Origin of the sequence: Providencia hangzhouensis (assembly GCF_029193595.2) — a bacterium.
In the GTDB taxonomy this organism is placed as follows: Bacteria; Pseudomonadota; Gammaproteobacteria; order Enterobacterales; family Enterobacteriaceae; genus Providencia; species Providencia hangzhouensis.
Genome location: NZ_CP135052.1, coordinates 173014 through 230684 on the forward strand (window position 1 = coordinate 173014; position 57671 = coordinate 230684).

Here is a 57671-nt window from a genome sequence, read left to right on the forward strand (position 1 = left end):
AGCTTGGGGGGTGGAGTTATTTGGTGTACGTAATCGTTATACTAAAATGGCTTTCGCTAAAGAGCTTGGTTCTATTTTATCTGGTGGTACTGCGCCGCTGGTGGCATCTGCATTATTGTCATGGACAGGGCATTGGTGGCCGATAGCCGTTTATTTTATTGCGATGGCATGTATTGGTTTAGTAACCACATTCTTTGCACCAGAAACGCGAGGCCGTGACCTAAATCTACCAGAAGATGCGATATAAGTAAGCATGGCTGTATATAAAAGTCAGAGTGGCTGCTATTCTTTGGCAAAGTCATGTTAGAAAAAGGAATTGCTGGGTGTCAGATACAAATGACCGTAAAGTGACGCGGGTAGATGTTGCCCGCGAAGCCGGAACCTCGGTTGCGGTAGTCAGTTATGTGATTAACAATGGCCCTCGTCCTGTTGCAGAGGCAACGCGGCAAAAGGTGTTAGCAGCAATCAAAAAAACGGGGTATCGGCCAAATGGTATTGCAAAAGCCCTAGCTTCAGGGAGCACGCAAACCTATGGGCTAGTGATCCCCGATATCTCTAACCCGTTTTTAGCCTCTATTGCGCATGCTTTGCAGCGTGAAGCGTTTAAATATGGGCATGTTTTGTTACTGGGGGATGCGGGGGATTCTCGGGTTCGTGAAAAAGAGCTGATTAATAACCTTTTGCTCAGGCAAGTTGAAGGGCTTATTTATACCAGTGTTGACCGGCATCCCTATGTTGATTTAATTCAGTCATCGGGCACGCCCTGTGTGATGCTTGACAGGATTGAGGCTGCGGAAGGGATCAGTACCATTCAAGTGAATGAGAAACTGGCCGCCTATAAAATTACCCGTCATCTCATTAAGCATGGTTATCAAAATATTGGCATTATTTGTGGCCCGAATGAGATGCTCAACACACAAGACCGCTTAAATGGCTGGAAAGCTGCGCTGACAGAAGCTGAGTTATCCATACAACAAAAATGGATTTTATCGGGGGAATACACCCGTGATTGGGGTTACCAAGCTATCTATCAGATGCGGGAAGAGGGATTCCCCGAAGCTATTTTTGCCACGAATGAATTGCAAGCTTTTGGCTGTTTAAAAGCCTTAGCAGAATTAAAATTACGCGTACCAGAAGACATTGCACTGGTATGTTTTAACGGTACCGTGCAATCAGAATATACCGTTCCAACCCTCACAACTGTTCGCCAGCCTGTTGATAAAATAGCGCAAAAAGCGATACACATCTTACAAAATTGGCCGCAAAAAGAAGCCATTTGTGAAGTGGAATTTGAATTACAAATCGGGCACTCATGTGGGTGCTGATTATTTATTGTTTCAGGGAAATTTATGCGTGTGATTATAGATTGCGACCCCGGTAATGGGGTCGTTGGTGCGAATGTTGATGATGGCCTAGCACTTGCGCTGGCTATCGCTGCACCTGAAATCAAATTGGAAATGATCACCACCGTTTCGGGTAATACACCTAGCGAAATTGGCTTTGACGTCGCCAGTCATTTAGTTCATTCATTGGGTGAAAATATTCCTGTTTATCGTGGTGCATCGTCAGCGTTGGTTGAAACTAGCGCACCATGGCGTGAACTACTCGATAACGGCGCTGAACGAGCGCAACTTACGCACCTATGGGATGGCCTTCCATCCATACCTAGTTTACCGAAGTCTATCCCAGAAGCCGCGTTACGTATTGGCGAGTTAGTTTGCCAGAACCCAAAACAAGTCACGATTATTGCCATTGGCCCATTAACCAATATCGCAATAGCAATGCAGTTGTTTCCTGACATGGCTAAAAACGTGGCAGAGATAGTAATCATGGGGGCGGTTTTTAACGTGCCGGGGTACTTGAAAGACACTAATTTTGGCATCGACCCTGAAGCGGCCTACGCGGTGCTTAATAGTGGAGCAAATCTGACTTTAGTGCCAATGGATGTCACCGTACAAACGCAAATGGTGCATGAGGATCTTGATAAGCTTGCTCAAATTGGTACACCACTGAGCCGTTTTCTTGTGGCAACAATGCGACCGTGGATGGACTATTCACGTGCGACACGCCATTTAGCAGGGTGTTGGATACATGATGTGTTAACCGTAGCATGGTTATTGGATAAGAGCCTGGTGACTTATGATAAAAAGCACGTAGGTATTGAGCTTCAGGGAGTGCTGCGCGGTAAAAGCTTTTGCTATGACGCACTGCGCTTACGGGTCGGGGTTCCTGAACCAAAAACAAAGCCAATTACTGTGCTGCAATCCGTAGATAACTCAGGTTTATTAGATTTAATCTTTAATACGCTCAAACTGAAAAAATAACGTGGCAAGAATAGCGCCTATAGGCGCTATTCTTTTATCACTATGAAGCGGACTTTGGCATCATTCCGTGGGCTAAATGGCCTTTATGGAAAGTCGCGAACCTTGGGGAAATCCGTGCAACGGCCTCGGCAGAACAAGATGCATCAAGCAGCACAAAGCTGGCATCATCCCCTTTAGCTGGCCACACTTGTTGGCCTTTTTCATCTAACGGTAGAATATTGCCTGTTGCGATGGCCAGTGAACGGGACAGCGATAGCTCATCAGGGCGAGTATAAAGCTGCGCGTATAAATTGGCTTTTTCTAGCATATCGCCTAGGCCAAAGGGCGACCAATGGTCAATCACACTATCCGTTCCGGTCATCACAAATACCCCATTTTTATTTAGGGTTTTCAGTGGCATATGCAGTGTGCCAATCGGGACGGTAGAGGCAATGGTAATTTGCTGCTCAGCCAACTGTTTTGCCGTTTTTTCCGCTTGTTCAGGGGTGAGTGTTGCCAGTGCAAAGGCATGGCTGATGGTCACTTTACCGCGTAAGCTGCGGTTTTCATCCACCGTTTTAATCATATAATTGATAGCGGCAACGCCTGCAGGGCTCGTTTCATGCAGATGAATATCCACGCCTTTGTTGTAGTCCAATGCAATTTTGAACATCGAATCGAGAGACTTTTCCATCGCGCTATCTACATTGGTTGGGTCTAAACCGCCAACGTAATGAGCGCCTGCTTGCATGGCTTCACGCATTAAACCTTCTGACTTGGAATGTAATAAACCATGTTGCGGAAAGGCGACGATTTCGCAAGTTAGGTCTTGTTGGTGTTCACCAAGCACTTTTTGTAAGGCTTCTAAATTTTTTAAACCGGAAACGGGCTCGATATTACAATGGCTACGAGCAATGGTCGATCCTTGGGATTGGATCAGTGCGATCAGCGCATTCGCTCTTTCTTCCGTGAAAGGTTGTAACTCAGGTAGCAATTTTTGCTCTAATGCGATCATATCCATAATGGTTTTGCCTTCACGTGACTGTGGCGCTTGCCATGGCCCGCCATAGAAGGTTTTATCAAGGTGGATATGCATGTCACGAAAGGCCGGTAGCATCAGTTTGCCTTGCGCACTATAGGCATTTAATGTGCCATCAGCATGCTGTTTATTCGGTAGAACGGCTACAATTTTACCGTCCCGGATTTCTACAGTGTGTAATGCGGTTTGGGTGCCGATGACCGTCGAATCTTGGTAATTAAAGCCTGTTTCGAGTAGCACGTCATCGAGGTAATAATGTTTATCCGTAATACTGGACTGGCCTGCTTTTTGGCTAGTTTGGTCTTGAGCGGAGGCAAAGCCCGATACCGCGCCGAATAAAGTGCAAGCGGCTGCGACTTTAGCGCTGGTGGAAAGGAACTCTCTTCTGCCTGATGATTTTTCTGCTTTCATAGAAACTCCTAGTGATATCCATTTACTGTCGAATTTCCTGTTTTTAAGCGACACTTACCCACTCAGATCGTTATCAAACGATCTGAGGAATATTGCGGTTTGCGACTAACAAAAAATTCGCATGATCCAGATTATAGAAACTTACCCTTGAACAATATGGGTTCCCGTTTCACCGCGTAAGGCTTCTGGTAGCTTTTCAGGGGTGGTGATGATCACACGTTTACCGCCATTGGCAATAAACGATAGGCTAGCTTCAATCTTCGGTAACATGCTACCCGCTGGGAAATGGCCTTCTTCCATGTAGCGTTGCATGTCGCTAGTGCTGGTTTCGCCAAGCGCTTTTTGTTCAGGTTTGCCGAAGTGAATACACACTTTTTCGACACCTGTGGTGATAATTAAAATATCGGCATTGAGCTCTTTCGCCAGTAAAGTTGTTGAGAGGTCTTTATCAATCACCGCGTCAACACTTTTGTAGCCACCATTGCCGTTATCAATGACTGGAATACCGCCACCACCTGCAGCAACCACCACATAATTGTGTTCTGTTAAAGTGCGGATCGCTTGTGATTCAATCACACGTTTTGGTTCGGGGGAGGCCACCACACGGCGGTAACCGCGACCAGAGTCTTCAACAAAATGCCAGTTTGGGTTTTCTTGCTGTAATTGCTGAGCTTGTTGCTCAGTAAAAAATGCCCCAATCGGCTTGGTTGGCGCGCTAAAGTTTGGGTCGTTTTTATCGACTTCAACTTGTGTCACTACTGTAATTGCTTGGCGGTTATGGCGTTTTGCTAAGACGTTAGTCAAAGCTTGTTGAACTAAATAGCCAATTCCGCCTTGAGTATCTGCCACACAGTTAGCCAGCGGTGTTAAAGGTAAACCTTCGGTTTCGTGTGCAATTTCTGCACGGCGCAAATCTAATCCAACGTGAGGTCCATTTCCATGGGTCAAAACAATGTTGTAATTACCTTCAAGCATGTCACTAATATGATGTGCGACTTCTTGAACGGCTTTTTCTTGAGCTTCGATAGACTGGCTGTTGTTATCTTTGATAATACTGTTGCCCCCGATGGCAACAACCACGAGTTCTTTCATTGTTAATGTTTCCTGAGACAGAGATTTAGCTGATAGTAGGTGTACAGCGCACACCTACTATAAAAGGTTGGCTTAGTTACACTGACTTACTGAGTTTCTCAGATTTTTCAGCTTGTTGTTCTTCCACCGATTTCCGGCTATCTAAAAAGTGTTTGAGTACAAATAAAGCTGCCATCATGAGGTATGCGTAAACAAACATCAAGGTTGAACCAGTAGCAATTCCGACCGCTGGGGAGTGAATAATTCCGAAGAATACTAATATTGCTCCCGCTGCAGCAGCAATGGCTCCACGCAGTGGTTGGTTGAGGATAGCAAAGATAGCAATACAGCCCCATAACATACTGGCTAACGGCGCACCGTTACCTAAATGAACTAGACCTTGGTAATAAACACCTTTGTGTAGCAAGGTTTCAACACCAATTGCACTCGCAGAGGTGCCCGCCGCGCCCATGACACTATTAACCATCGTCAATGCCCAGTTAGCAATCCATGGGAATAGACAGATAAAGATAACGGGAACTTCAATTTTTGGCGTTTCTCGCACAACTTGGTTGGCGGTGACGACACCGATAAACACCAGTATTGGCACGATAGCGGTCATTGGAATGATAGCTAACATAAAAGCGCCGATACCGAATAATGGGACGATAAACATAGTGATACCGGATGCTAGGGTATAACCCACACTAGCGCCCATGGCTTTCCAACCCGCATGGCCGACGTAAACAGTGACAGGGAATGGGTTACCCATAAAACAGCCAACTGTAGACGATAAACCGTTAGCTAACATGACCTTACGAGTATTATATTCATCACCTGCAGCATGCGCACTTTCAATATTTTCAAGGTCGAAGATATAGTTTGCTAAGCCAAGTGGTACCGCAGACGCTAAGTAAGGCAGAGCGTGTGGCAGGCCTTGGAAGAAGCTATCAATATGGATGCCCGGCGGGTTGAAACCAAATGACGCCATTGAGTCTTTGATTGCTTCCGCACTTTGCAAGCCAGAAACCCATGCCAATACCGTACCGGCAATTAGCAGCAATAAGCCAGTTGGGATGCGAGCAAAAATCGGTTTTTTACCAAACCAGTTAATGAAAATTAATAACAGCACAATGAATGAAACCGTTGGTGCTTCAAACGCTTGCAGCATCGGGTTCATCGCTAGTAACAGTAATCCTAAACCGGACAAACAGGATAACAGTACGGTGCGTGGGATCATCTTACGGATGGTTTCACCTAAGAAAGAACCACCGACGAGGATCATGGACTCGACAAAACACCAAACCAGCGCGATTTGGATCGCAAATTCAGCATTCTGTGTTGTTTGGTAGACAGGCATGATGACTAAGAACGTCACCGTAAAGATAGAAGGCGCACTGGGCCCTGATGGTAAAGCGGTGACATCATTGCGTCCAGTTTGCTTTATCATTTGCTGGCCAAAGTAAGCATAGCTCACGCTGGCAAGTAAAACAGCGAAACCAAAGGCAGGAGCGATACGGCCGTAAACAATTTCTGATGGGATGCCGACAACGAAAATCAAGAGACCCATCATGGTGAGTAGGTTGGTTAGGTTATTGGTCATTAAGCCGAAGTAGGCGGCCAAATCCCCACGTTTCCATTTGATATTTAGTATATTCATAAAATACTCCCATACCCGTCATACTTTGAACCGCAGCGTTGTTGGCTGCGTTCATTCACCCTAGTCACATACTTGTGTATGCTCCTAGGGACTCATTTACTTGCCGCCTAGCTGCAATTCAAATTATTTAGGGTATACCCCTACATTTTGAGTTACAGCACTGTTTTTCAAATAAAATTAATCAGGGTTCACGTTTTATTTTTATTGTCCAACCGGAGTTGGGCGTCTTTTTTATGATTGAAAACTAAGCATATTTCTGTGCGTAGGCCAACATGGCTTTTTCAAAGCAATCAAACGGCGGGTGAACAATACCTGCCCCAATCATACCGATGCCCGCATCTTTATGGGCAATGGCTGTGTTGATAACAGGTAAAATACCACTGGCTGAAACCTTCGTAATATCAATAGCTGTAGGGATACCCATAAAGCCCAGTAATGGAATAGTCACGTTCGGGTTCTCACCTAAGGTGATTTCACGCATTTGGCGAGAGAAATCGACCGCTTCTTCTACCGTACCGCCAACGAGTGCCACAATAGCTGGCGCTGTTGCCATAGCAAAACCGCCAATACCGTAGGTTTCTGTGATTGCGGAGTCACCGATATCTAAACCAGAGTCTTCAGGTTTGTAGCCTGCAAACATTGGGCCGATAACTTGCTGAGAAGGCCCTGTGAACCATTGACCTGGTAGTCCACTAATGCGTAAACCAAATTCATAGCCATTACGCGCCATGGTCGTGACAACCGTGCTGTATTCGATACCGTGAGCCGCATCCATTGATGCTTTACACATCGCCATCCACGTTGGGCCGGAGAAGTAATCGCTGCTTGCAACAAAATCAAATACTTCTTTTTGCTGGGCGACAGAGAAATCAGTTTGAATGATCCCCGTTGTAAGCGCTTGAATCAGTAAGGTTGTCCCTGCATTGTTACGGTTATGGCACTCATCGCCCATATGCAGTGCTTGAGCAAGCATCAAACGCAGGTCGATTTCACCAACGATTTTCATTGCGTCGCGCAGCATTGGGCCTAATACATCACGCATCCAATTTAAACGGTCTATTACACTTTGGTCATTGGCACCCATGCGCAGGATTTTCGCCATTTGCTCACTGAGGTTAGTGAATGCACGGTTGCCATAGGTTTTATTTTCAACGATATGCATAAACATCGATGCTGAAGTGACACCAGCCATCGAACCTACACAATCGTGTTCATGGCAAGGGGAGAAAATGATATCTCCCGAGGCCGCAACACGTTCTGCATCAGCTAAGTCTTTCGCTAATCCTTCGAAAACCAGCGCTCCCGTCACCGCACCTTTCATCGCGCCACACATATCTTTCCAAGCAACCGGTGGACCTGCGTGTAGGATAGTATTTTTGGTCATGCCTGGAACCACATTAATCGCTTGGTCGTAACCGATTAACACTGGTTGAGATTGAATAATGCGCTCAAGCGCTTGAGCATTGGCGGCCGCAATTTTTTCTTGTAGTGCGGTATTACCTTCAATTTGGTCGAGGGCGCGAATAACCGCAACGTTGCCTTGTCCGGGAGGAGTCCAATTTAAATGTGTGACCGGAACATGTTGTTTTTTTAGGTCATCACTGAACATTTCGATGCCAACATTGATGACATTTAATGGCTGCTTAAATAATGAAGTCATTATGCTTTCTCCCCTTTCCATACAAACTCACGCCCTAATAAACCGGTATTGGTGCTGCTACTTGCCCAGATAACGCCGGCATCTGTTAGCATTTTGACCTGAGCATCCATCGACGGTGTGTCTTGGTCAGTACCCAGCACATAGCCTAAAATTTCTAATTCACGCCCATCTTGTTTGGCAATATTCTTCGCTTCTTTAATCGCGTCGATCATCACGCCTACTGGGTCTTCGTGAGAACCAAAGCCCAAAACGAAGTCCATCATAATCACGCCAACTTCAGGGTCTCGAGCCTCTTGTAATAAGCGTTCAATGCGGTTAGTTGGGTCGATCATTGGGTGCGGTTTACCGTTGGTAAAGTCGTCATCACCAAAGTCGAGGAAAGTGTGCGCAATACTTTTGTTGAGGTCTTTTAAGCGATAGTCAGGGTTTGGCTGAATATTGCTGTAAACATCATCGTATTTTTCCAAGGCGGCAAACATGGCTTCATCACATAGCGTTCCACCACAGAATAAGCCACGAATATATTTCTGCTCAGGTTTCAGCTTTGCTCTGACTTCGTCAATAAGTGGTAAATTAAGAGGGTGTAAATCTAAATCTTCTTTGCGAATACCGGTTAATAGAACGGCTTTCAGTGCGGCTTCTTTGGTGCCCTGAGCAAAGGTTAGACCCGGTTTGTCTTCTGGTAGTGGTTGGCTACCTAAGAAACACACAACAACCGGTTTGTGGCATTTTTCCGCTTGTTCTAACACTTTTTTCGCAACGTTAGGAGCTGGTGGCTTAGAGATCAATGCGATAACTTGAGTTTCATCATCGGCATCGAGCATTTTCAGGGCGTCAATCATCATGATACCGCCAATTTTCTCGCTTAAATCGCGACCACCAGTACCAATTAATTGGGAAACCCCTGCGCCAAATTCGTGTATGCGGACGCTAAGTTCTTGACTACCCGTACCGGATGCACCGATGATGCCAATGCTGCCACGGCGAACGCTATTACCAAAGCACAGCGCGGTTCCGTTGATAATGGCAGTTCCGCAGTCAGGGCCCATCATCAGTAAGCCTTTTTTGCTAGCCAGCTGTTTAAGTGCGAGTTCATCTTCAATGGAGACGTTATCGGAAAATAGCATGACATTGAGGTCATTTTCTAACGCAATGCGTGCTTCACGGGCAGCAAACTGACCATTTACTGAAATGACGGCAAGGTTGGCATCTGGGATATGTGTTTTCGCTGAATTAATGGTGGCGTATTTGGCTTCATGCTGCCCGCCGCCTTGATTTTTCTTATTAAATAAATCTTCGATAGCAATTAATGTGGCTTCGTTAGCTTCATCACTTGGGCCTTTAATGACAATCATTAAATCGCCATTTTTAGCCTCTTCTAATTCAGGTGTTAGTAAACCTAAATTACGTAAAACACCTTTGTTCATCTCTGTTGCCATTGCGACGAACGCTTGCTCAACATTGTCGAGTTGATTGGCTTTTGTCGAAATAGACATCAGTGATACGGAATCAAAATAGGTATTCTTTTTTATGACAACTTTAGTCGACATAGTTTTCTCCGAAATAATGGGTGATATACAGGGCATCTCGCAAGCCAAATAGCATGTCGCTGCCAGAACTCGACCCGATATTTAAAATCTCTAAAAATTGTGGATAAATATTTGTTTCTTTCGCATCAACTAATGATTGAATTAATTGCTGCATATTTTCGCGATATTCTCGGTTTAATGCTTTTTCTAATGTGATGGCACTGATAGGTGTCGTCTGGCTTAAGCTTTGGGTTATTCCTTGATAAAACTCAGGGTAAAAAGTGGCAGCCGGGTGACCGGTTAATAATAAAAATGCCATTAACCCAACTAAGTAATCATCTCCTGAAGGTGTTAGCCCGATACCTAATCCAACAAACTGGCGGATCACATAAATAATATTTTCTTTATTTTTCTTAATTATTGACTCAATCAATTCAGAGCGTAATTGAACCAATTGCTCTGTCATAGAGAGATAAAAAAAGTTATCTCCCTGATATTTAAATAGAGAATTTTTATTTTCAGTTAAGATTAAATCCAAATTACTTATTTGTTCTTCGATATATAATAAATAATTTGATTTCTTCAGTTCGTTATCACTAAAGTTGATAACTGGTTGCCGCCATTCTTTACATAAAGAAAATGATATTAAATAATGACTACCAATCAATATTTCTTTATTCGATAAATTAATAGTCTCTCCTTCTTTAATATCGAAAAGAGAAAAGTCTTTATTGATTAATCGGCAACTATTTGGTGCATTATCTAATTGAGAACAAAGCAAAGTATAAAGTACATTATCAATAGAAAAGTTAATGGCTTTATTAAATACTTGTTCTACCGTTCCTTGGGGTTGTGGCTGATTTAACAGATTGAGAAAATGTGTATCAGCCGTTAGCCCGTATAACCTTTGCCGATGAGATATGGATGCGTTCACATGCCTCCTTATCCTATTTAGAGTCTATGATTTCGCTAGGCTCCAGCTGCAATCAGTAACTCAGCAATCTCGTTATAGCCTTTTTCACGTGCTAGCTCTAATGGTTTTTTACCATATTTATCAGTCATGTGAGGGTTTGCGCCATGGTCTAATAGCAATTTAACGATTTGCTGCTGTTTTTCGCCACCGTCGTTGAGTACGATAGCTTCTAATAGTGGTGTCCAACCTACAAAGTTGGTGTGGTTGACATTAATATCGGTTTTTTCAAGTAATTCACGAACAATTTCTACATGGCCTTTTTCACTAGCAGGTGTAATTCCCACACCACCAAAACGGGTCAATAAATCTAAATTTGGTTTTGCAGGCAAGACAATACGCAATAAAGTGAGGTCATTATTAAGACAACTTAATAAGAAAGGGTTAAAACACGTTTGGTCTTGTTTATTAATATCCGCCCCTGCATTAATCAGAAAAGAAACACATTCATAATGTTTATTTAGGCTGGCATTGACGATAGCTGTACGGCCCTGACGGTTGGTGGTATTAATATCTACACCTTTTTCAAGACAACTTTTTAATATTTCTAATTGTCCTTGTTCAGCGGCGGTTAAAAAATCGTGAGCGAGAGTACTAGCGGTCATCATTTTCCCCTTAGGTTGGTTTTTATTACCAACATAGATAAAGACAATTTAAAGGTGACTTCGAATATATAATGATTAGAGCATAGCAATTGTCATTAATAAAAAGAATCCGTTTAAATTTAATTCATCAATGAGGCGTTTGATTGTTGAATTAAATTCAATAATCCGGCTTTTTTGTGCGTGTGAGCATTCTTTTTAATCGTTATTTGATAGTTTATGGCTGTTTTTTGACCCGAATTGTGTGATTTTCTTTGTTAATTAAAATCGAAAATCATGATTTACTCAGTTCTGTGATAGACATCAAATTGAAAGTTTTTAATTTGTTAAATTTGTAATTTTATTGATCGCAATCGTATCGAATGTTAATACTTGGTTTGCCTATTTAATTCAATAATATTAGGTATTTCGAATATTAATAGTTACTTTAAAGGTGTGGTTTTTACTTGGCGAAAATGCATATCAAATTTAATCTATTCCAGTTGTTAATAATTCTGTTAAGCTATAAAAAAGTGCTCGAAAAATAATCTGATTTTTACGTTATTGAATTTTATTCACATAAAAATATGATTTGTCTAAATTTTAAACATTTTTGGCGGTGGGTATGAACTCAATTTTTACGGAAGAAAACTTACTGACTTACACAACAGCGGCGAAGTTTGCGAGTTTTAGTAAAGCAGCGGAAGAATTAGGCGTGACCACCTCCGCGGTGAGTTATACCATCAAACGTATCGAAACCTATTTAGATGTGGCGTTATTTATTCGTAATACCCGTAATATTGAACTCACCGAAGCCGGTTATTATTTTTACCGCAAAGCAACCGACTTGCTTAATAATTTCCATTCCATTCAAAAAAGTATTTATTCTATTGAGCAAGGTATTGAAGCGCGGGTACGTATTTGTATTAATCAGTTATTATATACGCCGTATCATACCGCTAGGTTATTGCAAATATTAAAAAAACAGTTTGCTACCTGCCACATTACAGTGACAACAGAAGTGTACAATGGGGTTTGGGATGCCATTATTAATAACCATGCGGATATTGCGATTGGCGCTCCGGGTACTTTGATGGATGGCGGTGGAATTGACTACACTGAAATTGGTGCGATTCACTGGCAATTTGCTATAGCGGCAACTCACCCTTTGGCGCTGATGCCAGAGCCCATCGCTGAGAGCCAGTTGCGTCTTTATCCAAATATTATGGTAGAGGATACCGCGCATACCATTAATAAGCGGGTGGGCTGGCTACTACATGGGCAAGAGGCAATTCAAGTTCCTGATTTTAATACTAAATGCCAGTGTCAGATACTCGGTGAAGGGATTGGCTTTTTACCCGATTATATGATCAAAGACCATGTTAAACATGGTTTGTTGGTAACAAAACAAATTCAGAACCCACGACAAGATTCCCATATGCTATTAGCCACACAACATTCAGCTACTGGGCTTGTGACGCAGTGGATCCGCAAAGAATTTGGCGAAAAGGGGGTTCTAGCAGACCTCTACAGCGATCTCCTAAAACCCATCAATTAGTATTATTGGCTAGCGACATCAAGGGCTTTATCGATGGCGTCAGGGATCACTGAACCGTGGTTTTTGCCGTCGAACAACATAAATTCACAGTGCCTTTGGTGGTTTGCAATTTCAGTGCAAACTTGGCGTGTGCTAATCCAACTTTTGCGCATTTGGTAATTTTTCACCTGTTCGGTGCTGAGTTTGGATAAATCAGGGCTCTCTTCTAAACCACCTAAAGTCACAAACAGGGGGGAACTGGCCTGTTTAGCTGTCAATTTTGCTAAATCCACCATACTTCCTTTGCCCCACCATAATGACGGGCTGGCAGAAACATAAAACTGGAAATCATCCGGCTGTTGTTGGTATGCCATCAAGGTAAATAATCCGCCAAATGAATGGCCAAATAGGGTTTGCTTGCTTTTATCAATAGGAAACCGTTGTTCTGCCCATGGGCGGACTGTGTCAGTTAAATATTGGTATAGCGCAGGGGAGCCGCCCCCTTGTTTAAAATCTTCACCGGCAACGGGTGGGGTATAGTCGTAAGTTCGCCATGCTTTTGGAAAGGCTTCGTCAATGGGGTAACCAATCCCAATAATAATCGGTAGTTTATCCGCTGGCAGCTTTTCAACTGCGCGATTAACCGCTTTGGGGTATAAACCATTGCCATCAAGCATATACAGGACAGGGCGTTGTGCGGTGATATTATAGGGCACTGCACTGTAAATGCGCAGCGCACGGTCACCGTAGGCCATATCCGTTTGTTGGATATCATAAAATTGGCTGACTTGCTCGTCCATACTCGGGATAGTTTGGCTTGGGCGGGAAAATGCGGAACTGGTCATACACAGCAATATGCCACTTAATATGATTTTATTCATTTATTGAGTCTATTTAAGGGTTTTGAGGGTATACCTGAAACAGGCATACCCTCAGAGTTAATTAGAAACTAACGTTAACGTTCGCCCAATAACGGCGTCCGTCTTCAACATCCCAGTTGCCATCAACTTTATCAATTTTAGGTCCTTTTTCATTACCAATATTTAGCACCGCAAAGTTCAGTTTAGTGTTTTTAAATAATTGATAGGTTGCGCCGACATCCATAGTGGTATAGCCACTACGATAGCGAGGCACTTTAGAACCATTACGTTGTGCTGCCCACACCTGTTTTCCTTCATAATGCGCACGTGTGTATAAAGTGAGGTCTTCATTGAAGTTCCAATCCAATTTCGCATTAGCAATATGTTTTGGTGTTTTATCCAATGGATAACCTTTTAAGGAAATACCGTTACCTAATTTCTCATCATCACTTTTACGTTCGGAATCGGTGTATGTGTAATTTAGGTTAAGATTCCAATCCTGTGCGATAGGAATACCTGTTGCAACTTCAACACCTTTGATGTTCGCTTTACCCACATTATCGTAGGTATATAACGTGAGGTTAGGGTGGTTAGGGTCGGGTTGGTTAAGTGAGTAGCTAGTTAGCTTGTTTTTGAAGTCGGTATTAAAGAACGTTAAACTCGCATTAAAGCCAGACTCATGGTTATAGGCAATACTGATTTCTTCACTAACGCTTTTTTCCGGTTTTAGGTCTGGGTTACCGTAGATAATCCCGTTCCCCCCTTGGGTAGAGGTGCCATAACCTTTACTGATTTCACGTAATGTAGGTGCGCGGAAAGCAGAAGAAACGCCCCCTTTAATGGTGATCTCATCCGTCAGATAATAAACGGCATAACCCCTTGGGTTCCAATGGTTACCATAAGTTTCGTGGTGATCTAAACGTAGTCCACCAGTTAAGATCAGATCATCCGTTGCGGTAAATTCATTTTCGACAAACAGTGCTGATTGATCGACTGACATACTGGTTTTTTCCATTACGCCTTTTGAGACCAAGGAGCTGTCTTTGAGTTTTGAGTACTGATATTGCCCGCCGACGGTTAAGATGTTGTCCGGCAGGAAAGCCACCACTTTTCCATCAACAACGGTATTGGTAATTTCGGGTACGCGGTCTTCATAACCGCCTTCCCAATGCCCTGTTGTTTGATTACGGTCTTGGGATTTTATTTTACGTTTGGTTTTTTCTTGGTAAACACTGAGCTCAGTATTAAAAGAATCCCACTCACCTTTATAAGTCAGAGCTGCATGGTTGCGGTCATTATGCCACTCTTCTTTGGAATTATATTGCTTGTCCCCACCACGAATTTCATATTCAGATCCAGATTTACCTGGTGTCGATGTTTTCTCTTGGGTGCTACGACCCGCTTCTAATAAGAACGTTTGGTTCTCTTGTGGTGTAAAGGTTAATTTGGCTGTTAAGCTGCGGTTATCACGTTGATGATGACCTTCTAAGATTTTATCTTCCTGACGGTAGTTACCACCACCATACAATTGCAGGCCGAGTTTATCTTGAATTAATGGACCAGATAGGTAGAAGTTACCGTCGGTTGAATTACCGCTATCACTGTTTTCTTGGATAATTGCGCCGGTTGTCACACTACCGTGCCATTCATTGGTCACTTTTTTGGTGATGATATTGATAACACCACCCATCGCATCAGAACCATACAGGGAGGACATAGGTCCACGGATCACTTCGATGCGTTCAATCGCTTCGACAGGTGGCATAAAGCCCGCTTCAAAACCACCGCTCCCATTTGGACGTGATTCACGGCTATTTTGACGACGCCCATCGACCAATATCAACGTGTATTCGCCGGGTAAGCCACGGATATTAATATCTTGTTTGTTGGCGGCCCCAACGATACTCACCCCTTCCACGTCTTTAACGGCATCGGCGAGGTCACGGACAGGTTTATTTTGTAATTGGTCTGCACTGATCACGGTCACACTAGCAGGAGCATCACGCAGTTGTTGCGAGAAGCCTGACGCACTGACGACCATGGTATCTGTTTTATTGTCTGCTGCTGTAGCGCTAAATGAAGATAAAGCCGCACAAACACCGGCGGCAATAAGGGTGTAGTGATATTGCAAAGTCATAGTTATCCCTAGTAAATATAAATGAGAATGATAATTATATTGTTTGCGAATATTATCACTAAAACATATCAAAAATAAATAATGAGCTAGCTAATTTATGAGCAATATTTGATCTCAGCTAAGAATTTTCACCTAAGGTGTTTTCCCCCCTTTTACCGTTTTTACCAAGCGTGACGAAAAATTAAGGCTTAACTTTGGTTTATGGTGTTTATCGGTGTGTAAATCTACTCTAGCGCCAACGTTCACTAAAAAAATTTGAGTTATATGAAACATACATTCAAAATTAGCCCGTATCCTTGGGGATAACCTCGTTAACCTAATGAATAATATTAAGTACTGGTAAAGAGATAAAAGCCGGCCGATAGGCCAGCAATACTAGCGTACTTCGTTACTCTATTAAGCATCGTATTGAGTTTATTAATGTTGTATTGATGAGGACAAAAATGAAAATCGAGACAATCAGTGGTATTAAAAAGCAAGCGGCAGCCCGTGATCAAAAATGAAAACTCCAAGTTAAGAAATCATAAATATAGCTTAATAAATAGGGGCGTCACATCTAAAAAAGAATGTCGATAATTGAATGATTGATTTTTATTACGAGTAAATATTATTTAATATATTTTTAATTTTCACTTTCAATCTAATTAAGAATGATTTTGATTAAATTGATAATAAACATCAATTTAATGCTTGATTTGATTTGCTTTTAATTAGTTGTTTCATATCAATGAATTAATGGTTTTTTGTTGGGATTAATTTGATTGTAAATTATTAGCTATTGCTTTATTACATATAGTTCGTAAATATATAGGAAGAATTAATATTGATTTCAGAACTTGAGAGTTATTATGAGTCAAGATACCCATTCAGAAACACATAATCAAAAAACGACGAATGAAAAACGCAGAACAATATGGATGGTGATAGCCACAATAATTATCATTCTATTATTTGTAGCCTACGGTGCTTATTGGTTTTTAGTTTTACGCTTTCAAGAATATACCGATGATGCCTATGTATCTGGCTTGCAAATCCCGATAGTTGCGCAAACAACGGGTAATGTTACTCAAGTTAACTTTGAAAACACCGACTTGGTAAAGGCGGGTGATGTACTCGTTGTATTAGATAAAACTAACGCCCGCTTAGCATTCGAACAAGCCAAACATGATTTAGCAACAACCGTGCGCAAAACCAAAGAGCTCTATATCAATGGTGATGAATATCAAGCGCAAATTCAAAAAAACCGGGTGACACTTGCGCAAGCGCAAAAAGATTATCAACGTCGTGTGGCTTTAGGCCGCAGCGGTACCATTTCGAAGGAAGACTTACAGCACTCCCAAGAAGCGGTGCAACTTGCTCAGGCAGCTCTGGATATTTCTATTCAACAATATAATGCCAACCGTGCGTTGTTGCGTAATACGGAGCTTAAAAAACAACCAGCAATTCAGCAAGCGGCTGATAGCGTACGCAGTGCGTGGATAAACTTACAACGTACTGAAATTAAAAGCCCGATGACGGGGTATGTTTCACGGCGTAATGTTCAAGTTGGTTCTCAAGTCAGTCCACAGAGCTCTTTAATGGCCATTGTGCCTGTCCAGCCTGTTTGGGTAGATGCAAACTTCAAAGAAACCCAACTGGAAAAAGTCCGTATTGGGCAACCCGTGACGATTAACAGTGATTTTTACGGAGATGATATCGTTTATAACGGTACCGTTGTCGGGCTTGATATGGGAACCGGCAGTGCTTTCTCATTATTACCTGCCCAAAACGCGACAGGGAACTGGATTAAAGTCGTACAGCGCTTGCCTGTACGCGTTGAATTAGACCCTGAGCAGGTGGCGAAGCACCCATTACGCATTGGGTTATCCATGAATGTCACCATAGATATTAAAGACCAGAATGGCCCTGTTTTAGCGGAAGTCCAGCGTACAGCACCAGCATTTGAAAGTGATGTGTTGGTCTTAAACTTAAGTGATGTCGACCACATCATCGACACCATTATCAGCGATAACGCAGACTAGCTTGAAAGGAGCCGTTGTGGCAGATATTCAACCACTTAAGGGTGCAAAACTGGTATGGGCAACCATTGCGTTGTCCCTTGCGACCTTCATGCAGGTGCTTGATTCCACGATTGCTAACGTGGCTATCCCGACTATTGCCGGTGACCTTGGGGTTTCTATGTCTCAAGGGACATGGGTGATTACCTCTTTTGGCGTATCGAATGCGATTTCAATTGCCATTTCTGGTTACTTAGCGAAGCGTTTTGGTGAAATCCGTGTTTTCTTATGGGCAACGGCACTTTTCACATTATTTTCATTACTTTGTGGGTTTTCCGATAGCCTTGGTATGCTGATTTTATACCGCGTATTGCAAGGGGCCGTCGCCGGGCCAGTGATCCCGCTTTCGCAAAGTCTTATCATGCGTTGCTATCCGCCAAAAATGCAAAATATGGCGTTAGCATTTTGGTCGATGACGATTATTTTAGCCCCAGTATTCGGTCCTATTTTTGGTGGTTATATTAGTGATAACTTCCATTGGGGCTGGATATTCTTTATGAATGTGCCTTTAGGCATTTTCGTCATTATTGTCGGCTCAATTATCCTAAAAGGGATGGAGTCGACGGTTGTGAAAGTGCCATTCAATGTGATTGGTTTGGCACTACTTTCTGTGGGAGTTGGTTGCTTACAAGTTCTGCTCGACAAAGGTAAGGAACTGGGATGGTTGGCGTCTAATGAAATTGTTATCTTAGCCGTTGTTTCAGCGATTGCGTTGGTATTCCTCGTTATTTGGGAACTCACAGATAAAAACCCAATTGTCGAATTATCGTTATTTAAATCGCGCAATTTTACCATCGGAACGATTTCTGTCAGCTTGGCATATATGGCCTATTTCGGTGCTATTGTCTTGTTGCCGCAACTTTTACAGGAAGTTTATGGCTATACGGCAACATGGGCAGGGCTCGCATTGGCACCTATTGGCTTATTGCCTGTGTTGTTCTCGGCTCCAGTGGCAAAACTATCCGATTTTCTCGATATTCGCTGGATAGTGACCTTTAGCTTTGTATTCTATGCAATTTGCTTCTTCTGGCGTGCATATACTTTTGAACCGAGTATGGGCTTTTCTGCTGTGGTTTGGCCGCAATTGGTACAAGGGATGGCAGTGGCTTGTTTCTTTATGCCACTGACTACATTGACACTTTCAGGTTTACCGCCGGAAAAACTCGCTTCCGCGTCGAGTTTAGCTAACTTCTTCCGTACCTTAGCGGGTTCAATAGGGACTTCCATTACCACAACGCTGTGGAGTGATAGAGAAGCCGTGCATCATAGCCAATTAACGGAATTTATTACCGATTACAATCCTGAATCTTTAGGGATGTATCAAGAAATGGCCGCTCATGGGCTGAGTACCGAACAGACTTCCGGTTTCATTGCCCAGCAAATTACTAGCCAAGGGTTAATTATTGCTGCAAATGAGATTTTCTGGTTATGCGGTTGGGTATTTATTGCGCTGATTATTACTGTTTGGTTTGCTAAGCCACCATTTGGCAGTAAAGCGAAATAATTAATGGATGGGGCTACGTATTTTAGCCCCATCTAGCTTATAACTGGGATTTAGGGATCACATTCTCGAAACTTAGAGTGGGTCGGTTCGTTTCGATTTCTTTGAGTGGTTCGACTTCTTTAAAGGTGTTTAAGCAGCGTGTGACTAAGTTTTGATAATCTTTAGTTCCGCTGGTTTTCCACGCAATTTCTTTGTCTGATAAAGCGCGCAAGACTTTGGCTGGAGTGCCGACAATTAAACTATTTTCTGGAAAGATAGCTTCAGCTTTGACGAATGCGCATGCGCCCACTATGGAATTTTCGCCAATTACGGCTCCATCCATAATTACACTATTCATCCCGACTAGCGCATTACGTTTGATATGGCAGCCATGCAAAATTGCCCCATGACCAATGTGCCCATTTTCCTCGACGATCGTTTCATATTGCGGGAAACCGTGCATGACACAATTATCTTGCACATTGGCACCATCTTTAATGATCAAGCGACCAAAGTCCCCACGTAAGCTGGCGTTTGGGCCAATATAGACATTTTTGCCAATAATAACATCACCAATCACCACAGCAGTAGGGTGCACAAAACTTTCAGGGCTTACGACGGGCGTAATACCATCGATTTGATAAAAAGGCATACAGGCTCCTGTAATGTGTATTTAGGCGGCTATATCTCTGAGTACTCCACCAAAGCGGCGATAATAAGCGCTGGATGGCTGAGGTAGTTCGCCAACCGTCGTTTCGCACTGTTCAGAAACATATTGGGTTGCCGCTTGATCAATGCGTTGATAAATATTGGTGCAAAGATGGCGAGCAATATGGCCTTCCCATTGTGTAGGAAGGAGTTCATCAGGTAATAACGGGTCTTTAAGCGTGACACGGCGGTAGAAGTGGATCAGTAACAAACGTAGCTGAAAACAGTGTTCAGGGGAAATCTGTGCGTCAGTATTTTCTTTAAGGAGTAGTGCAAGTGGCCTAAATAAGGAAATAAACTGATGGTAATGCTCTGAAATTTCTTGCAAAGACCAAGCGTGTGAAACCAGTTCTTTGAGGTTTTTTTCTGAGCGGCTATAGGGGTAATCGGCATGAAAATAAATGGCATTTTCCGTGGCATTGAGCTCATTAAGTAGTGTCGGTACATCACTTTGCGCACAGCTTGGTGCCGCCATGAGTGACGTGTTAAATTGCCCGAAACCGAGCCAACTCAGTTCCTTTTTTAGCCTAATTTTTTCGTCTTTATCAGCCGCTTCGAGGAGTAGTAAATCCCACTTTCCATCCCAATCAGGCTGCCCTGCGAGGTAAATTTTATTTTCTGCTCGGCGAAACCGACTTTGCCCACGCTCAGAAATGCGGTAATAGCTGCGACGGCCGATTTTTTCTACATCGAGCCAACCTTCTTTTTGTAAACGGAAAACGGAGGTTCGAACAAAGCGGTCAGTAAAGCCCATCGGTTCTAACAGCTTAGTTAAGCTTCCTAGCCACACTTCACCACCACGATGGTGCAAAGCATCACCATAGAGTGAGCTAATTAGAGACGTACCACTAATGGGCTGGCTTGCTATTGCATGTTGTATGAATTGGCTAAGTTTATTTTCCATTTATATTTCATCTATAAAATTTATGTATCAGAAGGCTTACTGAATAGTAGACATAAATTTAAAGGTTGTCTTCCATTACCTGTTTTGAACACTTTCTCAGAGATTAAGGCATATCAGAGTAGTTCATCTCAATATGCCTTAATAATTTGAATTAAATCGCAATTCTAGTATCAATTACTCGTTCGGCTTTGCCTTGAGAACGAGGGATATCGCCGCAATTGACAATACTAATACGGGTGCTAATGCCAACCATGGATTTGATTCGGTGCTTTAAATGGTGGCAGATATTACAGCGTTCATCATAAGTGAGTTGTTCAGGGTGTTTGAGCTCAACACGGACAGATAAGTTGTCCATATTGCCTTGGCGACCAATCTCTAACTGATAGTGGGGAGAAAGCTCCTTAAACTGCATAATTTGTTCTTCAATCTGAGAAGGGAACACATTCACGCCACGAATAATCATCATGTCATCTGAACGACCGGTGATTTTACCAATTCGACGCATATTACGATTTACCCCCTGCATTAGGTGGGTGAGGTCGCGAGTTCGGTAACGAATCACAGGCATAGCTTCCTTTGTCAGGGTAGTAAACACTAACTCACCATGTTCACCCGCTCCTAATGTTTTTAAGGTATTGGGGGAAATAATTTCGGGATAAAAATGGTCTTCCCAGATAGTTGGGCCACTCTCTCCTGAGTCTGCACACTCCATAGCGACACCAGGCCCCATGACTTCAGATAAACCGTAAATGTCTAACGCTTTGATACCAAGGCGGGTTTCAATTTCTGTTCTGAGAGATTCTGTCCAAGGTTCAGCGCCAAAGACACCTAATCTAAGTGAGCACTTACTAGCATCTCCGCCCATGATTTTCTCAAGTTCATCAATAATACTTAAGCAGTAAGATGGCGTCACCATGATCACATCGGGTTTGAAATCCGCGATCAGTTGCGCTTGTTTTTCAGTTTGCCCACCAGACATAGGAATAACTGCGGCTCCTAGGCGCTCCGCACCATAGTGGGCACCTAGGCCTCCGGTGAATAAACCATAGCCGTAAGCAACATGGACTTTATCGCCTCGGACAGTGCCTGCTGAACGTAAACTACGTGCGATCAGGTCAGCCCAGTTATCGATATCTCGTTGGGTGTAACCCACCACCGTTGGGCGGCCAGTCGTTCCCGAAGAGGCGTGAATGCGGATGATTTGGTCCATTGGCACGGCAAAGGTGCTAAATGGGTAGTTTTCACGTAAATCCTGTTTGGTCGTGTAAGGGAATTTTTCGATATCACTCAGTTGTTTGAAATCGTCAGGGTGTACACCCGCATCATCGAATTTTTTACGATACATGGGGACGTTTTCATAGGCGTGAGTGAGTGTCCACTTCATTCTAGAGTACTGTAAAGACTCGATCTCATCCCGCGATGCAAATTCAATTGGGTCGATGCTATCTTGTATATTGCTCATAATTGCCTGTCCTCATAATTATTATGGTCACCAGTTCACGTGAATAAATGACGTTTCTGGTATTTGCCTGAGCAGGTGTCGGGTTTTCAGGCTGTTTTTATTTGTATTAAGACGTTGTTCAGACTCGTTCAATAATCATTGCTATGCCTTGCCCAACACCAATACACATAGTGCAGAGAGCATAACGACCTTGTTTCCGATGAAGTTCATTAATCGCAGCAATAGCCAGTCTTGCACCACTCATACCTAGAGGGTGTCCTAAGGAAATAGCACCGCCATTGGGGTTAACATGCGGGGCATCATCAGGTAAACCAAGCCCCCTTAAAACGGCGAGTGCTTGTGCGGCAAAGGCTTCGTTTAGTTCAATAACATCCATTTGTTCGATGGTGAGCCCTGCCATTTTTAATACTTTTTGCGAGGCAGGAAGTGGACCGATCCCCATCAATCTTGGCTCAACGCCGCAAGTGGCTGTAGCGATGATACGAGCCCGTGGTGTTAGCCCTTGCTGCTTGGCAATAGTGTCGGATGCGATAATCAGTGCGGCAGCTCCATCATTAACACCAGAAGCATTACCTGCCGTTACAGTCCCGTTATCGCGAAACGGGGTTTTTAGTTTTTGTAATTGTTCAAATGTCGTTTCTGCTCTTGGATGCTCGTCTTCACTGACGACGTATGTATTTTTACGTTGTTTAACCGTGACAGGGATGATTTCTTGCGCAAAAATACCGTTAACTTTGGCAGTTTCAGTACGCTGTTGACTGCGTAATGCAAAAGCATCTTGGTCTTCACGGCTAATTTGGTAGGTTTCAGCCACATTTTCCGCAGTTTCTGGCATCGAATCTGTGGAAAACTGTTGTTCCATCAGCGGGTTGATAAAGCGCCAGCCAATAGTGGTATCAAATACTTGCGCTTGGCGTGAGAATGCAGATTCTTGTTTGCCCATGACAAACGGCGCTCGGCTCATGGACTCGACGCCCCCGGCAATCATGAGCCCGGACTCACCAGATTTGATACTTCTTGCCGCTAATGCAATGGCATCTAGCCCAGAACCACATAGGCGGTTAATGGTGGTACCAGAAACTGAAACAGGGAGCCCGGATAACAGTCCTGCCATGCGAGCTATATTACGGTTGTCTTCTCCTGCTTGGTTTGCGCAACCTAAAATGATGTCGTCAGCTAATGACCAATCGAGTTGCGGGTGCCTTTCCATTAAGGCTTTTAATGGCACTGTGGCAAGGTCATCAGGACGTAATGGTGATAAAGCACCACCGTAACGGCCAATTGGGGTGCGGACACCATCACAAATAAACGCATCTATCATGATTGTTCTCCTGTTAAACGATGGCCTAACCGATGAGAGCGACCGTGAAATAGAGCGAGTGTTTTGCCATCTTGGTTAGTTATCTCGACTTCATATAAGCCGTTACGTTTGCCTTGGTGTTTCATCGTGGCAGTGGCAGTCAGTAAGTCACCTTCAAAACCGGGACGAATAAAATCAATGGAACACATTGAGGCAACAGCGGCATGCCCTTGGCTATTACAGGCGTAGGCAAATGCAGTGTCGGCAAGGCTAAATAATTGCCCGCCGTGGCAGGTTTTATGGCCGTTAAGCATTTGTGCTGTGATAGGCATCTTCAATTGCGCAAAGCCTTCTTCGACTTTTTCAATGGACATACCCATAGCTTTTGCACATGCATCATCACGGTACATAATGTGAGCTGATTGCTGGGCCAGTGTATCGTTTGGCAGTGAAATCATGGTTGCTCCTTGAAAGATAAAGATTGATAACCGGCTGCTAATTGCCTTAAAAGTGGGTTTGGCCGATAACGGCTGTCGCCATAAAACTGTGCTAAATTTTCAAGTACGGACAGCACGCGTTGCCAGCCAAGTTGTATCCCCCAAGCGAGTGGGCCTTTGGGGTAATTCACACCAAAACACATGGCATTATCGGTATCTAACGCAGTTGCTATTCCCTTATTGACGATATCTAATGCCTCATTGCACAACATCGCGACCGTTCTCATGGTTAACAGCGCAGGGTAGTCTGGTAATACAATCACGTGTTTGCCTAATGATTGAAAAAATGCGATTGCTTGTTGGTTTTGCTGCGTATTATTTTGTGCTGCACAGCTTATCGTGATGGCTTTTGCTGTAAGGTAATTTGCTGACAAATCAAAATGTACGACCGCTTGTTTTTGTATTTGCGTATGTGATGACGCCAATTCACCATTCGTTAACATAATAATAACGTCATTAACAATAAGTGTTGGGAATTGTTCGGAATGTTGTGTTAATCCTTCGAGAGAGATCCCATTTTCAGTTAAAAGCTGCGCAAACTCAGGAAATATCTGCCAATCGCCATGAGCTTTTATGTTTAGAGGCTGGTCAAGGTGAATTTTTTCTGCGACTAAAGGTAAAGGCTGGGGTTTATTATCATCATAATGATAAAATCCTTGCTTCGATTTACGGCCTAAATGACCCGCTTGGACTAATTCCAATTGCATTAATGAGGTTTGAAAGCGTGGGTCATACCCAAAGGCCTGAAATACCGATTCAGTCACCGCATAGTTCACATCATGACCAATTAAATCTGTTAGTTGTAATGGCCCCATAGCGAAACCCCCTGCGTCACGTATGGCGCTGTCTAATGTGGCAGGGGACGCAATTTGTTCTTCAAGGGCACGCATTGTTTCTGCGTAGAAAGGCCGAGCCACACGGTTGACAATAAAACCAGGGGTGGAACGGCAAATCACTGGCACTTTTCCAAATGATAGCGTCAATTCTTTTAGCTGTTTTATCACCGTATCTGATGTTTCTAGCCCGCGGATCACTTCAACCAATTTCATCACGGGAGCGGGATTAAAAAAGTGTAATCCTGCAAGACGTTCTGGATGAGTTAATTGTCTACCGATTGCGGTAATTGATAACGATGAAGTATTACTAGCAAAAATGGTTTTTTCGTTACAAATACCTTCAAGTTCACTGAAAATGGTTTGCTTTACCTCAAGTTTTTCAGCAACAGCTTCTATTACCAATTGTGCTTCTGAGAGCTCAGGTAAACTTTGCGCAACGCTAATGCAGTTAAGCAGTTCTTTTGTTGCTACAGCTTGGGCTTTTCCTTGCTCCACGCGCTTATTGAGCCGTTGAGTCATTTCGGTAAGGGAGTGACGTAAAACCTCTTGGTTAACATCAAACAACAAGACACGTAAACCCGCGCTCGCGGCAACTTGCGCAATACCAATACCCATAGTGCCTGCGCCAATAACGGCGACGGTATTGATGGCTAAATTCAAAGGTAAGGTCATGATTATCTTCCTTTAAACTGGGGTTCACGTTTATTTAAAAAAGCACTAACTCCTTCGCGATAATCTTCACTTCTCCCGCCAAGGCGCTGTAAGTCGCGCTCAAGGTTGAGTTGCTCATCAAGAGTATTAGTTGCTGCGGCATAAATGGCCTTTTTGATAAGCCCTAAGCCATAAGTGGGTTGGGTAGCAAGGTGTTGCGCAAGCTGTTGAGTGGTATTAATGAGTTCTTCATTTTCAGTGACTTGCCAAATCATTCCCCACTGTAATGCTTTCTCCGCACTTATTTTATCGCCTAATAATGCCATCCCCATTGCCCGTGCATGGCCGACTAATTGAGGTAAAAACCAACTCCCCCCTGAGTCAGGAACCAAGCCAAGGCGGCAAAAAGATTGAATAAAACTGGCATTTTTTGCGGCAATGACAATATCACCAGCGAGTGCAATGGCGGCTCCTGCACCCGCTGCAACACCATTGACCGCACAAATAATTGGTTTTGGTAATGCGGTTAGGCGGCGGATCAAGGGGTTATAATAAGTTTCAACAGAGAAACCGAGATCAGGAACTTCACTACCCACGCTCACATTGCGATCATTCAGATCTTGACCGGCACAAAATCCACGGCCTGCGCCAGTGATCACTAAACAGCGTACGGTTTCATCGCGTTCTGCTATTTTGATAGCTTCACTGAGCTGGCGATGCATTTCATCGTTAAAACTATTCAGCCTATCGGGGCGGTTGAGAGTGACGGTGAGAACCCCATTTTCTAAAGTAGTGAGGATCATTGCTTCATTGGTCATGATTATTGTCCTGTAAACTGAGGTTTTCGTTTTTCGAAGAATGCCTCGATCCCTTCACGTCGATCATTCGTACCCGCTAAAGTCACAAAATATTGGCGCTCAAGCTGTAACCCCTCAGTAAGGTGGTTTTCTTGAGAATGCACCAGTGATGCTTTCGCGGCTTGTACCGCTAAAGGTGCATGCATCGCGATGCGCTCTGCCAGTTTTTGGGCGCGTTCTAACACCAATTCATCCACACAAATCTCACTGATTAACCCTGCTTGTAACGCGTGTTTTGCACTGATTGGCTCACCTGTTAGTACCATTTGCATGGCGAGGGATTTGCCCACCGCGCGGATTAAACGCTGTGTTCCTCCCGCACCTGGCATTAAACCCAGAGTAATTTCGGGTAAGCCGAAGCGAGCGGACTTACCGGCAATGATGATGTCGCTGGCGAGTAATAATTCAAAACCTGCCCCTAGTGCATAACCATTTGCAGCACTAATAATAGGTTTTGATATCATGGATAACCTGCGCCAAACTTGTGGGCGTTTATCGGTGATCGCATTCGCAACGGTTTGTTGCTGTAGTTCTTTAAGGTCGGCACCGGCTGCGAAAAAACGCGGATTTCCGGTGATTACGATCGCACCGACCTCATCATTTATTTGTGCTTGTTCGAGGTGCTGAACGAGCAACTCTAAGCAGGCGGTGTTCAGGGCATTACGTACTTCAGGTCGGTTTAACGTGAGTGTCAAAACGCGGTTATGTTGTTGTGACAAAATCCAGTGGTTTTCCATTACAGCTCCTACACGTCAAAGTCTAAAACAACACCATCGCCTTTTGGCCACGCTTGGCAGCTAAGAATGTACCCCGCAGCGATTTGGTCGGGCTCGAGGCTGTAATTGACCCCCATTTCCACTTCACCAGAGCGCAATTTACATTTGCAGGTTGCGCAAACGCCCCCTTTACAGGCGTAGGGCAAATCCGCACCTTGGCGCAGTGCGGCATCCAAAATACTGTCGTCTTGGCTATCCATGGCGATATCCATCGTTCTGCCATCAAGGTGAATACTGACTTGACGTGTTTCGCTAGTTATAGCTGTTGCGGGTTTGAATTTAGCGCCTGAAGTATTGAAACGCTCGGTGTGAACATATTCCTTTGGCATGCCATAGCCGACTAAAGTGTCATGCACCTCATCCATCATGCTGTCGGGCCCACAAATAAACGCTCGGTTAAATTGTTTAAAATTTAATAAGGTGTTATTTAAGGCGCTGAGCTGTTGTTGGCTAATCCTGCCGCTGAGTAGTTCGCTATCTTGCTGTTCTTGGCTGAATAGGTAGAGAACTTGGAAACGTGTTGCAAAACGGTTTTTTAGGTCTGCGATGCTTTCTTTAAACATCACTGAGCGGCTATTTCGATTACCATAAATCAACACAAAACTGCTTTTGGGTTCAGTTTGTAATGTGGCTTTAATAATGGAGAGCAATGGTGTGATCCCAGAGCCAGCAGCGACGGCAAGGTAGTGTGCGTGGTTATCTGCTTCTGGCTGATAGCCAAATTGCCCTTGCGGAACCATCACATCAAGGCTATCGCCAACTTGTAGCTCTTGGTTAACGAAATTAGAGAAACGCCCCTCGTAAATGGCTTTCACCCCAATTTTTAGCGTGTTTTCATCCGGTGAGCTGCAAATGGAATAACAGCGACGTAGGTTTTCACCATTAATAGAGGCTTTTAATGTGAGGTGTTGCCCCGGGCGGTAATGATATTGCTCGCGTAATGCATCGGGTACGTTAAAAGTAATGGCGACAGCATCAGGGGTGTCACGCTCAATGGCAGCAATACTTAAACGATGAAATACAGTCATATAGGTGCCCCTAAATACATTTAAAGTAATCAAACGGTTCTAAGCATTCAGTGCATCGATACAATGCCTTGCATGCAGTGGAACCAAATTCACTAATTTTTTCGGTCTGCTCGCTGTCACAACGTGGGCAACGAACCGCACCTTTGTGTTCTGGGTGCTCGCAGGACGTACCTTGTGGTGGTGCGATACCGAATTCACGCAAGCGTCTTTTTGCATCTTGGTTCATCCAATCTGTTGTCCACGCAGGGGTTAACAGAATTTCGATATCGATATTTGAAAAACCCGCATTACCTAGAACAGTTTTAATTTCATTGAGTAAAAATTCAGTTGCTGGGCAACCTGAATAGGTAGGTGTAAAAATAACTTTCCAACCCTGAGCCGCAGGTAGCACATTGCGGATCATGCCAAGATCAGTAATAGAGAGTGCGGGTAGTTCAGGATCGGGTATTTGGTGGAGCTGTTGCCAGATCTGGTGAACCTGGGGCGATTGAAGTTCGCAATGTTGCAGTCTCTGTTCCATAGCATCACCACTGGCAGTTCGGGTAAGCGCGTTGCACAAACTGCAATTGTGTTAATAACAAGCCCAAATGTTCAGTATGGCTGCCTTGCTTGCCGCCTAAGCGATACGCTTTTTTCTCCGGTACAGTGAGGGTCGCTTCAGTGAATGTTTCGCTAATGGTGTTTAACCATGCGGCTTGTAAAGAACGTGGGTCAACGGCGATGCCTAATTCGCTAAGTGCGATTTCAACGTCATCAGCATGGAAAAGTTCGCCAGTAAAACGCCATAACTCATTGACTGAACGTTGGATTCGTTGATGACTTTCTTCACTGCCATCCCCTAAACGGATCATCCAACCACGGCTAAAACGCAAGTGATAAACGGCTTCTTTGAGGGATTTCTCAGCAATGGCAGACAGTTGTTCATCACGGCTATGAATTAGCGCTTCATATAATGGAACATGATAAGCATCCATAAAAAATTGGCGCACTAAAGTGTCATCAAAGCCATTGTTGGGTTGTTCAACCAATAATAAATTGCTGAATTCTCGTTCATCACGCAAAAAAGCAAGGGTGTCTTCATCGCACTCAGTTCCTTTTAATTGCGCGGCATAGTTCAAAAAGTTACGCGCTTGCCCTAGCAAATCTAAGCCGATATTGGATAACGCAAGGTCAATTTCGAGCTCAGGAGCATGGCCGCACCATTCGCACAGGCGCTGCGCTAAAATTAAGGGGGTATCGCCAAGTCGTAATGTGTAATGGTGGAGCTGTTCTTGTTGGTTCATGGCAAGCTCCTTACATGTTTTTGATACCATCAGGGATGGTATAGAAGGTTGGGTGACGATAGACTTTGGTATCCGCAGGGTCGAAGAAGGTGCTTTTATCTTCGGGCTGTGAGGCAATTAAATGTGCGGCCTTCACCACCCAAATTGAGCAGCCTTCGCTACGCCTTGTATATGCATCGCGGGCATTCTCCAGTGCCATTTGGTTATCAGCCGCATGTAAACTGCCGACATGACGATGCGCAAGCCCTTGCTTACTACGGACAAAAACTTCATATAAAGGCCAATCTTGATTGCTCATGGTGTTTTCCTTTTTGTAAAATGGTCAGTGATTAAGCCGCCGTTTTAACGGATTTTTGTTTGCGGCTATGTGCCATTGCACCTTCACGTACCCATGCGCCGTCTTCCCACCCTTTGCGCTTAGCGCTAAGGCGCTCGTGATTACAAATGCCATTGCCTTTAATAACTTGATAAAACTCTTCCCAGTCGATTTCACCAAAGCGGTAATGACCAAGTTCTTCATCCCAAACCAGATCAGGGTCAGGGATCGTCATACCTAACGCTTCCACTTGCGGAACGGTGTTATCAACAAACTTTTGCCGTAGCTCATCATTACTGAAGCGTTTGATTTTCCAAGCCATGCTTTGAGCGCTGTGCGGGGAGTCCGAATCGTTGGGGCCGAACATCGTGAGAACGGGCCACCAAAAGCGGTTTATCGCATCTTGCAGCATCGCTTTTTGCTCATCGGTGCCTTCTGCAAGTGCCATAACAGCTTCATAACCTTGGCGTTGGTGAAAACTTTCTTCTTTACAGATTTTCACCATTGCTCGTGCATAAGGGCCATAAGAGGCACGGCACAATGCAACTTGGTTCACAATTGCCGCTCCATCGACAAGCCATCCAATCACTCCTACGTCTGCCCAACTTAATGTCGGGTAGTTAAAAATGGAGGAATATTTCATTTTTTCATCAAGTAGCTTTTGGTAGATATCTTGACGAGAGCAACCAAGGGTTTCGGCAGCGCTATACAGGTATAAACCATGGCCTGCTTCATCTTGAATTTTGGCCAGTAAAATCGCTTTACGGCGGAGTGTCGGTGCTCGTGTCAGCCAATTCGCTTCTGGTAGCATGCCAACGACTTCTGAATGGGCATGCTGACCAATTTGGCGGATAAGGTTTTGCCGATACGCATCGGGCATCCAGTCCTTGGGCTCGATGGAAATATCTGCTTCGATTTTGGCTTCGAAGTTAGCCTGGTTATGCTCGCTCATTGATCTTTCCATTAAGTGATTCGTTAATGTTATTTTTTATTAAAATAGTGAATCATGTTTATTTAACATCAATGCTAGGAATTGTTAACATAAAGATCAATATTCATTAACCTTGTTTTGCGATGCACTTCACAATCAATAAGTAAAATTAAATTAAAAACAATGAGTTATATTTGTTGTTTTTTGTGTGGTTTTAATAAAAATAGGCATTTTATATAAAATTGTTCTTAATTTGTTAAATTTAAATTAGCTTCTATGATTATTTTTATGATACATATTTGTCATCTGATTTGAATTGATGTTTTTTATTTCTGGAGAGGAATATGCAGCATTTAACAAGTTACATTATGGGAAAATGGGTACAAGGTGAGGGCGAAGGGCGAAAAATTCACCATGCGCTAACGAATGAAACCTTATATACGGTGACGACTGAAGGGTTGCCGTTAGCAGAAAGTTTGCAATATGGCCGCCAAGTGGGGGGCGAAATATTGTCAGCGATGACATTCCAGCAACGCGGGCAAATGCTTAAGGCCCTAGCAAAATACCTACTGGAACATAAAGCGCAGTTATATGCGATTTCGGCACAAACTGGCGCAACCAAAGCGGATAGCTGGGTGGATATTGAAGGGGGAATTGCCACATTGTTTTCTTATTCGGGGCTCGCTAACCGTGAGCTACCAGATGACACGATTTGGCCTGAAGATGAAATGATCCCGTTATCAAAACAAGGGCAATTTATTGGCCATCATATTTTAACATCTCGCCGTGGCGTTGCCCTGCACATTAATGCATTTAACTTCCCGTGCTGGGGTATGTTAGAAAAACTGGCTCCAACATGGCTTGCTGGCATGCCTGCTATTATCAAACCAGCAACCGCCTCAGCACAGTTAACACAGGCGATGGTGAAGTTAATGGTGGATAGCGGCCTGGTACCTGATGGCGCAATTCAACTGGTTTGCGGTGGTGTTGGCGATATGTTTGAACACCTCGATTTTGAAGATGTGGTGACTTTTACAGGGTCGGCTAGTACAGGGCAAAAACTAAAATCGCATCCACGTATCATTGCCAAATCAGTGCCTTTTACAATGGAAGCGGATTCACTGAATTGTGCAATTTTAGGTGATGACGTCCAGCCAGAACAGCCTGAATTTGCTTTATTTATTAAAGAAGTCGTTCGTGAAATGACAGCGAAAGCGGGACAGAAGTGTACCGCGATTCGTCGCATTATTGTGCCGAAAAACCAGCTCGAAAATGTAAAGCAGGCATTATTGAAACGTTTATCTGCCACAACAGTGGGCGATCCTGCGGTGGAAGGGGTTAGAATGGGCGCATTGATTAACTTAGAACAGCGCCAAGACGTACAAGAGAAAGTGAATTATTTACGTGACCATGGCTGTGAAGTCCTATGTGGTGGGCAATTCGAAAAGCTGGATGTTATTGGAGCAGATAGCCAGTACGGGGCTTTCTATCCACCAACGTTGTTATATTGTGCAGAGCCGTTTAATTCGACTGCGGTACATGAAATTGAAGCTTTTGGCCCTGTCGCCACATTAATGAGCTATGACAATATCGAACAGGCGGTGCAGTTGGCGATTTTAGGTGGGGGTAGTCTTGCGGGGACGTTAGTCACTGCTGATGCACAAGTCGCGCAAACGGTCATTCGTGCGAGTGCGCGGGTACATGGGCGGATGCTAATTTTAAACGAAGCATCCGCCGCGGAGTCTACAGGCCACGGTTCTCCGCTTCCGTTACTGGTACACGGCGGCCCAGGTCGTGCAGGTGGTGGTGAGGAGCTCGGTGGGTTGAGAGCAGTCAAACACTATATGCAGCGAACTGCCATCCAAGGTAGTCCTTCGATGCTAACAGCCATTACCAAGCAATGGATCCGCGGGGCAGATACTATCGCTGATGTGGTTCATCCATTCCGTAAACATTTTGAAGACTTAGCGATTGGCGACACATTACTGACTGCAAGGCGTACCGTTACAGAGGCCGATATTGCTAATTTTGCTTGTCTCAGCGGTGATAATTTTTATGTTCACGTCGATAAAATTGGCGCAGCACAGTCGTTATTTGGTGAACGAATTGCGCACGGCTATTTTGTCGTTTCAGCAGCCGCAGGGTTATTTGTTGATGCAGGTGTTGGGCCCGTAATCGCCAATTATGGCATGGAAAGTTTGCGTTTTATTGAACCGGTGAAAATCGGAGATACCATACAAGTTCGCCTAACGTGCAAGAAAAAGATCAAAAAAACGCAAAAACTTGCTGAAGATAAACCCAATGGTGTTGTTGAATGGGATGTGCAAGTGTTTAATCAGGATGATACCGTTGTGGCGTTGTACAGTATTTTAACGCTGGTGGAGCGTCGTGTAGGTGATTTTCATTAGTCATTATACGATATGAATTAATTATTGAGCTAATAGGTGCATTTTCAATCATTTTCTGTTGTGATGAGTTACTAGCAACTGAATGTAGGGAAACAAAGATGAAAACGCACCACCAAGCGGTTTATCAACAATTTGACCAGCAAGCAAACTCGTATTTAACCAGCCAAGTTCATGCACAAGGTGAGGACTTACTTGTTTTGCAACAATTGCTACAAGGCTGTCAGGGTGAGGACGTGCTTGACCTTGGCTGTGGAGCAGGGCATGCCAGCTTCCATGCAGCGCCGCTGGTAAAGTCAGTGACGGCTTATGATTTATCGGACTCAATGCTCAATGTTGTGGCTAAAAATGCACAAGAACGTGAATTAAACAATATCACTACCTGCAAAGGGACTGCGGAGTCTCTACCGTTTGATGGCAATGGTTTTGACCGAGTGATTAGCCGTTATTCAGCACACCATTGGCACGATGTGGAACAAGCGCTACGTGAGGTGCGTCGAGTGCTCAAACCAGGTGGAAAAGGCATCTTTATTGATGTGGTATCACCGGGGCATCCATTATTGGATATTTACTTACAAACTGTCGAAGTGCTTCGGGATACTTCACACATTCGTGATTATTCCGCTGGAGAATGGTCTGGTATGTTTAATAATGCAGGGCTATTTGTTCAACGAGTACAAAGTTTCCGTTTAGCGCTGGAATTTACCAGTTGGGTCGAACGGATGCGTACACCAAAGGCACTCGTTGAGGCTATCCGCCACTACCAAGGAACATTAAGTGATGAGGTAAAAAGCCACTTTGCAGTACAAGCAGATGGCTCATTTACCTCAGATGTGATGTTGTTTGAATTTCAGTGCCAATAGCTATTTATTGCGCTAAAAATTATTGCGCTAAAAACTGCGCTTGGTTTAATTGGCTAAGCGCGTTATTTACCGCAAAAATTTCACCGCGAACATCAGGAACACCAAAGGATTTTAATCGTGCGCTGTGTTTGGTGAGGTAAGCTTGTGCATCAGCTTCTGAAGCAAACAAATACACACCACCTGCCATTTGTGTTTGTTGGTTTTCAGTCCAAATCTTCCAAATAAAGCCCGGCTCTTGGTTAATTGATTCCGCCAAATCATTCATTGCGGATGCCATTTCATCACCCCATGGCCCCTGATACGGAAAATCAACTTGTAAAATAACGCTCATATCTGCTCCTTATGATTGAAGCGCTATAGTAACCCTTAAAGTAAATAATAACTTTGCTATTCATCGTATTTCAAACGACTTATTGCTTCAAACTATTACGTTTACCTGCCTCAAATGCAGCTAGAGTCGCTAACCGAGCTTGTTTATGGTCAACAATCGGCTCTGGGTAATTAAGCGCAGTGTTGCTGATCACAGCCCATTCATGGGGTGTATGAATATATTTGTCGGGCACTTGCTGCAATTCGGGCAACCAATGGCGAATAAAAGCCCCTTGCGCATCAAACTTTTTCCCTTGAGTGGTTGGGTTAAAGATACGAAACCAAGGGGAGGCATCAACGCCAGTAGAGGCTGACCACTGCCAACCGCCGTTATTCGCGGCTAAGCTGCCATCAAGCAGTTGGCTCATAAAGTATTTTTCACCTTTGCGCCAATCAATCAGTAAGTCTTTGACTAAAAAACTAGCCACAATCATTCGTAGGCGGTTATGCATCCAACCTGTTGTATTTAGCTGGCGCATAGCGGCATCCACTATTGGGTAACCCGTTTGCCCCGTTTTCCATGCTGCAAAATCGGTTGAAGAATCATTCCAGTGAATATGTTGTGTCCACTGAATAAATGGCTGATGGCGACATAGGCGTGGAAATGCCACTAAAAGATGCGAATAAAATTCACGCCAGACTAACTCATTTAACCACGTGAACGCCCCACTATCAGGGTGATCTAACACTTGGGGGTTCTCTGCTTGTAATCGGTTGAAGCATTGGCGAGGGGATAGCACCCCCACCGCGAGATAAGGTGATAATTGGCTGGTACCATCAATAGAGGGAATATCTCTATCGTTTTGATAATCGCCGACTTTCAGGGAACAAAACTGCCTGAGTCGCGTTAAAGCCGATTTTTCACCGGCAGGAAATTGCTGGAAGTCTTCAATGGGCTGATGCGGAAATAACGGTGAAGCCCTATCAATGTTGATAGGGGCAGCTCGTTTTTCTGGGGCTCGTAGTGAACGGCAATCTGTCACGGTAAGTTGGGTGAGGAAGGCTCGGCGAAAGGGAGTATAAACTTGATACATCTCCCCTTTTTGAGTCGTCACGGAGCCGGGTGGTAGTAATAAATAATCATCGAAAGCATGGATATGCAACCCATGAGGTTGATTGATTAACCACTCGTCTCGTTGTTTTTCGTTCCACTCATATTGCCGATTAAAAAACAAGGCATCAGCCTGTTGCGCCTTTGCGTAATCGAGTACCCATTGTGCCGCATCGGTGAAATGGTTAACGGTTTGGCAAACCAGTGGAATACCAAGCTCTGCGAGTGAATTCTGCAGTTCAACAAGATTCTGGTGAATGAATGAAATTTGCCGTTCAGCCATATCATGTTGTTGCCACTGCTTAGGGGTTGCCGTAAAAAGGGCGATTACCTTTGCATTTGGGTCTGCGCAGGCGGAGGAAAGTGCTTTGTTATCAGTGACCCGTAGATCATTACGAAACCAGATAAGATGACAAACTTGTTTGGCTGCCATCGCCTCCCTCCTTGGTTGAAGTTTTTGTTGAAATTAAAACAAAGAGCCGTTTTACCGGCTCTTCAGACTGCTGACAAACATATTATGTTTGGCGGCAAGTCGAATAGGTTTTGAAAATAAACTAGGAAAATCAATTTATTGATTTTCGGCTGATAACACAAAGTGGGAAAAACCACGCTTTTATCCCGCTTTGTCAACAACCTTAAGAGCCGTTTTACCGGCTCCTTCATGTTTAATCTAATTTAGGGTGCTGATTGATTAAGGATTGGCGTTTTTTCTCAAGCTCAGCAATTTGTTGGTCAATATCTTCAACTTTCTGCTCAATATTGTCAAAGTGCTCGCTAAGAATTTCTTTTGCCTCGGCTTTATCTGATGCAGCAGGTGTTGCCCCGCGTAATGGTTTATTCGCCGTTTCTGGCATTCTAATACCCGTATATAAACCAATTAAAGCAATCACGATTAAGTAATAAGCTGGCATATATAAGTCAGTGGTTGATTCGACCAACCATGCCGCAACAGTCGGTGTCGCACCGGCAATTAATACTGAAATGTTAAAGGCAATAGCTAACGCACTGTAACGAATATGTGTCGGGAAAATCGCGGGTAAAATGGAAGCCATAACCCCTGTAAAACAGTTCAACAGCACCGCTAAAATTAATAAACCTAGGAAAATTAAGCCAACAGAACCACTGTTGATTAACATAAATGCAGGGTATGCCAATAAAATCAGACCGACACTACCGGTAATAACAAATGGGCGGCGACCAATTTTATCACTGGTTAAACCGATAATCGGTTGAACAAATAACATACCAATCATAATTGCAATAATAATTAGCACACCATGGTCAGTAGAATAATTCAGGTTGTGTGATAAGTAACTTGGCATGTAGGTCAGCAACATATAGTAAGTCACATTGGTTGCGATAACCAAGCCAACACAAATCATCAAGCTTTTCCAATACTTAGTCGCCACTTCACGTACTGAGATTTTTGGTGGGTTTTGAATATTGGCTTTATCTTGCTTTTCTAACGATTCGACATGTTGTTGGAAAGCAGGGGTTTCTTCTAGTGAATGACGTAGATATAACCCGATGATCCCTAACGGTAATGCTAAGAAGAACGGAATTCTCCAGCCCCAATCATGGAAGTTAGCTTCCCCAACGATACTGGAAATGAGTACTACGACACCCGCACCTAAGACAAAACCGGCGATAGAGCCAAAGTCTAACCAACTTCCCATAAAACCACGTTTACGGTCTGGTGAGTATTCAGCAACAAAGATTGCTGCACCAGAATATTCACCACCTACCGAGAAACCTTGAGCTAACTTAGCAATTAATAACAGAATGGGTGCCCAGATACCAATGCTTTCATATGATGGAATCAAACCAATACAGAAGGTACTGACTGCCATGATGATAATTGTCATCGAAAGGACTTTTTGACGGCCGTATTTGTCACCTAAAATACCAAAAACGACACCACCTAATGGCCTAACTAAGAAAGGCACGGAGAAAGTGGCTAATGCGGCAATCATCTGTACGCTCGGTGATGCGTCCGGAAAGAAAACCTGACCTAGAACATAGGCTAAGAAACCGTATACCCCAAAATCAAACCATTCCATCGCATTACCCAGCGAAGCCGCGGTAATTGCTTTTTTGAGTTTACCGTCATCAATAATAGTAATATCACTAATATTTAACGGTTTTTCTTTTTTCTTCTTGAATCTCATGAAACCATCCTCTTATTTTAATTTCAATAATCGAAACAACAGCACTTAAGATATGGGTTTTCATACATCGGAAAATATAAAACCTTATTATTTAGAATAGACGTTGTTTACGCAATAGATAAGTTTTTAGTGTTTTTATGTCGCGCTGAAATAACAGGCTAAAATAGGTATGTAATGGGTAGAATAATGAGAGTGTCTGTCTTTAAAATACAGCAAAAAAGTCACCTTGAGTTAAAAAATACAGTACTAATACTACATTAATATCGAACAAATGTAAAATGTAGGTGCTTTATACTGATTCATGCGCCTTATTGGGATTTTATATTGGTAATATAACGATTGAATTTAATACTTGAAAAAATAGAACTTTGGGGATCAATTAGGTGAATATAAATTGTTTTAAATCAATTTAGTATATGTTTTTTGGTGAGTTTTAGTCTGTCATAAATATATAAGGTTATTGATTTAATATGGTGGAAACAATGGTGTGACTGTGATGAATAATATATGCAGATAACTCCATCTTTTTATGATGTTCTTGTTTTGCTTAAGTTGTTAATAACTCGTCTATTTATTTATCTTGTTGCTATCCTCTTCTTTTGATAATAACGGTGGATTGTGCTGTTCTGTTTTATATTTAATTTGATGAGTAGGAATGAGGAATTTACTTAGTTACAATCAATCTATTATCGATATTGGGTTTGATATACGCGAGTATGACAAGATTCTACTTTGAATGTTGTTATGTTTCTAAAAGTACCTTTCATATTTTGAGCTGCAAGATATCAAGGGTATCACATCCGACTTAAAAGAGTGCCATTATGAAAAAACAGAGTGTTGCATCCTATATTGCAAAAGTACTTGATAATGCAGGTGTTAAACGTATTTGGGGCGTTACAGGAGACTCGTTGAATGGCTTAACCGACAGCTTGCGTCGTCAAGGCGCTATTGAGTGGCTAGGAACTCGCCATGAGGAAGTCGCTGCCTTTGCTGCGGGTTCAGAAGCTCAGCTAACTGGTAATTTAGCCGTATGTGCAGGCTCTTGTGGGCCGGGAAATATGCACCTTATTAATGGGCTGTATGATTGCCATCGTAATCGAGTGCCCGTGTTGGCAATCGCCGCTCATATTCCATCTAGCGAAATTGGTAGTAATTATTTCCAAGAAACCCATCCAACTGAATTATTCCGCGAGTGCAGCCATTATTGTGAAATGGTCTCTAATCCAGAGCAAATTCCACAAGTTCTTGGTATCGCTATGCGTAAAGCGATTCTAAATAAAGGGGTATCCGTGGTCGTGATTCCGGGTGATATTGCGCTAAAAGATGCGCCAGAGTCCGCGAAAGAAACATGGTATCAACCACAAGCGCCACTGATTATGCCTCAGCGAAGTGAAATCGAAAAACTCGCTGAATTGCTGAATCAGTCTAAGAATATCACGTTATTCTGTGGTAATGGCTGCGCAGGTGCCCATGATGAAGTGGTTAAACTAGCAGAAACACTAAAAGCACCGGTAGTACACGCGTTACGTGGTAAAGAACATATTGAATGGGATAACCCATACAGCGTTGGGATGACAGGCTTAATAGGTTTTTCATCAGGTTACCACGCAATGATGAATGCAGACACGGTTGTTTTGTTAGGGACACAATTTCCATACCGTCCTTTCTACCCAAGCGAAGCTAAAATCATTCAGGTTGATATTAATGCAGGTAGCTTGGGCTCCCACTGCCATATTGATATGGGGCTGATTGGTGATATCAAAGCAACATTAGATGCATTACAGCCACATTTAGAGGCTAAACAAGATACAAAACACCTTGATGGCGCTTTAAAACATTATGCAGAGGCTCGAAAAGGGTTAGATGACCTCGCTAAACCGGGTCATGAGGGGTTAATACATCCTCAGTATCTTGCAACAAAAATTAGTGAATTAGCTGCTGATGACGCGATTTTCACCTGTGACGTTGGAACCCCGACAGTATGGGCTGCGCGCTACTTGAAAATGAACGGTAAGCGCCGTTTAATTGGCTCTTTTAACCACGGGTCAATGGCGAATGCGATGCCACAAGCTATTGGTGCGCAGGCCGTTGATAAAAAACGTCAAGTGGTTGCAATGTGTGGCGACGGCGGTTTCAGTATGCTAATGGGGGACTTTATCTCTCTTTCTCAAATGCAATTACCGGTAAAAATCATCATTCATAACAATGGGGTGCTCGGTTTTGTTGCCATGGAAATGAAAGTGGCTGGTTTCTTAACAGCGGGAACGGATTTACATAACCCTAACTTTGCAGCGATTGCGAATGCTGCGGGTATCAAAGGGATCCGTGTTGAAAAAAGTGAAGATCTAGACGGTGCATTAAAAGAAGCTTTTGCCCATGATGGGCCAGTGGTAGTTGATGTCCTAACCGCCAAACAAGAGCTGTCTATGCCACCAGAAATTGCGGCACAAGAAGCGAAAGGCTTTAGCTTGTATATGTTAAAAGCGATTATGAGTGGTCGCGGTGATGAAGTCGTTCAATTAGTGAAAACGAACTGGTTACGTTAAATCATTATTGTGAATAGTAGGAAAGCCCATTTCAGGTTATTGAAGTGGGCTTTTTAAAACTATTCAATAACCTGCGGCTGACTGGCTACGCCACAAATGGGCGGCAACCAGTGCACGCCATGGGGAAAATTGTTCCAACCATTTTTCCGTTTCTTTGGCGGAGGGCTGTTCTAATTTCGCAAGTAATGTTTGCAAATTACGTCTTACCGCCACATCTCCATGTAAAGAGCCATCTAAATAGTTGAATCCTCTAAGTAAAGCATAGCTCACAGTCCAAGGTCCAATACCTTTGATTTGTAATAATTGTTCAGTTATTTGATTCGCATTGGAATGAGTCACGTGCTGTGATAAATCAATTTGTTGATTTTCGATGGCGTCACAAAGAGCTCTGAGGGCGATAATTTTTCCCTTTGAAAAACCCGTTTGGCGCAGTATTTCGTCATCAACTAACCTGACTTGTGGAACATCGGGAAAACACCAAATACCTGAAGCATGCTGAATCCCCACGGCTTGGATAAATCGCCGACGAATGGCGATAGCTGCATGGACACTAATTTGTTGCCCAATAATAGCCCAAACTAACGCTTCAAATGCACTAGCAGATTGATAAATCCGTAATCCTCTTTGTTTTTCAATGAGCTGTCCAAGTATTGGGGTTTCAAGGTAGCGTTTTTCGAACTCATCAATATTTTGTTTCAAACCAAGTACATGCTGTGCCAGCGTTAGTAAATCTTGCTCATTGATAATGATAGATGGAGAATCAATCGCTAATGAAATCGTTGCTTGTTGTTTTTTAAGTTCCAATGTCATTTTTGTTGCATGTTGTTGCCATATTATGCCTTTATGTAATGTATTTTCTTCTACTATTTCCGCGACATTGTGTTGATCTCTTAAATGAAAGGCAAAAAAATCACCATGAAGGTAATTGGTAGGGAGTGGTAACTGTGCGGTAAATATTTGCATAATGATGGCCTTGTCAGATTGTTCTTTATTAGCAATATAATTGTGAATTAGCGCATTTAGTTACTCATTTTTTGTTGAGTAGGTATGCTATCTTATACAGGGCTATTTATTTTGTATTGATATTATTTGTCTGTTTAATAAGGAAGTGTAAATGAAAACTGAAGGTCACAGTTCATCTCATGGCACTTCGGTACCATCACCACAACCAAGGCAGGAATTAAAAGGCATTGGTGGATGGCTTATTTTACCCATGTTAGGGATAATATTGTCCTTGATTATTTTGCCTTTTTCGATTTATGAGCAAAATGCTCAAGTGATTGAATATTGGATTGAATTAACAGACCCACAATCAAGTTTATTTATTCCATTATTTAAAGAGCTAATCTACTTTGAAGTTTTAGGTAACGTTATTTTATACGCCACCTTACTTTTCCTAAGTTATGTCTTTTTTACAAAGAAAAAACTCACAATTAAAATTTATATTTTTTTCCAGATCTTTTCTTTAGTTTTGACGGTTACGGATATTATACTCGCAAGTATTTTATTGGATTTAGAGGTTGAAGCCTCCGATATCAAAGATATTTTTCGGGCTCTAATTGCTTGTGCCATTTGGATACCGTATTTTTTAGTTTCAAGGCGTGTTAAAAATACTTTTGTAAATTAATAAATAAAATGCTGCGGTTTACTTATTGGGTAGGTAAATGATGATTAAATGCAAACGAGTTTATGACCCTGTTGACGATAATGATGGTTATCGCGTGCTTATCGATAGACTGTGGCCAAGAGGAATAAAAAAAACAGACTTACACCACGACTCTTGGAATAAAGACGTTGCACCTTCCAATGAGTTACGAAAATGGTTTCATCAGAACACAGATCAGTTTGCTCAATTTATCGAGCGATATCAGCAGGAACTTAATAACACAACAGCTTGGCAGGTATTGGTTTCACAAGCAAAACAAGGTGACTTAACACTGTTATACAGTGCTAAAAATACAGAACATAATCAAGCAATTGTACTCAAGGCATTTCTTGAAGAAAAAATGCAAAGTAAATAGTAAATAAAGGTTATTTGAATGGATATTCAGCAATCAACCACGCAAACAGAGCCAGCAATAATATCACCAGAGGCTCAGCCGGTAGTTAAAAAGCCGTTACAGGGACTCAGTGGATGGTTAATTTTACCGGTTATTGGTCTGTTTTATATGTTGTACAAAACGGTCACGATGCTATTGCAAGAAATCTCGCAAGTACAAACTGCATGGTCATTGGCAACTGAAGCGGATTCTGATTTTTATATTTCAGGCTTTGCGACAGGTTTTTACCTCTTGCAACTAGGTTATGGTGTTTTAATTGCTCTATTTCTTTGGACGTTTATCGCTGCGGTTAAATGGAAAAAACAGGCGAAGTGGCTGTTTATCACCACCATGGTACTGTTTACTTTAATGGTATTAGTTGCTCGTTTTGTGTTCCCATATATATTTGGTTTGGAAATTAACTACTCAAATATTATTACCGCTATAAATGGCAGCTTCTATTGTGTGTTATGGATCCCCTACTTTTTAGTTTCTCATCGCGTCAAAAATACGTTTATCCATTAAAGCAGATGGCCACACCTAATTAGGCAGTGGCCTAGTAGACAGTTATTTATCAGAAAGATTTAGCGTATGGGTTATATTGCAGTTTGCAATAAAGGCGTCATCGTGAGAAACCAGTAAGAGTGTTCCTTTGTAGTCCTGCAATAGCGCTTCAAGTAGTTGTTTTGAATCCAAGTCTAAATGGTTATCCGGTTCATCGAGTAATAAAATAGCGGGTGGGTTCGGGCTATGCGTGAGCGCCAGTAGTGTTGCTTTTAACTGCTCACCACCACTGAGCTGCTGTAGTGGCAGTAATGATTTATCTCCTCGTATTCGCAGCATACCTAATTGCGTGCGCCACTGCTCTACAGTAAACAACGGTTGGTATTGATGAAGTGCTTCAGCGACAGGTAATGTCTTATCGAGTAAGTTGAGGTGTTGGTCTAAATAGCAAAATTCACCGCTTAGGCGGCATTCTCCTGAAGATGATGGCAATAGGCCAGCAAGCACTTTAAGTAGTGTTGACTTACCACAGCCATTACGCCCTTGAATATGCCAATGTTCTCCACTGTATATGGTGAATGAAAGTGGTGATGAATAACCGTAGGGCAAACACAAGTTAGAAGCAAAAATTGTGACTTTATTACCTTCATTTTGATAGTTAATCGTCATTTTTTGTGGCTTGATATAGCGAGCTTTTTCTTGGTTTTCCTGTTGTTGGCTTTGCAGATTATCCATAACCCGTTGGTGCCGTTCTGCGACATTTGATTGCCTTTTCTCTGCACGGTTCTTTTGCATATCAAGTAGCAGTAAGGATTGCGACCCACCATAGCGAATTTTTTCCCCCTGTTTCTTGCGTTGAGCGGCTTTTTGTAATGTGGCCTGTTGCTGCTTTTTCTCTTGGTGAATACGTTTTTCTAAGCGCTCACTTTGTGCATCAATTGCGGCAATTTCCAAGTTTTTTTGGGTATCGTATAACGCATAATTTCCCCCATATTCGTGTAAGCCTTTTTCCGTTAATTCAAAAATAGCATCCATTTCGCCTAACAGAGTTCTGTTGTGAGAGATAACTAGGCAGCCAGCCCGATGCTCAGTAAGCTTTTGGCTGAGCCATTGCCGACTTTGCGTATCTAAATGGTTATCCGGCTCATCAAGTAGCAAAAAGTGATCTTGATGAAGAAATGCACGGCAAAGGGCTAGACGGGTACGTTCACCCCCACTTAAATGGGAGATAGGAGCTTCCATTGAGATAGCTAGCCCAGCAGAGTCCAATAAACTTTGCCATTGGGAAGGTAAATGCCATTTATCTTCCGTTAGTTCAAAATCTGCCAAAGAACCATTTCCTGCCTCGATGCGTGAAAATGCATGATAAAGTTCCTTGATGCCTAAGGCATCGACGAGTGTTTCGCCCATTAGTCGAGTTAACTGCTCAACATAGATAAAGGGGAGGTTCCAATGTACATTCCCTTGTGTAGGGCGCAATTGGTTAGCAAGAATACGCATTAAAACCGATTTTCCTCTGCCATTATGGCCAATTAGAGCATTTTTTTTGCATGACAACGTCCCGCTTATCGGTGGAAAAAGGGCGGTTTGGTTAAATTCAATATTGAGCTGTGAAAAGTGACAAGCTATCGTCATATGCACCTCCAAAATAATGAGGACAGACAACGTCGTTGACTTATCAAGAAGCGTCGATGAAAGCGGTTGCCTGCCAGGAACAGAAAAATGAATACCAAAAGGGTATTAGAAAATATTTTCTGGCAGTGCTTAGTTCATCGTGAGGCGTACCTGCGAAGTTGGGTGAGAAGTAAGGTCGCGTACATTATAAACAGATGGAATTGATTTGTGCAAATTATCGTGATTGGGGTTTTTCTGAAAGTCGTACAAACTAAAAATAGAAAAAACGGTTTAAAAATAGAAAAAGCCAGTCCACAATTGCAACTGGCCTTTTCCATTAACAACGAGATTTTATAACAACGAGATTTTTACGATTATGCAGAGGTATGCTCTGACAACCCATTTTTTGCTAACCAATGAGCAATGTGCTGTTTTTCTTCTTCATTCAGCCACATACCCAATTTAGTACGACGCCAAATAGCATCATCCAACTCTGTTACCCACTCATGCTTGACTAAGTAACGTAATTCCGCTTCATAGACATTCGCAGAGAAGGCTTCACCGAGGTCGCTGAGTGAATTCGCGCCTTCAAGGATTAACTTACTGTTGCTACCGTAGGTTCTGGCAAAACGTAGCGCTAAGCCTTCAGGAAGCCATTGATAATGTTGACGTAATACACGTGCATAACCATCACGGTCACAACCTTCGATATCACCACCTGGTAACTGACCATTTTTAGTCCATGGGCTACCTGCATTTGGATAGTAAGTCGCTAACTTATTAACAGCAGCTTCCGCTAATTTACGGTAAGTGGTTAATTTACCGCCAAATACAGATAACAATGGCGCTTGGCCTTGTTCATCGTGAATATCCAATGTGTAATCACGAGTAATGGCTTGTGGTGAGTCTGATTCATCGTCGCACAGTGGGCGAACACCTGAATAGTCCCAAACAATATCACTCACGGTTAACTGTTTTTTGAAGTGGTCGTTATACACTTTCAGTAAATAGTTAACTTCGTTTTCATCAATTTTGACGTCTTTCGGGTCGCCTTTGTATTCTACGTCAGTGGTGCCGATGATAGAAAATTCATCCATCCACGGGATAACAAATACAATACGGTTATCTTCATTTTGTAAGATGTACGCTTGTGGTTCATCATGAGCACGCGGAACAACAATATGGCTCCCTTTGATTAGGCGAATACCATAAGGTGATTTTAATTTCAGCCCATCATCAAAGAACTCTTTTACCCAAGGCCCTGTGGCGTTAACCAGCCCTTTTGCTTTCCATGTATGGGTTTCGCCTGTACGTAAGTCCTGAGCCTCAACAACCCATAAGCCGTTTTCACGGTAAGCGCGAGTCACTTTTGTGCGAGTACGAACCTCACCACTCTTACGTACCACTTCTTGAGCGTTTAACACAACTAAACGCGCATCATCAACCCAACAATCGGAATATTCAAAACCTTTTGTTAGTTCAGGTTTTAGTACAGAGTTTTGGTTGAATTTCAGCCCCTTACTACTTGGTAAGCTGACACGTTTGCCTAAATGGTCATATAAGAATAGGCCAATACGGATCATCCAAGCTGGACGTAAATGAGGCTGATGAGGTAAGCGGAAGCGCATTGGGAAGGCAATATGCGGTGCTAATCGTAATAGCACTTCACGTTCTGCCAAAGCTTCGCTGACTAATCTAAATTCATAATGCTCTAAATAACGTAAGCCACCATGAATGAGTTTAGAACTCGCAGATGAAGTCGCACTTGCCAAGTCTTGAGCTTCGAGCAGTAATACCGATAATCCACGACCTGCAGCATCTGCTGCAATTCCAGCGCCGTTGATCCCGCCGCCGATGACAATCAAGTCTTTAGTTTCCATGCATCCCCCTGAGATGTTCGAAACGCTTTCAATAATGTTCGTTTTCGCTCATTTGATTGTAGTCAAAATAGATAGTGATGCCAACTATTATTAATGAAAAAAATAACAACTGCGTGATATTGGTAACAATTTTTTTTCAATACCCACATATAAAGTATTGTTATTTACAAGAGGGAAAAGAGGGTTTCGCGCGAAAAAGAAAAAAACACCTGTAAGGTGGGGGACTATGGTGGGGAAGGGGACTAATGAACATGATGGTAGCTGGGACTACCATCATGAAGGTAACTATTTGATTAACAAAGCTCTAATTGAACATTATGTTGCTCAATCACTTTGAGAATGCTGTCTGGTGGCTGTTTATCAGTAAATAAATAGTCAATTAGGTTCATATTACCCAAATTAACCATCGCGTTACGACCAAATTTAGAATGGTCGGTGACAAGCATGACACAACGTGAATTTTCAATAATCGCGCGTTTGGTACGAACTTCGTGGTAATCGAACTCAAGTAATGAGCCATCCATATCAATACCACTGATGCCCAAAATGCCGTAATCTAACCTAAATTGGGAAATAAAATCGAGGGTCGCTTCACCGACAATACCGCCATCTCGTGATCGTACTTCACCTCCCGCTAAAATTAGGCGGAAGTCTTCTTTTGGCATCAGCAAGGTGGCGACGTTAAGATTATTGGTCACCACACGTAGGTTTTTATGGTTAACCAGCGCATGAGCAACCGCTTCAGGGGTTGTACCAATATCAATAAATAGTGTCGCACCATCAGGGATCTGGCTTGCAACATGCTGCGCGATACGCGCTTTTTCATCTGACCACATGATTTTACGGTCATTATAAGCTGCATTCACAGAACTTGAAGGCAGTGCTGCGCCACCGTGGTGCCGCTGAATTTTATTCTGTTCAGCGAGGTCATTGAGGTCTCGACGGATCGTTTGAGGGCTAACCTCAAAGTGTTCGACGAGTTCTTCAGTACTGACATATCCCTGAAGACGCACAAGCTCAACTATTGCATCATGTCTCTGGGTTTGTTTCACAGCGTTAGCCTCTAATTATTAAAATGTTTTATCTGGAGCTCTGGTGTTTAAAACTGTGCCTATTATCCCATACTCCCATCAATAAGCCGATAATTAACCCTGAAGTATGTGCGGCATTGGCAATATGCATACCTAAAACATCGAAGTAACCGAAAAAAAGCCAGATAATCGAGAATATCATTAACCCTCGAGGAACACTGATGCCACTTTCGGGACGACGTTCACCCGTTAACCACACATAGCTGACAAGGGCATAGACGACACCAGATAAGCCGCCAAAGTTGTTTTCACTAAACAGCGACTGCCCCCAGTTACTAAACAGCGCTGAGACCAGTAAGATAGTGAATAATTTACCCGTTCCGAGCTTTCGTTCTACTTGCCCAGCCAAAAACCACCAGAGCGCAAGGTTGAAACCAATATGTGATAGCGAAAAGTGCACCAATGCAGGACTAAACCAACGCCAAAGTTCCGTTTGTTGGTCGCCAATAGGCCATGCCAAATAACGTAGAACTTCTCGTGCATCAGTCATTTCTACCCAAAGATATACAACAATCGACAACAAAATAACAGCGATAGTTAAAGGGCCAGATTGTTCTTTAAGGTAACCCCAAGTTAGGTAATTGCGATATTGAAACTGGGTATCTGCGCTTCCCGTGTGCCAACTGGCTTCTAGGTAGCGAGGGTGATTTGGGTCTTGTAGAAAAATATCTAATTCTTTTTGGACTTGAGGTTGAAGTTGCTCATCTTCTAGCCAAAGCTCAAAGACAGCTTGTTCCTGTGATGGCTTTATTTTTAAGTGAATATTTTTGCTAGCCATATAGTCAACAAAGGCTTGCGTCATTCTGGGATTAGCAAAGGAGGTGATGTGGATCATGAATGCGTTTTCTCATCTAGAGAGCCGTAACGGCTTGTGGATATTCCCTTAACCATGCTTCAAATCCACCATTGATGCTATATACAGATTCAAAGCCAATGTTGATCAGATATTGTGCAGCACCTTGGCTACTGTGCCCATGGTAGCACATCACCATAACAGGTTGTTCGTAATCCGTTTGTTCTAAAAATTGGCTCAGTGACTCATTGGTGAGGTGATAGGCTCCACTAGCATGGCCTGCACGGAAACTTTGTGGGTCTCGTACATCTACCAGTATGGCCGTGCCGTCTAACCAATGTTGATAGGCTTGTTCTGGTGTTAGTGTTTCAAAATGGTCCATAAAATACCGAATACAGTAGGTAACAACCCATTAAAGGTTAAATAATAGGCACTCGTAAAAACAGAGTGCCAAATATTCGTGGTATTGATTAGTAGAAAGAGTGCTCGCCACGTTGGTGTTCAGTCAGGTCTTTAACGCCTTTTAGCTCACCTTCAAACATTTTGAGAAGTTCTTTTTCGATACCTTCTTTAAGCGTGACATCGACCATTGAACAACCGTTACAGCCGCCACCAAATTGCAGAATTGCAAAGCCTTCATCGGTGATTTCCATCAGGGAAACACGGCCACCGTGGCTGGCAAGTTGTGGGTTAATTTGTGACTGTAAAACATACTCAACACGCTCAATTAATGGTGCGTCATCAGAGACTTTACGCATTTTGGCGTTCGGCGCTTTTAACGTCAGTTGTGAGCCTAGTTGGTCGGTAACGAAGTCAATCTCGGCATCATCCAAGAATGGAGCGCTAATTTCATCAACATAAGCAGATAATTTCTCGAACTTTAGTTCTTTATCTGTTGCTTCAACGGCACCCGGAGGGCAGTATGACACACCGCATTCTGCGGTTGGTGTGCCTGGGTTGATAACAAAAACACGGATTTGAGTTCCTGGCTCTTGATTTTCCAACAACTTGGCAAAATGAGCCTGTGCTGCTTCAGTAATATTAATCATAATCATTTGCTCAATAATAGTTGACTGCTTTAGTTGGTTATAATACGCCCATTTACCCCTTTCCTACAAGGTGCGACACAGTGACCATGCATCAACAGTACGTGCTCCCGCACAAATCAACAATTGTGCTGCGGCATTCATCGTGGAACCTGTTGTAATAACATCATCAATAACAGCAACATGTAGGTTTGAAACCGAGTCGTTTAAGGTAAATGCTCCCTTTAGGTTGTTTTGGCGATACTCACGTTTTAGTGTTGTCTGTGCCAGTGTAGCACGACTACGCGATAATGAATTTTGCGAATAGGGGATATTTAACCATCTGGATAAATTTTCGCCTATTAATGCCATGTGGTCAAATCCTCTCCACAACAGACGGCGGCGATGCAATGGAATTGTGACAATTAAGTCCGGTTTGTGCCATTTTTGTTGGCGGTAACCCGTGAGCCAAAATAACGCAAAGATACGAGCTAGAGTAAAAGCAAGCTGAGGTTGTTTTTGAAATTTAAACCGATGGATTAACATGCGTAAAGCGGCTTGGTATGGGGTTACAGTGATAATTCTCTGCCATGCAGGAGGGTTTTTTAGGCAGCGTCCACACTCCATGGTAGGCTGTTCACAGGGTAAAGCACAGCGCAAACAGCAGGTTGGCATTTTAGGTAATCCTTCAAGACAAAAACTACAAACACCTTGATGAGGTAATTTTAGTGATTGATGGCATAGCCAGCAGCCCCCCTCCATTGTTAGCATAGTAGAGTCCTGTTAAACGAGTTGACGAATAAATGAATGAAGAGAGTGTAACGATGGCAAAGTTATATTGGCAGACCGTTGGTGAAGGTAAACAAGATCTTGTGTTGCTGCACGGATGGGGATTGAATGCACAAGTCTGGCAAACAATTATTCCGCGAATCGCTTCGCACTTTCGGGTTCATTTGGTTGACTTGCCGGGGTACGGACGTAGCCAAGGGTTCTCCCCCATGAATATTCAATCGATGGCGAATATTTTGTGGGAGCAAGCCCCTAAAAACGCGATTTGGCTCGGTTGGTCACTTGGTGGGCTAGTTGCAAGCCGTATTGCGCTTGACCATCCTTATGAAGTCAAAGGGTTAATTACCGTTGCTTCTTCCCCATGCTTTAAAGCAGAAGAAAACGGTTGGGCAGGGATCCGGCCAGAGGTTTTATTAGGTTTCGAGCAGCAACTTTCGGCTGATTTTCATCGCACCGTCGAGCGTTTTTTAGCATTGCAAACTTTAGGCACTGAAAGTGCAAGAAATGATGCAAAAACTTTGAAATCAGTGGTACTTGAGCAGCCTATTCCAACTGTTGAAACACTAAATGCAGGGCTTGAATCATTACGTACCGAAGATTTGCGGGATGAATTAAAACAGTTACCTATTCCTTTCTTGCGCATTTATGGTTATCTCGATGGCTTGGTACCGCGCAAAATAGTGCCTATTTTAGATGAGCTGTATCCGAATTCGCCATCCGTGATTATGCGCAATAGCGCTCACGCGCCATTTATTTCTCATCCTGATGAGTTCTGCGAATACTTGTTGGATTTTCAAAGTCGTACCGAGGAATAAATAAAAAAAATCAGCCTAACTTGGGGCTGATTTTTTGTGGTGTCTCTATTATTTGATTTTATACACAAAATGAGCGCAATCAGTGCTTTCAGGGCAACCTTTACAGCTATTGCCTGTTAAACAAGCACTGATATCGACTTGTTCAATTTTTTCTAAACTGACTAGCTTCTCAACCATTGCTTTAATTAATGGGATTGGCGTATTTAGCTGCTCACTAAGTAGTGCGATGTCAGCTTGCCCATATAAGGCGATTAAATCTCTTATTTGTAGCAAGCTGGTCATCGTTTCATTCCTTAGTGGCAAGCATCTCTTGAACAGCCAGAGCATTGCTCTGCGGTTTTGCTCTTGATATTCAAGGTTACGCGGCTACGCATGCGACGTAAGAATATAAACAAGGCAAGGTTGAACAGGATAACCGCAGTAATGGTAATCAAGCTACTTTGTGGGTGTTCGCTGAAAGTCGCTGTTTGGTAAAATAGAGCTGCAAGACTATAAGCCACATTTAAACCCCACAGAATGGAGAAACTCATCCAGCTTTTATTGGTTTCACGTGCGATAGCCCCCATCACCGAGACGCAAGGCACATACAGCAAGACGAAGATGAGGTAGCTGTAAGCTGCAATTCCTGAACCAAATTTTGCTGCCATGGTTCCCATTGAGCCGGATTCCATCTCTCCATCGCCTTTACTAGCTTCGATAGGGTTTGATAGCGCGCTTAAGGTAAAGGTTTCTTTTAAGCTATCCCAAGTTTCAGAAACCGCATCTCCCAGTTCTTCCCATAAATTGAAAGATTCTGCATCAAACGGCTCAGAAGTAATGGCTTCAGCGGTATACAGGGTGTTTAGTGTTCCCACTACCACCTCTTTGGCCATTGCCCCGGTAATCAACCCAACGGTCGCTTGCCAGTTATCAGCATGCACGCCAATAGGTTGTAAAGCAGGGGTTATGACTTTACTGACAGAAGCCAGTGCGGAGTCATTAATATTATCAACAGGCTTACCAGAGAAAGAAAAGCTATTTAATGCACCAATAAAGATACTGGCAACGATGATGACTTTACCTGCACGTACCACGAAGCCTTTGAGGCGTTGCCATGTTTGAATCAGTAGTGTTTTGATGTGTGGCACATGGTAAACCGGAAGTTCCATGATAAATGGAGAGGCTTCGCCACGCATGAGGGTATGTTTTAGTAGTAACCCAGTTAAGATAGCGACAACAATCCCTAAAATATAGAGAGAAAAGACCACACTTGCCCCATTTTTGCCAAAGAAAGCGGCAGCAAAAACGGCGAAAATGGCCAGTCTTGCACCACAAGACATAAACGGAGCCATTAATACAGTAATTAGTCTTTCACGGGGTGCGTCTAACGTGCGGGCACCCATAATGGATGGTACGTTACAACCAAAACCGACAATTAAAGGCACGAAGGATTTACCCGGTAAACCTAGTGCTTGCATGAGGCGGTCCATTACGAAAGCCGCTCGCGCCATATAACCCGAGTCTTCTAGTATTGAAAGGAACAGGTACATCATCCCGATTTGTGGCACTAACGGTAAAACCGTGTTAATACCGCCACCAACACCTTGAGCAAGGAAAATAGTTAGCCAATCAGGGAAGCTGAAATAATCACCTAGCCATTGAATTCCATGGATAAATATCGCTTCTGATGCGCCTTCAAAGAAGGGTTGTAAGGCGCCGCCAATGTTGATGGCTAAGACGAACATCAAATACATCACAAACAAGAAAATTGGTACGCCGAGCCAACGGCTCAGAATAAATTTATCCAGTGATTGTGTTAGTCGATTTGGTTCAGCGGCACTATTGTTAATCGCAGCATTGCAAATTGTGGCAATAGATTGATAACGTGCGTCGGCAATGAGTAATTCAGGTTCTTCGTTTAAGCTTTCTTTCAGTGTTTGGCGTATCGCCAGTAATTGCCCTTCAGATACTTCAGCGCGTTGGCGACTATAAATATCCCCTTCGAGGATCTGTAATGCTAACCAGCGGCGTTGCTGGTGGCTAAATTGTTGTGCTGAAATTTGTTCAGATAATGAATCCACTGCCTGTAATAATTGGGGTGGATATTCCACAAGGGCTTGCTGGCTATTTTGTGGATGTGTATCAATGGCTTTTTTCAGTTTATCGATACCAGTTGCTCGAGTTGAAACCATTGGGATCACAGGGCAGCCGAGCTGTTTTTCTAATTCAGCGATATTAATATCAATATGTTGGCTTTGAGCGATATCCAACATATTCAAGGCGACAATACATGGAACGCCTAACTCGACTAATTGTAATGTCAGATAAAGGTTACGTTCTAAATTAGACGCATCGACAACATTAATGAGCATGTCTGCCTCACCACTTAAAATAAAGTAGCAGGCGATTTGTTCGTCGAGAGAGGTTTGTTCAGAAATCGTGGTCAGAGAATAGGTGCCAGGTAGGTCAACGAGCTCGATTTTATGGTCATCTGTATGGAAGCGACCGACTTTTCGTTCAACAGTGACCCCAGCCCAGTTACCGACACGCTGTCTTGACCCTGTGAGCTGGTTGAATAAGGTCGTTTTGCCTGCATTGGGGTTACCAATTAAGCCGATGGTTAAACGTTTCATAGTGTTTGCCAATAATAAAAAAGAAATACTTAAGCGGTGGTCGCTTCATCTAGGTTGAGTAGGGCGAGATCCTTTTTGCGTAGCACTAAGCTGACACGATGAGTTTCTATTTGTACAGGATCGCCAAAAGGCGCTAAACGCACCACTTTAAAGACAGAACCCGGAAGTAAACCGAGTGAAAGCAGTTTTTGTCGGTATGCAGGACTGATTTCTGGGGAGAAACCAAGTATTTTGTAGCTGCATTGAGGAAGTATTGCCATAGTGTCTTCCTAATCATTTAATTCATAATGATATCGATGACAATTGTTAATGATTACAATTGCTCAGGTAACGAGACCACCAAACAACAATAAATCTAATTAACAATGAGAATCATAATCATCCACCTTTTATTATATTTAGCCTCTTTTTTCGTCAATTTGACTTGATATGGATCAACGAAGCATTGAGTTTGCGGTGTTTCGTTAGCAAAAATAATGGTGGGGTAAACGGGGGAGAGGGTTTAATTATGCCTAATATATTGGCTGGGGTAATTAATTACAGCATTATTTATTGAAATAGGCACCACAACAGGTACATTACGATGCCTATTAACAGAGTTAACGTTTCTTGCCAAATGCAGCAGCAAGGGCATCACTCATGGCACTATTACCTGAAGATGCGTTGTTTTGGCGTGAACTTCCTCTTGATTGAGGTGTTCTACGCGTATTTTTTTCCTGTTCAGGGGCGGCACGGCGAGGAGAACTATTAGAATCCCCCGCTTGCTCATCTAAACGCATCGTTAAAGCGATACGTTTGCGTGCAATATCAACATCTAACACTTTTACTTTAACAATGTCGCCCGCTTTCACCACCTTGTGTGGGTCTTCGACATAACTATTTGAAAGTGAAGAAATATGAACTAAGCCGTCTTGGTGAACACCAATATCCACAAAAGCGCCGAAGTTGGTCACATTAGTGACTGCGCCTTCTAATATCATGCCAGAAGTCAGGTCATTCATCGTTTCTACACCTTCTGCGAAGGTGGCAGTTTTAAACTCAGGACGTGGGTCACGACCCGGTTTTTCCAGTTCTTTAATGATATCAGTGACAGTTGGAACCCCGAATTGCTCAGTAGTAAAGTCACGTGGGCTCAAGGCATTAAGCACCTGTGAGTTACCCATAATTTCTTTGAGCGGCTGGCGGACTGACTCAAGAATTTTTTCAACAATCGGGTAAGCTTCAGGGTGAACAGTAGAAGCATCTAACGGGTTTTCACCATTGGTGATACGTAAGAAGCCCGCACATTGTTCAAAGGCTTTTGGCCCAAGGCGTGCAACTTTGAGTAACTGTTTTCTATCACTAAACTGGCCATTCTGGTCGCGCCAGTCCACCACGTTTTGCGCAATCATTTTGCTTAAACCGGCAACGCGAGTCAGTAAGGCAACAGAAGCGGTATTCAAATCAACACCAACGGAGTTTACACAGTCCTCGACGACCGCATCGAGTTTACGCGCTAACTGAGTTTGGCTAACATCATGCTGATATTGGCCAACCCCAATGGATTTAGGATCAATTTTCACTAATTCAGCAAGCGGGTCTTGTAGGCGACGAGCAATAGATACGGCACCACGTAAAGACACATCTAAGCTAGGAAACTCCAAAGCCGCAAGTTCAGAAGCGGAATAAACAGAAGCGCCAGCTTCGCTGACAATGACTTTCTGTGCAGTGACTTCAGGGTACTGTTTTTGTACTTCAGCAAAGAAACGTTCCGTTTCACGAGAAGCGGTGCCGTTACCAATCGCTACTAATTCGACGTTATGTTTTTGGCAAAGTGCCGCAACGATGGTTGCCGCTTTTGCGGCTTGTCCGGTATGCGGATAAATCGTATCCGTCGCAATTAATTTACCTGTCGCATCCACAACTGCGACTTTCACCCCAGTACGTAAACCTGGATCTAAGCCCATGGTGGCACGCATTCCCGCTGGCGCCGCCATCAGTAAGTCACTAAGGTTACGAGCAAACACGTTAATAGCTTCCTCTTCAGCTTTTTCGCGCAGTGAGCTCATGACCTCTGTTTCTAAGTGCAGTAATACTTTGACACGCCATGTCCAGCTGATCACGGCTTTACGCCATTGGTCAGCCGGAGCATTATTTAAACGAATATCTAAATGGCGGGTGATAATTTCTTCGCAGTAACTTTCTTTTGGCGGTTCATCGAACTGCGGATCACAGTTTAATGAAAGTTGTAAAATTCCTTCGTTACGACCACGGAACATCGCAAGCGCTCGGTGAGAAGGGACTTGAGCAACAGGCTCGTGATGCTCAAAATAGTCACTAAATTTTACCCCTTCTTCTTGCTTACCTTCTGCAACAACAGAAACAAGGTGGGCATTTTTCCAAATATAGTCACGAACTTTCGCTAAAAGTGCCGCATCTTCGGCGAAACGCTCCATAAGGATATAACGAGCACCATCTAAGGCGGCTTTGACATCAGCAACACCTTTATCTGCATCGATATACGTTTTTGCAAGTTCGTCAGGTGATTGGCTAGGGTCATTCCATAAGGTGTCCGCTAAAGGCTCAAGCCCTGCTTCGATAGCAATTTGCCCACGGGTGCGACGTTTCGGTTTATAAGGAAGATACAGGTCTTCAAGTTCGGTTTTATTAAGCGTAGTGTCGATAGCGGAGGCAAGCTCTGGAGTCAATTTACCTTGCTCTTCTATCGATTTGAGAATGGTTTGTTTACGGTCATTTAATTCGCGCAAGTACCCTAAACGGCTTTCTAGCTGGCGAAGCTGAGTATCGTCCAACCCACCGGTAACCTCTTTACGGTAACGTGCAATAAACGGGACAGTATTCCCTTCATCTAATAGTGTGATGGCAGAAAAAACCTGTTTCGGCTGGGCTTGCAGTTCCGCTGCAATAATTTGGCTTAGAGTTTCATTCATGTCGAGTTTAAATACCTACTGAAAGAACAGTTAAAAAATTTACTGCACTGTTATACTTGGTGGTAACGAGAATTTCCAGACTGAATTTGAGCCTATTGGTAGGAAAGTCTCAGATTATGTTCTATAAAATACTATAATTATGGTTTCACTGATTAATATTCAAAGGTTATGACTAAAAGTCTTTTAATTACACGTGAAGGTTGGGATGCATTAGATAAAGAGCTGAAATACCTGTGGAAGGAAGAACGTCCTCGGGTTACTCAATCTGTTTCAGAGGCCGCAGCTCAAGGGGATCGCTCAGAAAATGCAGAATATATTTACGGCAAAAAAAGGTTGCGCGAAATTGATAGACGCATCCGTTTCTTATCCAAAAGATTGGATCAATTAAGGATTATCGAGCCTGATCCTCGCCAAGAAGGCCGTGTGTTTTTTGGAGCATGGGTTAAACTAGAAGATGAAAATGAAAATATCAGAATATTCCGTATCGTCGGTGCTGATGAATTCAACCCTACAAAACAATGGATTTCAATTGATTCTCCCGTAGCACGAGCCTTGATAGGTAAACAGGTTGATGATGAAATAACAGTAAATACGCCAGGAGGGCAGGTGACTTATTTTGTGTTAGAAATAAGCTACCAGCCACTAACCACCTGAAGTGTAAAATGATTCATTAAATCCTACGTTAGTGGTAAATTAGTGAGCATTAATATTGTTTTACTTACATTCATTAAAAAAATAATTTGAAAGATGCACATCTTGAGGGCTACAAAATGCAGGAAAGTTATAAGGTTCTTGTCGTCGATGATGATATGCGTTTACGTGCACTGCTGGAACGTTACCTCACTGAGCAGGGTTTTCAGGTAAGGAGTGCCGCGAACGCAGAACAGATGGACAGAATCCTGACAAGAGAATCTATTCATCTGATCGTCTTAGATCTAATGCTACCGGGTGAAGATGGCTTATCAATTTGCCGTCGCTTACGTAGTCAAAATAACCCAATTCCTATTATTATGGTAACAGCGAAAGGCGAAGAAGTTGATCGCATCGTTGGCTTAGAAATCGGTGCGGACGACTATATTCCAAAACCTTTTAATCCACGGGAATTGCTAGCTCGTATTCGTGCAGTTTTACGTCGCCAAGCTAATGAATTACCGGGTGCGCCATCTCAAGATGATGCGATAATTACTTTTGGTAAATTTAAATTAAATCTTGGGACACGAGAAATGTTCCAAGGTGATGAGAATATGCCATTAACCAGCGGTGAATTCGCGGTGTTAAAAGTGTTGGTTTCTTACCCAAGGGAACCGTTATCTCGTGACAAGTTAATGAG

52 protein-coding genes (2 of these 52 only partly in view) are annotated in these 57671 nt (G+C 43.1%); 15 read left to right on the plus strand and 37 right to left on the minus strand.

Annotation, left to right across the window (positions count from 1 at the left end; translation table 11 throughout):
* The 3 genes from PZ638_RS00765 to PZ638_RS00775 all read left to right on the plus strand — a co-directional run.
* On the plus strand, positions 1-247 hold the final stretch of the coding sequence (locus PZ638_RS00765; protein ID WP_094960854.1) for an MFS transporter. The gene continues 1139 nt to the left of window position 1, outside the view; only the last 247 of its 1386 coding nucleotides appear in the window; the start codon falls outside the window, past its left edge; the stop codon is at positions 245-247.
* 76 nt (positions 248-323) lie between these two features.
* A complete protein-coding gene (locus PZ638_RS00770) occupies positions 324-1325 on the plus strand; it encodes a LacI family DNA-binding transcriptional regulator (protein ID WP_164564282.1) in 1002 nt (333 codons plus the stop codon).
* 24 nt (positions 1326-1349) lie between these two features.
* Positions 1350-2324 carry a nucleoside hydrolase gene (locus PZ638_RS00775; RefSeq protein ID WP_140171948.1) on the plus strand — a complete coding sequence of 325 codons (975 nt, stop codon included), beginning with the start codon at positions 1350-1352 and terminating at the stop codon, positions 2322-2324.
* Positions 2325-2364: 40 nt separating this feature from the next.
* On the opposite strand, the gene PZ638_RS00780 is transcribed toward PZ638_RS00775, so the two are convergent.
* The 7 genes from PZ638_RS00780 to PZ638_RS00810 form a co-directional block, all read right to left on the minus strand.
* Positions 2365-3753 carry an amidohydrolase family protein gene (locus PZ638_RS00780; protein WP_094960851.1) on the minus strand — a complete coding sequence of 463 codons (1389 nt, stop codon included), beginning with the start codon at positions 3751-3753 and terminating at the stop codon, positions 2365-2367.
* A gap of 141 nt (positions 3754-3894) precedes the next feature.
* A complete protein-coding gene (locus PZ638_RS00785) occupies positions 3895-4845 on the minus strand; it encodes a carbamate kinase family protein (RefSeq protein ID WP_180312288.1) in 951 nt (316 codons plus the stop codon).
* Positions 4846-4921: 76 nt separating this feature from the next.
* Complete coding sequence (locus tag PZ638_RS00790; RefSeq protein ID WP_004262962.1) at positions 4922-6484, minus strand: permease family protein; 1563 nt, start codon at positions 6482-6484, stop codon at positions 4922-4924.
* A 244-nt stretch (positions 6485-6728) separates the two neighbouring features.
* On the minus strand, positions 6729-8144 hold the full coding sequence (locus PZ638_RS00795; RefSeq protein ID WP_164454829.1) for a YlbE family protein: 1416 nt from the start codon (positions 8142-8144) through the stop codon (positions 6729-6731).
* Positions 8144-9694 carry an acyl-CoA synthetase FdrA gene (fdrA, locus tag PZ638_RS00800; RefSeq protein WP_004262956.1) on the minus strand — a complete coding sequence of 517 codons (1551 nt, stop codon included), beginning with the start codon at positions 9692-9694 and terminating at the stop codon, positions 8144-8146. The genes PZ638_RS00795 and fdrA overlap by 1 nt, the downstream gene beginning before the upstream one ends.
* Complete coding sequence (locus PZ638_RS00805; RefSeq protein ID WP_144138696.1) at positions 9684-10607, minus strand: oxamate carbamoyltransferase subunit AllH family protein; 924 nt, start codon at positions 10605-10607, stop codon at positions 9684-9686. Before PZ638_RS00805 ends, fdrA begins: the two co-directional genes overlap by 11 nt.
* A gap of 35 nt (positions 10608-10642) precedes the next feature.
* Positions 10643-11248: an ankyrin repeat domain-containing protein gene (locus PZ638_RS00810; RefSeq protein WP_036958612.1), complete on the minus strand. Its 606-nt coding sequence runs from the start codon at positions 11246-11248 to the stop codon at positions 10643-10645.
* 601 nt (positions 11249-11849) lie between these two features.
* Between PZ638_RS00810 and PZ638_RS00815 the strand changes: the two genes are divergently transcribed.
* A complete protein-coding gene (locus tag PZ638_RS00815; RefSeq protein WP_004262950.1) occupies positions 11850-12782 on the plus strand; it encodes a LysR substrate-binding domain-containing protein in 933 nt (310 codons plus the stop codon).
* Between the two features lie 2 nt (positions 12783-12784).
* Here the strand turns inward: PZ638_RS00815 and PZ638_RS00820 are convergent, their stop codons facing one another.
* Positions 12785-13642: an alpha/beta hydrolase gene (locus PZ638_RS00820; protein WP_036958611.1), complete on the minus strand. Its 858-nt coding sequence runs from the start codon at positions 13640-13642 to the stop codon at positions 12785-12787.
* A gap of 61 nt (positions 13643-13703) precedes the next feature.
* The gene (locus PZ638_RS00825; protein WP_096863522.1) at positions 13704-15758 is read right to left on the minus strand and encodes a TonB-dependent receptor domain-containing protein; all 2055 of its coding nucleotides are present in this window, start codon (positions 15756-15758) and stop codon (positions 13704-13706) included.
* Positions 15759-16606: 848 nt separating this feature from the next.
* Between PZ638_RS00825 and emrA the strand changes: the two genes are divergently transcribed.
* Positions 16607-17779, plus strand: a complete 1173-nt coding sequence (emrA, locus tag PZ638_RS00830; RefSeq protein WP_004262941.1) for a multidrug efflux MFS transporter periplasmic adaptor subunit EmrA — start codon at positions 16607-16609, stop codon at positions 17777-17779.
* A 16-nt stretch (positions 17780-17795) separates the two neighbouring features.
* Positions 17796-19319, plus strand: coding sequence for a DHA2 family efflux MFS transporter permease subunit (locus PZ638_RS00835; protein ID WP_180312290.1), 1524 nt, complete (start codon positions 17796-17798; stop codon positions 19317-19319).
* A 37-nt stretch (positions 19320-19356) separates the two neighbouring features.
* On the opposite strand, the gene paaY is transcribed toward PZ638_RS00835, so the two are convergent.
* From paaY to paaA, 13 genes are all read right to left on the minus strand, one after another.
* Positions 19357-19950 (minus strand): phenylacetic acid degradation protein PaaY, encoded by a 594-nt coding sequence (gene paaY / locus PZ638_RS00840; RefSeq protein WP_004262936.1) that lies wholly within the window; start codon positions 19948-19950, stop codon positions 19357-19359.
* A gap of 21 nt (positions 19951-19971) precedes the next feature.
* Positions 19972-20910, minus strand: a complete 939-nt coding sequence (gene paaX / locus PZ638_RS00845) for a phenylacetic acid degradation operon negative regulatory protein PaaX (protein ID WP_004262932.1) — start codon at positions 20908-20910, stop codon at positions 19972-19974.
* A 151-nt stretch (positions 20911-21061) separates the two neighbouring features.
* A complete protein-coding gene (paaK, locus tag PZ638_RS00850; protein ID WP_094960845.1) occupies positions 21062-22372 on the minus strand; it encodes a phenylacetate--CoA ligase PaaK in 1311 nt (436 codons plus the stop codon).
* Between the two features lie 118 nt (positions 22373-22490).
* Positions 22491-23693 (minus strand): 3-oxoadipyl-CoA thiolase, encoded by a 1203-nt coding sequence (gene pcaF, locus PZ638_RS00855; RefSeq protein WP_094960844.1) that lies wholly within the window; start codon positions 23691-23693, stop codon positions 22491-22493.
* A complete protein-coding gene (gene paaI / locus PZ638_RS00860; protein WP_004262926.1) occupies positions 23690-24130 on the minus strand; it encodes a hydroxyphenylacetyl-CoA thioesterase PaaI in 441 nt (146 codons plus the stop codon). Before paaI ends, pcaF begins: the two co-directional genes overlap by 4 nt.
* Positions 24127-25677 (minus strand): 3-hydroxyacyl-CoA dehydrogenase, encoded by a 1551-nt coding sequence (locus PZ638_RS00865; protein ID WP_206277295.1) that lies wholly within the window; start codon positions 25675-25677, stop codon positions 24127-24129. Before PZ638_RS00865 ends, paaI begins: the two co-directional genes overlap by 4 nt.
* A 2-nt stretch (positions 25678-25679) precedes the next feature.
* Entirely contained in the window at positions 25680-26474 is a 795-nt protein-coding gene (paaG, locus tag PZ638_RS00870) for a 2-(1,2-epoxy-1,2-dihydrophenyl)acetyl-CoA isomerase PaaG (RefSeq protein ID WP_094960842.1), read from the minus strand.
* A 2-nt stretch (positions 26475-26476) separates the two neighbouring features.
* Positions 26477-27250, minus strand: coding sequence for a 2,3-dehydroadipyl-CoA hydratase PaaF (paaF, locus tag PZ638_RS00875; RefSeq protein ID WP_164454835.1), 774 nt, complete (start codon positions 27248-27250; stop codon positions 26477-26479).
* An 8-nt stretch (positions 27251-27258) separates the two neighbouring features.
* Positions 27259-28317 carry a 1,2-phenylacetyl-CoA epoxidase subunit PaaE gene (gene paaE, locus PZ638_RS00880; protein ID WP_140171963.1) on the minus strand — a complete coding sequence of 353 codons (1059 nt, stop codon included), beginning with the start codon at positions 28315-28317 and terminating at the stop codon, positions 27259-27261.
* A 10-nt stretch (positions 28318-28327) separates the two neighbouring features.
* Entirely contained in the window at positions 28328-28837 is a 510-nt protein-coding gene (paaD, locus tag PZ638_RS00885) for a 1,2-phenylacetyl-CoA epoxidase subunit PaaD (protein WP_094960839.1), read from the minus strand.
* Positions 28838-28841: 4 nt separating this feature from the next.
* Positions 28842-29600, minus strand: coding sequence for a 1,2-phenylacetyl-CoA epoxidase subunit PaaC (gene paaC, locus PZ638_RS00890; protein ID WP_164454837.1), 759 nt, complete (start codon positions 29598-29600; stop codon positions 28842-28844).
* A gap of 10 nt (positions 29601-29610) precedes the next feature.
* Positions 29611-29898 carry a 1,2-phenylacetyl-CoA epoxidase subunit PaaB gene (gene paaB, locus PZ638_RS00895; RefSeq protein ID WP_164454839.1) on the minus strand — a complete coding sequence of 96 codons (288 nt, stop codon included), beginning with the start codon at positions 29896-29898 and terminating at the stop codon, positions 29611-29613.
* 31 nt (positions 29899-29929) lie between these two features.
* Positions 29930-30868 (minus strand): 1,2-phenylacetyl-CoA epoxidase subunit PaaA, encoded by a 939-nt coding sequence (gene paaA, locus PZ638_RS00900; RefSeq protein WP_094960837.1) that lies wholly within the window; start codon positions 30866-30868, stop codon positions 29930-29932.
* Positions 30869-31191: 323 nt separating this feature from the next.
* Here paaA and paaZ point away from each other — a divergent pair, with 323 nt between their 5' ends.
* Both paaZ and PZ638_RS00910 read left to right on the plus strand, forming a co-directional pair.
* A complete protein-coding gene (gene paaZ / locus PZ638_RS00905) occupies positions 31192-33255 on the plus strand; it encodes a phenylacetic acid degradation bifunctional protein PaaZ (protein ID WP_164454841.1) in 2064 nt (687 codons plus the stop codon).
* 98 nt (positions 33256-33353) lie between these two features.
* On the plus strand, positions 33354-34115 hold the full coding sequence (locus PZ638_RS00910; protein WP_094960836.1) for a class I SAM-dependent methyltransferase: 762 nt from the start codon (positions 33354-33356) through the stop codon (positions 34113-34115).
* A 19-nt stretch (positions 34116-34134) separates the two neighbouring features.
* Here the strand turns inward: PZ638_RS00910 and PZ638_RS00915 are convergent, their stop codons facing one another.
* From PZ638_RS00915 to proP, 3 genes are all read right to left on the minus strand, one after another.
* Positions 34135-34446 (minus strand): monooxygenase, encoded by a 312-nt coding sequence (locus tag PZ638_RS00915; protein WP_094960835.1) that lies wholly within the window; start codon positions 34444-34446, stop codon positions 34135-34137.
* A 79-nt stretch (positions 34447-34525) separates the two neighbouring features.
* Positions 34526-35968: a deoxyribodipyrimidine photo-lyase gene (gene phrB / locus PZ638_RS00920; protein WP_206277293.1), complete on the minus strand. Its 1443-nt coding sequence runs from the start codon at positions 35966-35968 to the stop codon at positions 34526-34528.
* A gap of 232 nt (positions 35969-36200) precedes the next feature.
* The gene (gene proP / locus PZ638_RS00925; RefSeq protein WP_004262894.1) at positions 36201-37703 is read right to left on the minus strand and encodes a glycine betaine/L-proline transporter ProP; all 1503 of its coding nucleotides are present in this window, start codon (positions 37701-37703) and stop codon (positions 36201-36203) included.
* A gap of 821 nt (positions 37704-38524) precedes the next feature.
* Here proP and poxB point away from each other — a divergent pair.
* Complete coding sequence (gene poxB / locus PZ638_RS00930; RefSeq protein WP_004262892.1) at positions 38525-40249, plus strand: ubiquinone-dependent pyruvate dehydrogenase; 1725 nt, start codon at positions 38525-38527, stop codon at positions 40247-40249.
* 63 nt (positions 40250-40312) lie between these two features.
* Here the strand turns inward: poxB and PZ638_RS00935 are convergent, their stop codons facing one another.
* The gene (locus PZ638_RS00935) at positions 40313-41212 is read right to left on the minus strand and encodes a DNA-3-methyladenine glycosylase family protein (protein ID WP_206277292.1); all 900 of its coding nucleotides are present in this window, start codon (positions 41210-41212) and stop codon (positions 40313-40315) included.
* 151 nt (positions 41213-41363) lie between these two features.
* Between PZ638_RS00935 and PZ638_RS00940 the strand changes: the two genes are divergently transcribed.
* Genes PZ638_RS00940 through PZ638_RS00950 form a run of 3 tightly spaced genes read left to right on the plus strand, consistent with a single transcriptional unit; the run spans position 41364 to position 42813 of the window.
* Positions 41364-41876, plus strand: a complete 513-nt coding sequence (locus PZ638_RS00940) for a DUF2569 domain-containing protein (protein WP_275612173.1) — start codon at positions 41364-41366, stop codon at positions 41874-41876.
* A 40-nt stretch (positions 41877-41916) separates the two neighbouring features.
* A complete protein-coding gene (locus PZ638_RS00945; protein WP_036958629.1) occupies positions 41917-42270 on the plus strand; it encodes a DUF488 domain-containing protein in 354 nt (117 codons plus the stop codon).
* Positions 42271-42288: 18 nt separating this feature from the next.
* Positions 42289-42813, plus strand: coding sequence for a DUF2569 family protein (locus PZ638_RS00950; RefSeq protein ID WP_004262888.1), 525 nt, complete (start codon positions 42289-42291; stop codon positions 42811-42813).
* Positions 42814-42855: 42 nt separating this feature from the next.
* On the opposite strand, the gene PZ638_RS00955 is transcribed toward PZ638_RS00950, so the two are convergent.
* The 7 genes from PZ638_RS00955 to PZ638_RS00985 form a co-directional block, all read right to left on the minus strand.
* Positions 42856-44427, minus strand: a complete 1572-nt coding sequence (locus PZ638_RS00955; protein ID WP_206277291.1) for an ATP-binding cassette domain-containing protein — start codon at positions 44425-44427, stop codon at positions 42856-42858.
* Positions 44428-44780: 353 nt separating this feature from the next.
* Positions 44781-46286 carry a glycerol-3-phosphate dehydrogenase gene (gene glpD, locus PZ638_RS00960; protein WP_004262885.1) on the minus strand — a complete coding sequence of 502 codons (1506 nt, stop codon included), beginning with the start codon at positions 46284-46286 and terminating at the stop codon, positions 44781-44783.
* A gap of 293 nt (positions 46287-46579) precedes the next feature.
* The gene (locus PZ638_RS00965; protein WP_004262881.1) at positions 46580-47338 is read right to left on the minus strand and encodes a DeoR/GlpR family transcriptional regulator; all 759 of its coding nucleotides are present in this window, start codon (positions 47336-47338) and stop codon (positions 46580-46582) included.
* Positions 47339-47366: 28 nt separating this feature from the next.
* Positions 47367-48212: a rhomboid family intramembrane serine protease GlpG gene (glpG, locus tag PZ638_RS00970; protein ID WP_094960830.1), complete on the minus strand. Its 846-nt coding sequence runs from the start codon at positions 48210-48212 to the stop codon at positions 47367-47369.
* Between the two features lie 16 nt (positions 48213-48228).
* A complete protein-coding gene (gene glpE / locus PZ638_RS00975) occupies positions 48229-48552 on the minus strand; it encodes a thiosulfate sulfurtransferase GlpE (RefSeq protein WP_004262879.1) in 324 nt (107 codons plus the stop codon).
* An 88-nt stretch (positions 48553-48640) separates the two neighbouring features.
* Positions 48641-49219 (minus strand): Fe-S biogenesis protein NfuA, encoded by a 579-nt coding sequence (gene nfuA, locus PZ638_RS00980; protein ID WP_004266130.1) that lies wholly within the window; start codon positions 49217-49219, stop codon positions 48641-48643.
* Positions 49220-49282: 63 nt separating this feature from the next.
* Complete coding sequence (locus PZ638_RS00985) at positions 49283-49966, minus strand: DNA utilization protein GntX (RefSeq protein WP_094960829.1); 684 nt, start codon at positions 49964-49966, stop codon at positions 49283-49285.
* A 53-nt stretch (positions 49967-50019) separates the two neighbouring features.
* Between PZ638_RS00985 and bioH the strand changes: the two genes are divergently transcribed.
* Entirely contained in the window at positions 50020-50799 is a 780-nt protein-coding gene (bioH, locus tag PZ638_RS00990) for a pimeloyl-ACP methyl ester esterase BioH (RefSeq protein WP_036958605.1), read from the plus strand.
* 48 nt (positions 50800-50847) lie between these two features.
* Here the strand turns inward: bioH and PZ638_RS00995 are convergent, their stop codons facing one another.
* From PZ638_RS00995 to PZ638_RS01010, 4 genes are all read right to left on the minus strand, one after another.
* Positions 50848-51081: a FeoC-like transcriptional regulator gene (locus PZ638_RS00995; RefSeq protein WP_180312293.1), complete on the minus strand. Its 234-nt coding sequence runs from the start codon at positions 51079-51081 to the stop codon at positions 50848-50850.
* An 11-nt stretch (positions 51082-51092) separates the two neighbouring features.
* Entirely contained in the window at positions 51093-53411 is a 2319-nt protein-coding gene (feoB, locus tag PZ638_RS01000; protein WP_004262869.1) for a Fe(2+) transporter permease subunit FeoB, read from the minus strand.
* A gap of 29 nt (positions 53412-53440) precedes the next feature.
* On the minus strand, positions 53441-53671 hold the full coding sequence (gene feoA, locus PZ638_RS01005) for a ferrous iron transporter A (protein WP_004262866.1): 231 nt from the start codon (positions 53669-53671) through the stop codon (positions 53441-53443).
* 339 nt (positions 53672-54010) lie between these two features.
* Positions 54011-56341 (minus strand): Tex family protein, encoded by a 2331-nt coding sequence (locus PZ638_RS01010; protein ID WP_196732173.1) that lies wholly within the window; start codon positions 56339-56341, stop codon positions 54011-54013.
* 168 nt (positions 56342-56509) lie between these two features.
* Here PZ638_RS01010 and greB point away from each other — a divergent pair, with 168 nt between their 5' ends.
* Positions 56510-56995, plus strand: a complete 486-nt coding sequence (gene greB / locus PZ638_RS01015; protein WP_004262861.1) for a transcription elongation factor GreB — start codon at positions 56510-56512, stop codon at positions 56993-56995.
* 116 nt (positions 56996-57111) lie between these two features.
* Positions 57112-57671 carry the 5' portion of an osmolarity response regulator transcription factor OmpR gene (gene ompR / locus PZ638_RS01020; RefSeq protein WP_004266122.1) on the plus strand. The gene runs 160 nt beyond the window's last position, so 560 of the gene's 720 nt are visible here — the first part of the coding sequence; the start codon lies at positions 57112-57114; its stop codon lies off the right edge, out of view.

Excerpts from the sequence above, each read along its gene's own strand:
- paaC (WP_164454837.1), bottom strand. The coding sequence starts at position 29,600 with ATGAACCAACAAGAACAGCTCCACCATTACACATTACGACTTGGCGAT.
- poxB (WP_004262892.1), top strand. The coding sequence starts at position 38,525 with ATGAAAAAACAGAGTGTTGCATCCTATATTGCAAAAGTACTTGATAAT.
- PZ638_RS00820 (WP_036958611.1), bottom strand. The coding sequence starts at position 13,642 with ATGAATAAAATCATATTAAGTGGCATATTGCTGTGTATGACCAGTTCC.
- bioH (WP_036958605.1), top strand. The coding sequence starts at position 50,020 with ATGGCAAAGTTATATTGGCAGACCGTTGGTGAAGGTAAACAAGATCTT.
- paaD (WP_094960839.1), bottom strand. The coding sequence starts at position 28,837 with ATGGAACAGAGACTGCAACATTGCGAACTTCAATCGCCCCAGGTTCAC.
- PZ638_RS00955 (WP_206277291.1), bottom strand. The coding sequence starts at position 44,427 with ATGACGATAGCTTGTCACTTTTCACAGCTCAATATTGAATTTAACCAA.
- PZ638_RS00795 (WP_164454829.1), bottom strand. The coding sequence starts at position 8,144 with ATGACTTCATTATTTAAGCAGCCATTAAATGTCATCAATGTTGGCATC.
- PZ638_RS00810 (WP_036958612.1), bottom strand. The coding sequence starts at position 11,248 with ATGACCGCTAGTACTCTCGCTCACGATTTTTTAACCGCCGCTGAACAA.
- glpG (WP_094960830.1), bottom strand. The coding sequence starts at position 48,212 with ATGATCCACATCACCTCCTTTGCTAATCCCAGAATGACGCAAGCCTTT.
- paaA (WP_094960837.1), bottom strand. The coding sequence starts at position 30,868 with ATGAGCGAGCATAACCAGGCTAACTTCGAAGCCAAAATCGAAGCAGAT.
- paaF (WP_164454835.1), bottom strand. The coding sequence starts at position 27,250 with ATGGAAAACCACTGGATTTTGTCACAACAACATAACCGCGTTTTGACA.
- PZ638_RS00915 (WP_094960835.1), bottom strand. The coding sequence starts at position 34,446 with ATGAGCGTTATTTTACAAGTTGATTTTCCGTATCAGGGGCCATGGGGT.
- paaG (WP_094960842.1), bottom strand. The coding sequence starts at position 26,474 with ATGACCAATGAAGCAATGATCCTCACTACTTTAGAAAATGGGGTTCTC.
- PZ638_RS00950 (WP_004262888.1), top strand. The coding sequence starts at position 42,289 with ATGGATATTCAGCAATCAACCACGCAAACAGAGCCAGCAATAATATCA.
- PZ638_RS00780 (WP_094960851.1), bottom strand. The coding sequence starts at position 3,753 with ATGAAAGCAGAAAAATCATCAGGCAGAAGAGAGTTCCTTTCCACCAGC.
- feoA (WP_004262866.1), bottom strand. The coding sequence starts at position 53,671 with ATGGCAATACTTCCTCAATGCAGCTACAAAATACTTGGTTTCTCCCCA.
- PZ638_RS00940 (WP_275612173.1), top strand. The coding sequence starts at position 41,364 with ATGAAAACTGAAGGTCACAGTTCATCTCATGGCACTTCGGTACCATCA.
- paaI (WP_004262926.1), bottom strand. The coding sequence starts at position 24,130 with ATGATTTCACTGCCAAACGATACACTGGCCCAGCAATCAGCTCACATT.
- paaE (WP_140171963.1), bottom strand. The coding sequence starts at position 28,317 with ATGACTGTATTTCATCGTTTAAGTATTGCTGCCATTGAGCGTGACACC.
- PZ638_RS01010 (WP_196732173.1), bottom strand. The coding sequence starts at position 56,341 with ATGAATGAAACTCTAAGCCAAATTATTGCAGCGGAACTGCAAGCCCAG.
- PZ638_RS00785 (WP_180312288.1), bottom strand. The coding sequence starts at position 4,845 with ATGAAAGAACTCGTGGTTGTTGCCATCGGGGGCAACAGTATTATCAAA.
- paaY (WP_004262936.1), bottom strand. The coding sequence starts at position 19,950 with ATGCCTTTTTATCAAATCGATGGTATTACGCCCGTCGTAAGCCCTGAA.
- glpE (WP_004262879.1), bottom strand. The coding sequence starts at position 48,552 with ATGGACCATTTTGAAACACTAACACCAGAACAAGCCTATCAACATTGG.
- paaB (WP_164454839.1), bottom strand. The coding sequence starts at position 29,898 with ATGAGCAATCAAGATTGGCCTTTATATGAAGTTTTTGTCCGTAGTAAG.
- PZ638_RS00910 (WP_094960836.1), top strand. The coding sequence starts at position 33,354 with ATGAAAACGCACCACCAAGCGGTTTATCAACAATTTGACCAGCAAGCA.
- PZ638_RS00815 (WP_004262950.1), top strand. The coding sequence starts at position 11,850 with ATGAACTCAATTTTTACGGAAGAAAACTTACTGACTTACACAACAGCG.
- paaK (WP_094960845.1), bottom strand. The coding sequence starts at position 22,372 with ATGAGCAATATACAAGATAGCATCGACCCAATTGAATTTGCATCGCGG.
- PZ638_RS00935 (WP_206277292.1), bottom strand. The coding sequence starts at position 41,212 with ATGCAAATATTTACCGCACAGTTACCACTCCCTACCAATTACCTTCAT.
- PZ638_RS00790 (WP_004262962.1), bottom strand. The coding sequence starts at position 6,484 with ATGAATATACTAAATATCAAATGGAAACGTGGGGATTTGGCCGCCTAC.
- phrB (WP_206277293.1), bottom strand. The coding sequence starts at position 35,968 with ATGGCAGCCAAACAAGTTTGTCATCTTATCTGGTTTCGTAATGATCTA.
- feoB (WP_004262869.1), bottom strand. The coding sequence starts at position 53,411 with ATGAAACGTTTAACCATCGGCTTAATTGGTAACCCCAATGCAGGCAAA.
- PZ638_RS00865 (WP_206277295.1), bottom strand. The coding sequence starts at position 25,677 with ATGACCTTACCTTTGAATTTAGCCATCAATACCGTCGCCGTTATTGGC.
- PZ638_RS00995 (WP_180312293.1), bottom strand. The coding sequence starts at position 51,081 with ATGACCAGCTTGCTACAAATAAGAGATTTAATCGCCTTATATGGGCAA.
- PZ638_RS00985 (WP_094960829.1), bottom strand. The coding sequence starts at position 49,966 with ATGCTAACAATGGAGGGGGGCTGCTGGCTATGCCATCAATCACTAAAA.
- PZ638_RS00945 (WP_036958629.1), top strand. The coding sequence starts at position 41,917 with ATGATTAAATGCAAACGAGTTTATGACCCTGTTGACGATAATGATGGT.
- pcaF (WP_094960844.1), bottom strand. The coding sequence starts at position 23,693 with ATGATAGATGCGTTTATTTGTGATGGTGTCCGCACCCCAATTGGCCGT.
- proP (WP_004262894.1), bottom strand. The coding sequence starts at position 37,703 with ATGAGATTCAAGAAGAAAAAAGAAAAACCGTTAAATATTAGTGATATT.
- PZ638_RS00825 (WP_096863522.1), bottom strand. The coding sequence starts at position 15,758 with ATGACTTTGCAATATCACTACACCCTTATTGCCGCCGGTGTTTGTGCG.
- paaZ (WP_164454841.1), top strand. The coding sequence starts at position 31,192 with ATGCAGCATTTAACAAGTTACATTATGGGAAAATGGGTACAAGGTGAG.
- nfuA (WP_004266130.1), bottom strand. The coding sequence starts at position 49,219 with ATGATTAATATTACTGAAGCAGCACAGGCTCATTTTGCCAAGTTGTTG.
- fdrA (WP_004262956.1), bottom strand. The coding sequence starts at position 9,694 with ATGTCGACTAAAGTTGTCATAAAAAAGAATACCTATTTTGATTCCGTA.
- greB (WP_004262861.1), top strand. The coding sequence starts at position 56,510 with ATGACTAAAAGTCTTTTAATTACACGTGAAGGTTGGGATGCATTAGAT.
- PZ638_RS00775 (WP_140171948.1), top strand. The coding sequence starts at position 1,350 with ATGCGTGTGATTATAGATTGCGACCCCGGTAATGGGGTCGTTGGTGCG.
- glpD (WP_004262885.1), bottom strand. The coding sequence starts at position 46,286 with ATGGAAACTAAAGACTTGATTGTCATCGGCGGCGGGATCAACGGCGCT.
- emrA (WP_004262941.1), top strand. The coding sequence starts at position 16,607 with ATGAGTCAAGATACCCATTCAGAAACACATAATCAAAAAACGACGAAT.
- paaX (WP_004262932.1), bottom strand. The coding sequence starts at position 20,910 with ATGGAAAATAAACTTAGCCAATTCATACAACATGCAATAGCAAGCCAG.